Below are 54,445 nucleotides of genomic sequence, written 5' to 3'. Positions count from 1 at the left end.
CCGTCCGCCGGCGGGCGGTTGTGCAGCGAGATGCCGAGGGCGATCAGGGCGGTCGGGACGCCGGCGCCGCCGAGCAGTTCGCAGGAACGATTCAGCTCGGTGGGCAGGTGCACCCCGGTCGCCGAGGCGACCGCGCCCAGCGCGGTGGCCAGCAGGATCGGGTTGCGGACGGGCAGGGTGAGCAGCGCCCGGCGGCCGGCCGCGCCGCCGTCCAGGACGGCCAGGACGGCGGGGGTGACCAGCAGGATCTGGAACAGCACCACGGGTGCCACGAAGGAGGCGTCGCCGAGGACCTGCACGGCCACCGGGATGCCGAGGTTCGCCGAGTTGACGTAGCCGGAGGCCATCGCGCCGATGGCCAGTTCGCCGGGCTTGCGGTGGAACAGCAGCCGCCCGGCGAGCAGCCCGAGGCCGGTCGCGACCACGGTGCCGGCCGCGAAGGCGAGCATCGAGGCGTTGGCGAAGCGGTCCAGCGGGGTGCGGGCGATCATCAGGAACAGCGCGGCCGGCATCGCCACGTGGAAGACGAACCGGTTGAGCACCGTCTCGGCCTGCGGTCCGAGCAGCCCGGTGCGGCCGACGACGTAGCCGACGCCGGTGAGCGCCCAGATCGGCGCGAAGGCGGACAGCAGGGGGTGCAGGGCTGGCATGGTTCCTCGGATCGCTCGGACGGATCTGCCGGTTCGACGGGGGTCTCCCGTCGGGGGCGTCGACTCCCGAGCGTGGTGACCCCCCGAAGCCCATGAACCCCCGGGGCAGTAAACCAGTGGCCGTCGGCGGGGTGATCAACGGGCCCGGCGCGGGCCCGCCGCCCGGCAGGATCGTCCAGGCCGGTCGTCCGTACGGCGGGAGGGCCGCCCGTGCCGACCGCCCGGGCCTACGATGAGCCGATGGAGGACCACTACCTGAGCCTGTCCGAGGTGGAGACGATCGCGCGCCGGGCCCACCGGGGGCAGGTGGACAAGAACGGTCACCCTTACGGCGAGCACGTCGCGGCGGTCGCCCGGGGGACGGCGGCGCGCGGCGGCAGTGCGGCGCAGATCGCGGCGGGCTGGCTGCACGACACCGTCGAGGACCACCGGCTGAGCCGCGAGTGGCTGGCCGGGGCCGCGCTGCCGGCGGAGACCAAGGCGATCGTGGAGGCGCTCACCCGGCGCCCGGACGAACCGGTCGAGGAGTACGCCGCGCGCATCCTGGCCACGCCGGGCGCGCTGCTGGTCAAGCGCGCGGACCTGGCGCACAACTCCGATCCGGCCCGTCTGGCCACCCTGGACCCGGCGACCGCCGAGCGGCTGGTCGCCAAGTACGCGCGGATGCGCGAGCTGCTGGGGCTCACCGGCGAGCTGTAGTTCGCGACGGGGAGTCCGCGACGGGGAGTCCGCGACCGGAGTCCACGAGCAGCCGTCGACGACCAGGAGTCCACGAGCCGGGCCGCCGGAGAACCCCGAGAGGGCCCGGACCACGCGGATCGCGCGGGTCCGGGCCCTCTCGGGCACCCCGGTGGTCCCTGTCCGACCCCCGGGGTGTGGGGGGAGTGGTCAGGTGACGGGAGGAGGCAGGTGGGCCGACGGGGTCGGCTTAGTACCAGTGGTTGGCCTGCCAGAAGGCCCAGGCGGCGTTCGGGCTGCCGTAGCGGGTGTTCATGTAGTCCAGCGCCCACTTGATCTGGGTGGCGGCGTTGGTCTTCCAGTCCGCACCCGCCGAGGCCATCTTGGAGCCCGGCAGTGCCTGGGCCAGGCCGTACGCGCCCGAGCTCGGGTTGGTCGCGGTCACGTTCCAGCTGGACTCGTGGGCGATGATCTGGCTGAAGGACGACAGCTGGTTGGCCGGGACGATCTGGGCGGCGACGGCCTGCGGGGAGGCGGTGGCGGCGTTCGCGGTGGCGGGCAGGACACCCGCGCCCAGGGCGGTCAGACCGGCGGTGCCGGCGAGAATCGCGGCGGAAGTGCGCATACGGAGCTTGAAAGCGGGCATGAAGAACAAGACCTCAATCAGGTTGGGCCGGGTCACACCCCGCCCTGGACCACGGCCGGACAGGGGCCGGAACGGTCGCGGGGCGTGACTCGGCAGCAAGCCGTTCACCGGCGGGACAGGAGCCGGTGCGGCTGACGACGGAAGCCATTGTTGGCAGACCGGATCGGCCGTCGCCAAGACCCCCTCGTTACGACCCGCGGTCGTACGCGGCGGGACGCCGTGGATTCGAAGGGCCGGCCGCGCGGAGCGCGCCGACCGGTGCTGAGCTGCGCGAACGCGAGGAGTGCGGGGGCGGGTCGGGCGCTCGGCGGGTGTCTACTACGGTCCGTCGTCGGGCTTGATCACGTGTGAGCGCACTCACCGCCCCGGGGTAGGCGGCCGTCACTCGGCGGCCCGGGGGCGGCACTTTGGGTGCAGGGGATCAAGCCCGCGCTGAGACCGGCGCCACACCGCCGGGGCGGTCGGTCGTGGGCCGAGAGGGCTGGGCGCGTACCCCTACCCCCGTGGGGTATTCGGCCAATGTGGCTGCCGTGGTGGCCGATACCCGTGTGAACGGGGTGACGGCCATTGTCCGAGGGCGATCGGGACTGCCAGCATCGTGGTCGACCGCGTCCCGCCCGGGACGCGGCAGAGCGAAGGGGATCCTTCATGCGACTTCGCGCTCTGACCGTCGCGGCCGGCCTCGCGGCCGCCGCCGTTCTCGCCCTCACCGGCGCCACCGCCGCGTCGGCCGTGGACTGGCCGGGCCCCGTCGCCGGCGCGAACAGCCAGGCCGTGGACTGGCCGGGCCCCGTCGCCGGCGCGAACGTCACGGCCAACGGGTGGCCGTAACCCGGCCCGGGCACCGGCTCGGAGCCCCGGCCGTCGGCTGACCGCACGCTGCCGTCGGCTGACCGCACGCTGCGGCAGCCGTCCCCGGGTGGCACCGACCGGGCCCGCCCCCGAGTGGCCGTGAATACGAGAGGAGGCGCCCGTCCGAACACGTCCGGACGGGCGCCTCGCCGTTCTGCCCGGGAGGAACCGGGCTCCTTCTTCGGATCCGGATCGGCGGGCGGACCGTGCTGGTGGGCCCGGCGGTCGAAGGCGGATGGGCGACGATCCGATGACCGGGGAAGCGGGCTAGCGCAGGTCGCCCAGCCGCCGGTGCCGGAGGGCCCGGTCGGCGAGCCGGTCGGCTTCGGTGGCCGCCGCCAGGGTGTCGAGCGCCGCGCCGACGGCCTGCCCGAGCCGGGTGCAGAACGCCTCCGGCTCCTCTGCGGCGTCCGGCAGCTCCGGGACCACCTCGTCGACCAGCCCGACGTCCGCCAGGTGGTGCGCCCCGATCCCCTGGGAGCGGGCCAGCTCGGCGGCGTGGGCGCCGTCCCGGTGGACGATCGCCGAGGCGCCCTCCGGCGGCAGCGGCGCCAGCCAGGCGTGCTTGGCGGCGATCACCCGGTCAGCCGGGAGCAGCGCGAGCGCCCCGCCGCCCGAACCCTGGCCGAGCAGCACGGCCAGGACGGGCGTGCGCAGGGCGAGCAGGGTGGTCAGACAGTGCGCGATCTCCACCGCGATGCCGTCCAGCTCGGCCTGGGCGGACAGCTCGGCCCCGGCCGTGTCCACCACGGTGACCAGCGGCAGTCCGAGCTGTTCGGCCCACCGCGCGGTGCGCCGTACGGCCCGCAGGTCGGCGGCGGTGAAGGGGCGCTCGTGGTCGGGGGTCTGCCGCTGCTGGCCGACGACCAGGACGGGCCGGCCGCCGAGCAGGGCCAGCGCCCGGACCAGTGCGCCGGCGCGCCCGCCGGGGGCGTCCAGCAGCACCAGTTCCTCGGCGGTGTGCCGCAGTAGCTCGCGGGTGCCGGGCCGGTCGGGGCGCCGGGTGCGGCGGACGGAGTCCCAGGCGTCGCGGCGCTCCGGGTCGGCCGGAGCGGTCCCGGGTGCGGGGGACGTGGAAGAGGCCGGAGGAGCGGAAGGGGATAGAGCAGTGGAAGGGGACGGTGGTGCGGCGGTGAGGACGGCGAGCGTGCGGCGGAGCAGCTCGCGCAGCTCCTGCGGCGGGACGACGGCGTCCACCAGCCCCTGCCCGGCGAGCGTCTCGGCCCGCTGGACGTCCGGCGGCAGCTCCACGCCGCGCAGCTCCTCGTACACGCGCGGGCCGAGGAAACCGAGCCGGGCGCCGGGCTCGGCCAGGACCAGCTGGCCGAGCGTGCCCCAGGAGGCGAAGACCCCGCCCATGGTGGGGTTGCGCAGGTAGGTGAGGTAGGGGAGGCCGGCGGCGCGGTGCGCCTGGACGGCGGCGGTGATCCGCAGCATGCAGAGGAAGGCCGCCGAGCCCTCCTGCATCCGCGTCCCGCCGGAGACCGGCAGGGCGAGCAGCGGCAGCCGCTCGGCGGTGGCGCGCTCGACGGCGCGGGTGATCCGCTCGGCGGTGGCGACGCCGATCGAGCCGCCGAGGAAGCCGAACTCGGAGACGACCAGGGCGACCGGGCGGCCGTCGATCAGGCCGGCGCCGGTGAGGACGGCCTCGTCCAGGCCGGTGCGCTCGCGGGCGCGGTCGAGCGAGGCGCGGTAGTCGGGGTCGGTCCGGTCGACGGCCGGCGGCTCGTCCCAGCTGCGGAAGCCGCCCGGGTCGACCAGCAGGCCGATCAACTGGTGGGCCGTCAGTGCCGTGCCCGAGCCCCTACCCATGCCCACCCCGTCAGAGATCGTTCCGGTCCGCCGTGATCCGTCGCGCGACGCGGCGCTCTGTTCGGCACTCTATGCGGCGGGGTTCGGGCGGGACAGCTCCGGCGTGAGTTCGATGACGGTCGATCCCCGCGCCGGACGGGCGGTTCGCGAGCGTCGCCCACGCGTCGCCCACCCGGCGCCACGTGCCGCCCGCAAGGCGTCAGGGACGCGTACGGAAGGACGGGCCCCGCGTCAGAGCGGCGTCAACGGGGCGGGACCGCAGGGGCGCGGACCGCTTTGCTGGGGTGCATCGGCGGAACGCGGTCCGGTGCGCGGGCACAAGTGCCTTCGGGCGTACGGGCCTTCGGGCCCACGGGCGCGTGGGCGGGCGGAGAGACAGGGGCGGGGCCATGACGGACAGTGGTGCGGGACAGGGCCGGATCGTGGTCGGCGTCAGCGGCTCGCTGGGCAGCCTCACCGCGCTGCACCGGGCGGTGGCCGAAGCCCGCCGGACGGACGTCGAGGTGCTCGCGGTGCTCTGCTGGACCCCGCCCGGAGACGAGCTCGGCTACCGCCGCACCCCCTGCCCGCCGGTGGTCAACGCCGGTCGCGACGCCGCCGTGGCCCGGCTGCGGCGGGCCCTCGACGAGGCCTTCGCCGGACGCCACGCGGGCGTCCGGCTGCGCTGCCAGGCCGTCCGCGGCGACACCGGCCACGCCCTGGTGCGGTGCGCCGACCGGCCCGGGGACCTGCTCGTCCTCGGCGCCGGACGGGAACGCGGCCGCCTCGCCCGACTGGTGCACCCGTCCGTCACCGCCTACTGCGTCCGGCACGCCACCTGCCCGGTCCTGGCCGTCCCGCGCCCCCCGCTGCAGCACGACCTGGAGGCGCTGGAGCACGGCCACGGGCTGTGGGAGCCGGCGGGCGGTCGCTGGAACTGCAGCCGCTGAAACCGCAACGGCGCTCAGGACGGCAGCCCGGCCGCCTCGGCGAGGACGGCGGCGGTCCGTCGGCCGGCGGCCAGGGTGGCGGGGTCCGTGGCCGGGAGGCAGCGGCGGGCCTCGGGGCGGTAGACGGTCATCACCACACCGGCGTGGTCGGTGGGGAGTTCGACGGTGCGTACCGCCGACATCCGCTTCGTCAGAACAGCGCTCAACTGCCGGGTGTGCTCGACGGCCACGACGTCGTCCGCCGTGCCGTGGACCAGCCGGAGCGGGACGGGGGAGGGGGCCTGCACCAGGTGGTCGAGCGGGGCCTCGCCGGTGGTGACGGCCCTGGTCGAGTAGGGGGACGCGATGCCGACGGCGGCGGTGGGGCGCAGCTCGGCGGGGGTGTCCGGGTGGGTGGCCACGGCGATCGCCTCGCGGCCGCCCATCGACCAGCCGGCCAGGACGAAGCGGTCCGGGTCCCCGCCGTGCTCGGCGGCGATCCCGCGGGCGCGGGCCAGCGAGGTGAGCAGTTCGGCCCCGCCGCCGTCCGGCTGCCCGGCGCTCCAGTCCGGGACGAGCACCAGCAGTCCCAGCCCGGCGGCCGCCTGGGCCAGCGGCCGCAGTACGTCGCGCTCGTTCGGGCCGCTGCCGTGCCAGAGCAGCACGACGGGGGCCGGCCCGGCGGCGCCGGCGGCCGGACGGTGGACGTCCATCAGCCGCCCGTCCGCGTACGGGACGACGGCCGGACCGCCCTCCGGCCGAGCGTTCGTCATGCGGGCTTCCCCTCCGGTTCGGCGAATGATCACGGAGCTGGTACTGTACTTCTCGTCGCGAGGGAGTGATTCCTCGTCAGGCGTCAGTGGTGCTACCAGAGCACGTCCTACTTTCAGTAGGAAGAGTCCGTGCGACCCGGGCCTGGCGCTCCGAGATCGGACAGGGTCCGGTGCCGTGGAAACGGCGCCGGGCCCTGTCCGCGTTTCCGGGAGCGGGACGACGGCCCCGGAACCCGGGAGACCGCCTGGCGCTCAGGGCGCCGGGCGGTCGGGAGGCCCGGAGGAACACCGGGCGCTCAGGGCACCGGGCGGTCGGAGCCCAGCTCCCGGGAGATCCGCAGGCCGACCTGCGCGACCACCGGGCCGAGGGCGCGGACCCGGGCGGCGGTCATCCGCGAGGTGAGGCCGGAGACGGACAGCGCGGCGGTGACCTCGCCGGTGTGGTCGAAGATCGGGGCGGCGACGCAGCGGACCTCGGGCTCGTTCTCGCGGTCGTCGATCGAGTACCCGCGGGCGCGGATCCGGGCGAGGTCGGCGCGGAGCCGGGGCTCGTCGGCGATGGTCCAGGCGGTCACCGGGCGCAGGCCCGCCGCGACCACCTCGGCGACGGCCTCCTCCGGCAGCCAGGCGAGGATCGCCTTTCCGGTGGCGGTGCAGTAGGCCGGGGCGCGGCTGCCGACCCGGGAGGCCATCCGGACGTTGGTCTCGTCCTCGACCTTGTCCAGGTAGACGATCCCCGGCGCCTGCCAGACGGTCAGGTGGACGGTCTCGCCCGCCTCGCGCTGGAGCCGGCGCAGGTGTTCGGCGGCGACGCTGCGCAGGTCGAGGGTGGTCAGGTAGGCCTGGCCGAGCCGCAGCGAGCCGTGGCCGAGCCGGAACCAGCCGGTCTCGCGGTCCCGGTCGAGCAGGTGCTCGTCCAGCAGGGGGCCGGCCAGCCGCAGCACCGTGCTCTTGTTGAGGCCGAGCCCGTCGGCGAGTTGGGCGAGCGGGACGCCGCGCCCGTCGCCGTGGTCGCGGACGTAGCCGAGGACGGCGAGCGCGCGGCGCAGCGAGGAGGACTGGTTGCGTTCGGTCGCGGGCTTCCTGGGCGCCGTCTCCGTCATGGGTCCGTTCCCCTGGTGATCGTTCTGCCGGTGTTCCCCCGCTGGTCGGCGGCGGTTGTCAGAACGTACCCGTTCGCGGCCGGACAGCCGCATCTTCGACACAACGTTGTGCAGTGCAAAACTTTGGCCGACTCCCTCTTGTTGGCGCCGATCGCGCCCGCCTAACGTCCCTGCCATCGAGCAGGCGACGTCGCCCCACCCGAGCGCTGCGCCCTGCCGTACCCCCACCACTTCACCCACCATCGGCCCCGGTCAGGGCCTGCTTCGACGTGCCCGTCCCCGGCGGCGGACGTCTCGGCGGCAGCTGTCGGGAGGGGAGGTCTCCACCATGCGACTCATCGGACGGTCCGCCGCGGCCGTCGTGCTCGCCGCCGGCTGCCTGGCCGCCACCGCCTGTGCCCCCGGCACCGCCTCGCCGGCGGGCGACAAGGCCGCCGACGACCGGACCGGCACCCTGCAGGTCTGGCTGTACAACGAGGCGGGCAACGCGGCCAAGGAGGCCGTGATCGCCAAGGCGGTGACCGAGTTCCAGTCCTCCCACCAGGGCGTCACCGTCAACGTCAGCTACATCGACACCGACGCCTCGGCCCGCGCGGCGAAGATGAAGGGCGCGTTCAACGACCCCAACAGCGCCCCCGACCTGGTCGAGTTCGGCAACACCGACCTGCCCGGCTACGTCGCCGCCGGCGGCCTCGCCGACATCACCGCCGAGCTGGACAAGTGGCAGGACAAGGGCGACCTCGACCCGGCGATCGCCAGGACCGCCGTCGTCGACGGCAAGACCTACGGCCTGCCCTGGTGGGTCGGCGTGCGCGCGCTGTACTACCGCACCGACCTGTTCACCGAGGCCGGCCTCACCCCGCCGACCTCGTACGCCGAACTGGTCGCCGCCAACCAGAGGATCCACGCCGCCCACCCGGACACCTTCGGCATCGCCGTCGGCGGCAAGTACACCTTCGCCGCACTGCCCTTCGTCTGGGACGCGGGCGGCGACATCGCCACCAAGGACGGCTCCTCGTTCAAGGCCGCGATCGACTCGCCCGCCTCGCAGGCCGGGATCAAGCGCTACACCGACCTGTTCGGCGCCGACGGCTGCCCCGCCCAGCAGTGCGCGGACCTGACCGGCGGCAAGACCGTCGACCTGTTCGCGGCCGGCAAGTCGGCCATGGCGGTGCTGCTGAACTCCAACCGCGGCAAGGTGGAGGCGGGCGCGGTCAAGGGGAAGTACGGCGTCGTGCCGCTGCCCGGCGAGAAGCCCGGCTCGATCGCCCCGGCCTTCGCCGGCGGCAACAACCTGGGCGTGATGAAGGCGGCCAAGCACCGCACGCTGGCCGTCGAGTTCGCCGAGCTGCTGGCGGGCCCCACGTACCAGGAGCAGATGTACGACGCGATGGGCAACCTGCCGACGCTCAAGTCCGTCAGCGGCAAGGTCGCGGCGAAGGACGCGTTCCTGAAGCCCTTCACCGACACCATCGCGGCCGGCACCAGGTTCGTCCCGCTCGACCAGGCGTGGGCGCAGATCGACGCCCAGGCGGTGATCCCGACGATGCTCCAGCAGGTCGTCACCGGCAAGGCGGACGTGGCCAAGGCCTCGGCCGACGCCGCCGCGCAGGTCTCCTCGGCCTTCGCCGCGCGCTGACGCCCGACAGAGAGACAGGTCCCGCACGTGTCCGTATCCACCCCGACCGCCCCGGCGCCGCCTTCCCCGCAGAGGCGCCGAGGGGGCAGGGCGCCGGCCGCACCCCCGGGCGGTCGGCGCCGGCGCCCCCCACTGCTGCTGCTCCTGCCGGCCGCGGTCGTCCTGATCCCGCTGGTCGCCTATCCGATCTACCAGCTCGGCCTGCTGTCCGTCCTGGACTTCGGGCAGGCCCAGGCCTCCGGCGGCGTCCCGACCTCCTTCGTCGGCTTCGGCAACTACACGAGGATCCTCGAGGACGAGCAGTTCTGGACGGTGCTGTTCCAGACCATCGGCTTCGCCGCGTTCTGCGTGGTCGCCACCCTGGCCGTCGGCGCCGCCCTCGCGGTGCTGCTCACCAAGGTCGGCCGGTGGCCGCGGCTGGTGCTGACCACCGCGGCGATGGCCGCCTGGGCGGCGCCGGCGATGACCGGTTCGACGGTGTGGAGCTTCCTGTTCGACACCAACCTCGGCCTGGTCAACCACACCCTGGAGGGGCTCGGGCTCTCCGGCTTCCACGAGTTCAACTGGTTCTACGACAAGTGGACGGCGTTCCTGATCGTCGGCGCCGTGGTGGTGTGGCACTCCTACCCGTTCGTGATGGTCACCCTCTACGCGGGCATCCGGGCCATCCCGGAGGAGATCATGGAGGCGGCCGCCCTGGACGGCGCCAACACCTGGACCACGTTCCGCCGGATCACCGCGCCGATGCTGCGGCCGATCCTGACCATCGTGGTGATCCAGTCGGTGATCTGGGACTTCAAGGTCTTCACCCAGATCTACGTGATGACCGAGGGCGGCGGGATCGCCGGCCAGAACCTGGTGCTCAACGTGTACGCGTACCAGAAGGCGTTCGCCTCCTCGCAGTACGGGCTGGGCGCGGCGATCGGCGTGATCATGCTGCTGATCCTGGTGATCCCGACGGTCCTGTACATCCGCACCCTGCGACGGACGGGGAACGAACTGTGAGCCCGGTGAACTCCCTTGCCGTGGAACCGACTCGGGATTCCGACGGCCCCCGGGCCGGTGGTGGCCGAACCGGGCGCGGCCGGACCGGCGGCCGGGGCAACCGCGGCCGGAACACCCGCGGCCGGTGGCGGCTGGCCGCCAACACCGGTGCGGTCCTGCTGGGCGTGGTCACCGCCTTCCCGATCTTCTGGATGGTGCTCTCGGCCTTCAAGCCCAAGGGCGAGATCCAGTCGCTCGACCCCAGGCCGTGGACCGCCCACCCCACGCTGGAGAGCTTCCGCCAGGTGCTCAGTGTGGACGGCTTCAGCCGCTACTTCGTGAACAGCCTGGTGGTCGCGCTGTCGGTGGTGGTGCTGTCGGCGGTCGTGGTCTTCCTGGCGGCGGTGGCCGTCACCAGGTTCCGCTTCCGGTTCCGGACCACCATCATGGTGATGTTCCTGATCGCCCAGATGATCCCGGTCGAGGCGCTGACCATCCCGCTGTTCTTCATGTTCCGCGACGCCGGCCGGTTCGCGCCGGGCATCGGGCTGAACACCCTGGCCTCGCTGGTCCTGGTGCAGCTGGCGTTCTCGCTGCCGTTCGGGATCTGGATGATGCGCGGCTTCGTCGCGGCCGTCCCGGTGTCGATCGAGGAGGCCGCGCAGATCGACGGGGCCGGCCGGACCCGCATCCTGTGGCGGATCCTGCTGCCGCTGGTGGCGCCGGGCCTGGCCGCGACCAGCGTGTTCTCCTTCATCGCGGCGTGGAACGACTTCGTCTTCGCCAAGACCTTCATCATCAGCGCCACCCAGAACCAGACGCTGCCCTCGGCGCTGCTGGTCTTCTTCAAGCCGGACGAGAACGACTGGGGCGGCATCATGGCGGCGTCCACGCTGATGACCGTGCCGGTGCTGATCTTCTTCATCGCGGTGCAGCGCAAGCTGGTCTCCGGACTGGCGGGCGCGGTGAAGGACTGACCTCCGCGGTGAAGGACCGACCTCCGCCGCCCACCGGGCCACTCGGGAGTCCCGCCGCCGGGCCGGGACTCCCGGGGCCGGGCGGGGACCGGGCGGGGGCCGGACGGCCCAGGTCCAGGTCCAGGTCCAGGCCCAGGCTCAGGCTCAGGCCCAGGCCGGCTCAGGAGACGAAGCCGACGACGTCGCAGCCCTGCCGGCTACGTGCGAGCCGGAGCCAGCCGACGACCTCGGCGACGGCCTCGGCCACCTCGCGCTCCGGCGCCGGGGAACGGCCCTCGCGCTCGGCCCGTTCGAACTGCTCCAGGGCCCGCCGGCAGTCCTCGGCCGACCAGGTGGCGCAGGACGGCACGTCGCAGTGGGGCAGTTCGGCGGGGAGGCCGCCGCCGTACTGGAAGTCCGCGACCGAGACCGCGGTGATCCCGTACGCCTTCAGGCCGTCGTCGACGACCTCCAGCCAGGTGCCCCGGAACGGGCCGAAGGAGTCGACCTCCAGCGGTTGCCCGACCAGCCAGCACAGCCGCCGGTAGGCGTAGCCGTACTGGAAGGCGTGGCGCTCGTCCCCGGAGAAGGGGCCGCCGTGCACCACGGCGCGCAGCGCCGCCAGGGCGGTCGGAGCGCCCTGCGCGATCTCGTCGGCGAAGTGCTCGTCGGACCGGTCCAGGGACGGGCCGAAGTACGCGAGGGCCTCGTCGACCGCCCCGTCGTTGCCGCTGCCGACGCGGCGCCGGAGCTCCGCGGGATCGACCAGGTACGCGCGCAGGAAGGAACTCATGCCAGCACGGTAGCGGTCGCAACGGACAGCCGGATGGGCGGGGCCGATCGCCCCGTACGGTGCCGGTGCGGGTCGAACGGACTTGCCGGGCAGGCAAATTGACTGGCCGGAAGGGGTGGCCGCGCCCGGCGCGCGGGCGCGGTCCGGGCTCACGCCGCCGCCGCGGCGTCCCGGTCCGGGACGGCGACCAGCACGAACTCCGCGCCGGCGTCGTCCCGGACCAGCGCGGTGCGGCCGAACGGTGCCGGCGCCGGCCCGGTGACGACGGTGCCGCCGAGGGCGCGCAGCCGGTCGGTCGTGCGGTCGGTGTCCTCGGTCGCGAAGTGGACCAGCCAGCGCGCGCCCGTACCCGTGGCCGGGTCGGCGGGGCCGATGCTGCACGCGGGCAGTCCGGCCACCCGGGCGAGGGCGTGGCCCGCCCGCGGCCGGTCGTAGCCGTAGCCGAAGACCCGGTGGTAGAACGCCCGGGCGGTGTCCGGGTCGGGGGAGAGGTGTTCGTTCCAGGCGAGCGCGCCCGGCTCGTCGACCAGGCCGGCGCCGTCGATGGTGCCGGCCTGCCAGAGCCCGAAGCGGGCGCCGAGCGGGTCCACGGCGAGTGCGGCGCGGCCCTGCTCGGGCACCTCGTACGGCTCCCGGGCGAGGCGGCCGCCGGCGGCCCGGACGGCGGTGAGGGTGCGAGCCGGGTCGGAGCAGGCGAGGAAGGTGGTCCAGGCGGCGGGCGGGTCGGTCGGCCGGGCCCGTTCGACGCCCGCGACCTGGGCGCCGTACCGGGTGGCCACCGCCTCGGCGGGGCCGGTCGGGACGAACTCCCACTCGAACAGCGCACCGTAGAAGGCCTGCGCCCGTGCGGTGTCCGGCGTCGTGAGCACGACCCAGCACGGGACTCCGGCGTGGTAGACGCCCGGCTTCGGCATGCGGCCTCCTGACGGGCCCGGTGGCCGGTGCCCGGCGTTCGGTTCCGGGCGGTCCGTTCCGGGCGGTCGATGCCCGGCGTTCGGGTCCGGGTGTTCGGTGCCCGGTGGCTGTGGGTTCGTGCCACCGGCCCACTCGCCAGCCTCGGTGCCGGGCGGGTGCGCGGCAAGCCGGGGATCAGGACACCCCGTGCGGCCGGAACTGGATGCTGATCCGCGGGCCCACCGGGCGGGCCGTCTTGGGGATCGCGTGCTCCCAGGTGCGCTGGCAGGAGCCGCCCATCACCACCAGGTCCCCGTGGCCGAGCGGGTGGCGGACGACCGTCGCGCCGCCGGAACGGGGCCGCAGCGCGAGGGTGCGCGGCTCGCCGACGGAGAGGATCGCCACCATGGTGTCCTCGCGGGCGCCGCGCCCGATCCGGTCGCCGTGCCAGGCCACGCTGTCCCGGCCGTCCCGGTAGTAGCAGAGGCCGAGGGTGCGGAACGGCTCGCCCAGTTCCTGGGCGTAGTGCCGGCTCAGCGCGGCCCGGGCCAGGCCCAGCACCGGGTGCGGCGGCTCGGCCTGCGCCGGGTAGGAGGCCAGCAGGCGCGGGACGTCGACCGTCCGCTCGTACATCTCGCGGCGCTCGGCCCGCCAGGGCACGGTGGCGGCCAGCTGTTCGAACAGCTCGTCCGCCCCGTGCAGCCAGCGCGGGAGCACGTCCAGCCAGGCGCCGTCGCCGAGCGGCTGCCGCCGCAGGCCGTCGAGCGGGCCGAGGCGGATGCCGCCGCGGTCCGCGTCGTCGAACAGCGAGGGCTGGAGGTGGACGGTGCCGTGCATGGGACCAGCGTACGCCTTCATTCGAACACCTGCTCGAACGGGGGCGGTCGGCGTCGGAGGTCGCCCGATGGCGGGGCCGGGGGATGGATATGCCGGGCGATGCAAGGTGACATTCAGTGAATGCCTTTGATTTGCAGGTAAAAGTCGATTGTGGCAACCTAATCGCAGACATCGAAGAGCTTTGACATCGGAAAGTGAAGGATCATGTCGGACGGCGCCCGCGTCATCGTCGGAGTCAGCGGATCACTGCACAGCCTGACCGCCCTGCACCGGGCGGCCGAGGAGGCCCGGGTCCGGCAGGCCGTCCTGGTCCCGGTGCTCGCCTGGACGCCGGTCGGCGGCGAGCGCAACTACCGCGCCCGGCCGTGCCCGCCGCTGCTGCGCGCCTGGCAGGAACTCGCCGAGGCGCGGATGGAGCGCGCGCTGGAGCAGGCCTTCGGTGGCCTGCCGATCGGCGTGGCGGTGCGGCCGCTGGTCGTCCGCGGCGAGGCGGCGGCGGTGCTGACCGGGCTCGCCGACCGTCCCGGCGACCTGCTGGTGGTCAGCACCGGGGAGCAGGGCGGTGTCCGTGCCAGGGTGCGCGGGCTGGCGCGCCGCTCGGTCACCCGGCACTGCCTGAACCGGGCCCGCTGCGGGGTGCTCGTCGTCCCGCCGTCCACCCTGCACGAGGACCTGCGCGCGCTGCACCGCGGCATCGACCTGCGGGAACTCGCGGCAGTCTGACCGGTCGTCACATGCGGTGCACGGTACGCCCGTCGACCACCGTCAGGATGGGCCGCAGCTCGCGCAGCGCGTCCACCGGGCAGTCCAGCGGATCGACCGGCCACAGCGTGAGGTCGGCGAACGTCCCCGGCCGCAGGCTGCCGCGCAGCGCGCTCTCGCCGGTCAGCCGGGCCGCGTTCACGGTGTGCAGCGCGACCGCCTCGGCCCGGCCGATCGCGTGCTCCGGCCCGACCACCCCGGCCGTGGTGCCCCGGGTGGTCATGCCCCACACCGACACCATCGCGCCGTACGGGCCGACCGGGAAGTCCGAGCCGCCGGTGATCAGCGCGCCCTCGTCCAGCCACTCGCGCAGCGGGAAGAGCGCGGCGGTGCGCTCCTCGCCCCAGGCCCGCTGCTGGGTGAGGGCGCCGTCGTGCAGCAGCGGGTGCTGGACCGTCACCGGGATGCCGAGCGCGATCGCCCGGGCCCGCTGCCCCGGGCGGGCCAGGCCGCCGTGCTCGACCACCAGCGTGCCGGGCGGCAGGCCCGGGCGGCGCTTCAGCGCCTGCTCGAAGACGTCCAGCAGCACCCGCAGCCCGCGGTCGCCCCAGGCGTGCACCCCGACCCGCCAGCCGCGCTCCACCACCCGGTCCACCGCCGCCAGCAGCTCGGCCGGCTCCCAGAGCAGCCGGCCGTGGTAGCAGGGCTGCCCCTGGTACGGCTCCTCCACCGCGGCCGCCTCGAAGCCGCCGTCGATGCCGAACTTGACGCCCCAGAGCCGCAGCCGGTCGTCGTCCCGGCCGGCGGCGCGCCAGTCGTCCATCCGGTCCAGCAGCGCGTCCACCTGCTCCGGCGTGCGGGCGGCGAAGCCGGAGACCAGCGCCCGGACCCGGACGGCCAGGGCGCCCTCGGCCCGGGCGGCGTCCAGCACGTCGAGGTCCTCGACCGGGACCAGGCAGTCGCGGACCGTGCCGATCCCGCAGGCGGCGTAGTCGGCGGAGGCGGCGCGCAGGCCCTCGATCCGCTCGGCGAGGGTGGGGCGCGGCAGCACCCGTTCGACCGGCTCGACCGCCCGGTTGATCAGCCGGCCGGTCAGCCGCCCGTGCTCGTCGCGCTCGATCACACCGCCGGGCGGCGCCTCGGTGGACTCGGTGATCCCGGCCAGTCGCAGGGCGGCCGAGTTGAGCACCATGTTGTACGCGCCGCGGCGCACCAGCACCGGGTGCTCGGCGGTGGCCGCGTCCAACTCCGCGGTGGTGGGCATCCGTTGCTCGGCCAGCAGCACCTCCTGCCAGTTGACCGTGGTGCGGATCCACTCCCCGGCGGGGGTGGCGGCGGCGCGCTCGCGGATCAGGCCGAGGAACCCGGCGAGGTCGCGCGCCCGGTGGACCGGTACGCCGTGGACGCTGTGCCCGGCCAGGATCAGGTGGGTGTGGGTGTCGTCGAAGGCGGGCAGCACGGTCGAGCCCGGAGCGTCCACCACCTCGGTGGCCGGGCCGATCAGGGCGTCCAGCCCGTCGGGCGCGACGGAGAGGGCGGTGATCCGGCCACCGGTGACGGCGACCGCCCGGCGGGGCGGCTCGCCGGGCACCAGGGTGTGCACGGCGGCGGCGCGGATCAGCAGGTCGGCGGGGGCGGTGGCGGTCATCGCGGCTCCTCGGGGTGGGGCAGCCCGGTGACCTTCTCGACGTACCGAAGGCTGGGCTCGGCGAGCAGTCCGTGCAACTCGGTGAACACCGCGCGGGCGGGCACCGCGTTCCAGTCGGCGGGCAGCAGCTGGGCGGGCAGCCCGGGGTCCAGGTACGGCAGCCGGCGCCACTGGGTGAGCATCGGCACGTAGTCGCGGAACGCCTCGGCGGGGTCCACCGGCGACCGTCCGCGCAGCTCCTCGGCGGCCGGGCGCCAGGTGTCGGCGAACGCCGCGTACTGTGCCTCGATCGCCGGCAGGTCCCACCAACTCGCGACCGCCGCAAGGGGATCGGCGAAGCCGGCGTACTCGGCGGAGAGGAACAGGTGGACGTAGGCGCTCAGCCCGAGCCGGTCCAGCAGCCGGCGGGCGTCCGGCAGCAGCCGGGCGGGCGCCAGCCAGACCCCGGGGGCGGCGTTGCCGAAGCCGAGCCAGCTCAGCCGGGAGCGCAGCTGGTGGCGGTGGGAGCGGGCGGACTCGGGCACCGAGAAGACCGCCACCACCCAGCCGTCGTCGAGTGCGGCGGGCTCCAGGCTGTGGAAGATCCGCCGGTCGCCCTCCTCGAACACCGGCTCCATCGCGGGGGCCAGCCGGTAGCCGGTCCCCGCCCGGCGCTCCTGGAGCAGGGTGCCGGCCTTCTTCAGCCGGGACGTCGCCGAGCGGACGGCCGGGCCGTCGACGTCCAGCTCGGCCAGCAGGGCGATCAGGTCGGCGATGGATATCCAGCCGCCGAGGCGGCGGACGAACTCGCCGTAGACGGTGTGGATCAGGGAGCTCGGCCGGGGTGTGCTGTCGGACATGCGGGCCCTCCTCCCCGGCGACTGGTGGCGATCATAACGAGAGTGCCGGTCCGGGGGACGCGGATTCCCGCGTTCCCGAGGCACCCATGGGTCAGCGCCCCACGCGCGGAGCGGGCCGCGCTACGCGTATGGCAGGCAGCTACGCACAGGGCGGACCGCTACACACAGGGCGAGCGGCGGCGCGGAGGACGGGCCGCTACGTGCAGGGTAAGCGGCGGCGCGTAGGGCGGGCCGCTTCGTGCGGGCGGGCCGTTACGCGTAGGCCCCGGAGAGCAGGTGCCCGGCCCCGGGCGCGAAGGCGGGCAGGCCGAGGGCCCGCAGGAGCTGGTGCGTGGTGCAGACGGCGGCCGAGACCACCGGCTTGCCCAGCTGCTGCTCGGCCTCCTCGACCGCGGACAGCGAGGGCAACTGCACACAGGCCGACAGCACCACCGCGTCGGCCTCGGTGTACGCGAGGCCGCGGGCGATCGCCGGCAGCCGGGCCGGGTCGTGGGCGGCCACGTCCAGGTTGTCGGCGATCTCCAGGGCGGCGTGGTCGAGCACCTCGATGCCCTCCGCAGCGAGGTACTCCACCACCGTCCGGGCCAGCGGCCGCAGGTACGGGGTGACCATGGCGACCTTCGCCGCCCCGAGCTCGTGCAGCCCGGCGACCAGGGCGCCGGCGCTGGTGACGACGGGCGCGGGGGCGCCGTTGCGGACGGTGCGCAGGTGCAGCCGCCGTTCGGCCTCGCGGTGGTAGCCGGGGCCGGTGGCCATCACCGCGACGAGGCAGGCGTAGCCGATCACGTCCATCCGGGCGTCCGAGAGCTCGGTGGCGCAGCGGTCGGACTCCCCGTCCATGGCGCGCAGTTGCTCGGGGGTGACCCTGGTCATCCGCACCCGGCTGGAGTGGAAGGTGAACCGCTCGGGAGCGACCGCCTCGCGGGCCCGCAGCAGGGCGGGGACCTCGGTCTCCATGGTGACGTTGGAACTCGGGACGATCTGGCCGATCCGGTAGGTGGTCATCGGGTGGACGGTCCTTTCCGGTCCGGGACGGGTCAGCGGGCGTCGACCACCGGGTTGGCGAGCGTGCCGATCCGCTCGACGGTGGCCTCGACCAGGTCGCCGGGCTGGAGGAACTGCGGGGGCACCATCCCGGCGCCGACGCCCGAGGGGGAGCCGGTGGCGATCACGTCGCCCGGTTCCAGGGTGACGCCGGAGGAGATGTCGGCGATCAGCCGGGCGACGCCGAACAGCATGTGGCGGGTGTTGGAGTCCTGCCGGAGCTCGCCGTTGACCTTCAGCGAGAGGTCGAGCCGCTGCGGGTCGGGGATCTCGTCGGCGGTCACCACGACCGGGCCGAACGGCGCGTAGCTGTCCTGGCCCTTGGAGAAGAACCACTGGCCGGAGCGCCGCTGGTCGCGGGCGCTGATGTCGTTGACGATGCTGTAGCCGAACACGTACCGCAGCGCGTCCGCCTCGGCCACCCGGAAGGCCGGTGCGCCGATCACCACGGCGAGTTCGCACTCCCAGTCGAGCTGCTTGGTGAGGTCGGCGTTGTGCAGGATGGGGCCGCCCGGGCCGGTGACGGCGGTCGAGGGCTTGTCGAACAGCACCGGCCGATCGGGCAGTTCGCGGTCGGTTTCCAGGGTGCGGTGCGACTCCGCCACGTGCTCCACGTAGTTGAGGCCGACGCCGACGATCTTGCCGGGGCGCAGCGGTGCGCACAGTGCGACCTCGGTGAGCGGCCTGGTGGGCGGGTCCCCGGCGAGCAGCTCCCGGGCGGTGGCCAGGGCCGGTTCCCCGGCCCGGATCAACCCGAGGAGGTCGGGGGGCAGTTGGGCACCGGCGGCGGTGGCGAGGGCGGTCAGGTCGGCGACCCGGTCGCCGTCCAGCCGGGCGCCGAGGCGCGGGGTGCCGGGCTCGCCGGCGTGGTCGGTGTCGTGGGTGCGGAAGGTCAACAGGTGCATGGCGGTGGGGCTCCTGGTCAGGCGGTGGTGGTGGGCTGCTGCCCGTCCGGGTGGGCCTCCTCGCGGTGGAGGCCGAGCGCGTGCATCACCGGGAAGTCGTTGAAGGAGAACAGGCAGGCGTCCTCGCCCTGGTCGAGGTTCGCGTGCTCGTGCCACGCCCAGGACGGGACGACGAAGATGTCGCCCTGCTGCCACGTGAAGCGCTGTCCGGCGACCACCGAGACTCCCCGGCCCTTGGCCGCGGTGTACACCACCGAGCCGGTGTGCCGGTGGGCGCGGGTGGACTGGCCCGGGCGGAGCAGCTGGAGGTGGGCCGACATGGTCGGCATCACCGGGCCGCCGGTGACCGGGTTGGTGTACTCCATGATCACGCCGTCGTACGGCGATCCCCCGGTGGCGCGGGCGAGTTCGCACAGCGCGTGGTAGCTGGGCTCCCAGGGCCAGCCGAACAGCGGCGAGTAGGGCCTGCTCCACTTCTCGGCGCCGTACGGCAACAGGTTGCCGCCGTAGCTGAGCAGCGAGGAGTTGATGACCGGCCCCGGCCGCTGGTACAGCTCGGGGTGGACCTCGTAGAAGTTGGCGTCGAGGGTGTTGACCAGCGGGATGTCCAGGCCGTCCTGCCAGATCACCGGGGCGTCGTCGGCCTCGTTGCCGTGCTCGTGCCAGGTGTTGTTCGGGGTGATCGCGAAGTCGCGCGGGCCGACCCTGAGCTTCTGCCCGTCCACGACGGTCCAGGCGCCGGTGCCCTCGTGGACGAAGCGCAGCGCGGAGGCCTGGTGGCGGTGCGCGGTCATCGCCTCGCCGGGGCCCATGATCTGCAGGCCGGTGTACAACAGGCCGACGGCGGCGCTCAGTTCGCGGCGGCCGGGGTTGACCAGCATCACCACCCGGCGCCCGGCGTCGTCGGCCTTCACCAGCGGCAGCGCCTTGCGCACCAGCGGGCGGAGGTCGGCGTAGCGCCAGAGCACCGGGACGGACTTCGGCTGGGGGTACCAGGGCTCGATCTCGTTCGCGACCGTCCACAGGGCGCCGGCCTCGTGCTCGGCCAGCTCCTCGTAGTAGGCGAGCAGTTCGGGGCTGTCGGTGACCCGGGCCCGGCCGATCCGGTCGTCGTCGAAGGATCCGTGGTCGTCGGAGCCGTCGCGGTGGTCACCGTGGTCGCGGCGGTCGTCCTGGCGGTCGGGGGCGGGTTCGGGGCTGGTCATGCCTCCTCCTCGGGGAGCACCAGCGGCCGCAGCGGGCGCTTGTCCACGTGCAGCCGGAAGACGTCGAAGCGGTTGTAGTGGCCGACGATGTCGTGCATCTGCCGGGGCCGGACGCAGTGGCCGAGGTCGATCTCGGCGTAGACGATGCCCTCCTCGTCCACCAGCGGTTCGGTGACGGGGCGGCCGTCCGGGCCGAAGATCCCGGACAGGGCGCTGTGCGGGCGGGCGAGCTGCTTGCGGACCTGCGGGTCGTCGCCGGCGATCAGGTCCACCATCTCGGGCGAGACGGTGGAGCAGGACACGACGGAGAACACCTTGCCCTCGAAGCAGTGCGCGGCGGTGCGCAGCGCGATCGAGTCCGCCATGTCGTAGTCCTCGGGGCCGACCGGCAGCGCGATGTAGCAGGCGGCGTGGACCAGTTCGCCCTGGGCCAGCAGGGTGAAGCGGGCCAGCGGGTTGGTGTTCTCGCCGCAGGCCAGTGCGCCGAGCGGGCCGACGGCGGTGGGGTGCACCGAGAGGGTGGCGCCGTCGCCCTGCGCCCAGGTCAGCTTCTCCGCCCAGGTCGGCATCAACTTGCGGTGCGCGCTGAGCAGTTCGCCGTCCGCGTCGATGATCAGCACGGTGTTGTACAGCGGCCCGAGGCCTGGCCGGCCGCGTTCGTTGATCCCGATCACCAGCACCACGCCGGCCTGCCGGGCGGCGGCCCGCAGGGTGTCGACGTACGGGCCGGGGACGTCCACGGCGGCCTGGTACAGGCGCTCGTACCAGGGCGAGCCCTGCACCGGGTTCATCGTCCAGTTCCAGTACGGGTAACCGGGCACGAAGACCTCGGGGAAGACGACCAGTTCGGCGCCGTGCCCGGCCGCCTCCTGGATCAGCGCGACGGCCTTGTCGACGGTGGCGGCGGGGTCCAGGTAGACCGGGGCGGCCTGGACGGCGGCGGCGGTGAAGCGGGGCAGGTGGGGCACGGTTCTCGTCACTCCTCGGGGGTGTCGCCGGGGCGGGGTGGTGACCAGCGGCGGTGGAGGGGCGCGGGCGGCTCGCGCAGCAGGTGCAGGCGCGGGGCGACCCGGTCGGCACTCGGGCCCGGTGGCCTGCGGCCGCCCGCCCGCCAGGGCTCCGGCCAGCGGGCGCCCGGCCCGGTGTAGCCCCGCTCGGCGGCGGCGTGCAGCGTCCAGAGCGGGTCGTACAGCTGGGCGCGGCCGACCGCGACCAGGTCGGCCCGCCCGGCCAGCAGCACGGAGTCGGCGTCGTCGGAACTCGAGATCGCGCCGACCGCGACGGTCGGCAGCCCGGTGGCGGCGCGGACCAGCTCGGCGAAGGGCGTCTGGTAGCCGCGCCCGTACGGCGGCCGCTGGTGCGCCACCACCTCGCCGGTGGAGACGTCCAGCGCGTCCGCCCCGGCCCCGGCCAGCGCGCGGCAGATCGCCACGGCCTCCTCCTCGGTGGTGCCGCCGGGCGCCCAGTCGCTCGCCGAGATCCGCACCAGCAGCGGCCGGCCGGCCGGCCAGACGGCGCGCACCGCCGTCAGCACCTCCAGCGGCAGCCGCAGCCGGTGGGCGAGCGGGCCGCCGAACCCGTCGGTGCGGCGGTTGGTCAGCGGGGAGAGGAAGGAGGAGAGCAGATGGCCGTGGCCGAACTGGAGCTCCAGCACGTCGAAGCCGGCCCGGGCGGCCCGCTCGGCGGCGGCCGCGAAGTCCGCTGTGACGGCCGCCAGTTGGATGTCGTTCGCCTCGTGCGGCAGTGCGCTGTCGGCGTCCCAGGGGATGGCCGAGGGGGCGAGCAGCGGCCAGCCCTCGGCGAGCGGCCGCCCGACGCCGTCCGGCCCGGGGGCGGCGGTCGCGCCCCGGCGGCCGGCGTGCGTCAGCTGGATGCCGACCGGGGTGTCGCTCACCGCCCGGACAGCGTCCACGAGTTGACGCCAGGCGGCTTCCTGGTGGTCGGTCCACAGGCCCGGGCACCGGTCGGTGGCCCGGCCTTCGGGGGCGACCGCGGTCATCCCGGCGATCACCAGCCCCGCGCCGCCGAGCGCGTGCCCGGTCAGCTGGGCCCGGTCGAAGCCGCTGGGCAGCGTGTCGGGGGAGGTGAAGGTGGCGAGCGGGGGCACCACGACGCGGTTGCGCAGCTCCAGCGCGCCCAGCTTCAGCGGCCGGAACATCGGCGGCACCCCGGGCGAGCCGCCGAAGGCGGTGTCCACGGCGTCCACGAAGGCGGGGTCGCGGGCCCGCAGATTGCCGTAGGTGACCCGTCGGCTGCGGGTGAGCAGGTTGAAGGCGAACTGGTCGACGCCCTGCCCGGTGCGCCGCCCGATCGTCTCGAACCACTCCAGGCTGGCCTGCGCGGCGCGCTGGGTGGACTCCACCACCGGGCGGCGCTCGGCCTCGTAGGCGGCCAACGCCTCGTCCAGGGAGGGCTGTTCGCTCAGCGCGGCGGCCAGGGCGAGGGCGTCCTCCAGGGCGAGCTTGGTGCCCGAGCCGATCGAGAAGTGCGCGGAGTGCGCGGCGTCGCCGAGCAGCACCACGTTGCGGTGGCGCCAACTCGCGTTCCGCACCGTGGTGAAGCGGATCCAGCGGGACGCGCTGGGGATCAGCCGGTGGCCGTCCAGGTGCCCGGCCAGCAGCTCCGCGCAGCGCCGCACGCTCGCCAGGTCGCTCTCGCCGCGCGCCGACTCCCGCGCGGCCAGCGCCTCGAAGCCCGCGCGTCGCCAGGCGTCCGCGGCCGCCTCGACGATGAAGGTCGAGCGGGTGGCGCTGTACGGGTAGGCGTGCACCTGGAGGACGCCGAAGTCGTACCGTTCGACGATGAAGGTGAAGGCCTCGAAGACCTTGTCGGTGGCGAGCCACATGTAGCGGCAGTGGCGCTCGTCCAGGTCCGGGCGGAAGCTCTCCGGGTACGCGGCCCGGGTGCCGGAGCGGATGCCGTCGGCGGCCACCACCAGGTCGTACCCGGCGGCCAGCCGGTCGACCGGCGGGGCCGGGGTGCGGTAGCGCACCTCCACCGCCAGTTCGGCGCAGCGCTCCCGCAGGACGGCGCGCAGCCGGTTGCGGTCCAGGGCGGCGAAGCCGTGGCCGCCGCTGGTGCGGACCTCGCCCGCGTAGCGGACGTCGATGTCGCTCCAGCGGGCGAACTCGGCGCTGATCGCGGCGAACACCCGCGGGTCGGCCCGGGCGATGCCGTCCAGGGTCTCGTCGGAGAAGACCACGCCGAATCCGGTCTCGTCCTCCGGGGCGTCCCGCTCGAAGACGGTGATCTCCCGGTCGGGCGCCAACTGCTTGGCCAGGGCGGCGAAGTAGAGCCCGCCGGGGCCGGCGCCGATCACCGCGATCCGGGCGGTGTCCGGTGCCGGGCTCATGCGAGCACCTCGGGCCGCTGCGGCCCCGACTCCGCCAGCGTGCGGCGGACCTGCGCGGGCCACGGCTCGCTGCCCCCGTCGTGCGGCGCGGAGTGCACCACCGACATCCGCCCGCTCGCGGCCAGCCCGTGCGGTCCGTGCACCTCGAAGGCGTAGTGCAGCGAGGAGGCGCCGACCCGGACCACCCGCAGCTCGGTGCGGACCAGGTCGCCGAACCAGAGCCGTTCGCGGTAGTCGGCCTCGAAGTGCACCCGGGGGATCCGCCCGAACAGGTCGGCGAGCCCGAGGCGGTGCAGCAGCGCCGCCTCCGCCGCCTCGGCCCAGCGCTGGACGGCGGAGAAGTGATAGTGCCCGGCGGCGTCGGTGTCGGACCACTCCACCCGGCGTTCGACCGCGACGCTGGCCGGGACCGGCGGGATGCCGTCCGGGACCGGCGCGACGCCGTCCGTGGCCGGTGCAACGCCGGTCACCACCGGCGCGACGCCGGCCGGGGCGGGCGCGGCCCGTCGGCGCAACTCGGCGCGGTGCAGCTTGCCGGTCGCGGTGCGCGGCAGCTCGGGCACGAACTCGACCGCCCGCGGGTACTTGTACGGCGCTATGGTGCGTTTGACGTGCTCCTGGAGTCCGCGCACCGTCTCCGGCCCGGCCGGGACGCCCTCGCGCAGCACCACGTACGCCTTGACCACCGCGCCGCGCCGCTCGTCCGGCGCGCCGACCACCGCGCAGTCGGCCACGTCGGGGTGGGTGGCCAGGGCCTGTTCCACCTCGGGCCCGGCGATGTTGTAGCCGGCCGAGACGATCATGTCGTCGTTGCGGGCCCGGAACCAGAAGTAGCCGTCACCGTCCCGGACGTACGTGTCGCCGGTGATGTTCCAGCCGTCGCGGACGTAGTCCAGCTGGCGTTCGTCGTCCAGGTAGCGGCAGCCGGTCGGGCCCTTGACGGCGAGCAGTCCGGGCTCGCCGTCGGGTACCGGGCGGCCCTGCCCGTCCAGGACCGCGGCCCGGAAGCCGGGGACGGGCCGGCCGGTGGAGCCGGGGCGGATGTCCCGGCCGGCGGCCGAGACGAACACGTGCAGCAGCTCGGTGGCGCCGAGGCCGTCGATCAGCCGCTGCCCGGTGGCCGCGTGGAAGGCCTGCCCGACGGCGGCGGGCAGCGGCTCGCCCGCCGAGACGCAGCGCCGCACCCCGGCCAGCCGGTCGGCCAGGCCGGCGGCCAGGATCGCCCGGTACCCGGTCGGCGCCGTGAACAGCACGCTCACCCGGTGCCGGCGGACGTGCTCGGCGAGCTGCTCGGGGGTGGCCTGCTCCAGCAGCAGGCTGGCGGCGCCCGCCCGCAGCGGGAAGACCAGCAGGCCGCCGAGGCCGAAGGTGAAGCCGAGCGGCGGGGTGCCGGTGAAGAGGTCCTCGGGGGTGGGGTGGAGCAGGTGGCGGGAGAAGGTGTCGGCGATGGCGAGCACGTCGCGGTGGAAGTGCAGGGTGGCCTTGGGGCGGCCGGTGGTGCCGGAGGTGAAGGCGATCAGCGCGACGTCGTCGGCGGCGGTCGGGACGGCCGGGAAGCCGGCGGCCTTGGCGGCGCTGCGGGCGGTGAGGTCCTCGGGCCCGGGGCCGCCGTAGCGCAGGACGCGCAGGCCGGGGGTGCGCGCCCGGTGCAGCTCGTCGACGAAGCGGTGGTCGCACAGCGCGAGGACGGGCCGGGCGATCCGGTGCAGCTCGGTCAGCTCGGCGGCGCGCAGCAGCGGCATGGTGGTGACGGCCACCCCGCCGGCCTTCAGGACGCCGAGCCAACAGGCCGCCAGCCAGGGGGTGTTGGGGCCGCGCAGTAGGACCCGGTTGCCGGTGACGAGACCGAGGTCCTCGGTCAGTAGGCGGGCGATCCGGTCGGCGTGGTCGCGCAGTTCGCCGTAGGACCACCCGCCGGTGGGGGTGAGCAGGCAGCGGCGGTCCGGGCCGAGGCGTCCGATGGTGTCGTCGAGCAGGGCGGCGGCGCTGTTCAGGCGGTCAGGGTAGGCCAACTCCGGGAGTTCGAAGAGGAGTTCCGGCCACTGCTCGAAGGGTGGGAGGTGGTCTCGACAGAACGTGTCCACGTGCGCTGAGGGGGAGAGCTCCATGGGCGGGCACCTCATCGTGCGAGCGGGGAGTGAGGCCAGTATGGCGGGTCGGTGACGCCAGTCAAGAGAGCGATACATGCATTCGGGCTACGGCCCTGTCGGCCGCTGCCCGAGCGGGCGGCGCCCCGTGGGCGCGATTCCGATGCAGGGCCCGGCCGGTCGGGCCTGGACCGACGACGGGTGGGTCCAGCCGCACCCTTCACCCTGACCAGGGCGCCGGGCGGTGCCCGGGCTGCCGGTGCTGATCCTCTCCCGGCGCGTGGAGCGGCTGTACGCCGGCGAGTTGCCGGCCGACGGCGCCGGCGGCATCGGCTGCTTCCGCAAGGAGAGCGTGTTCGACCGCGATCGGACCGTCGGCGCCCTGGAACGGGTGAGCCCTGACCGTACGGCCGTGTTCCGCGTCTGCTGCTCGGTCAGCCCGCCGCACCCCGGGCGGAGGCGTCCGGGGTGCGGCCGTCCTGGGCCTGCCGGGCGCGGTCGGCGACCAGCCGGGCGAACACGGTGAGGCCGGGCGCGGTGAGGGCGGCGCCCGGCCCCTCCTCGCGCACCAGGAGCAGCACGCCGCCGACCCGGACCAGCGCCACCGCCGACGAGGAACCGTGGGTACGGGTGGCGCTCCGGTCGCCGACCTGCGGGACGGCCACCGCCGTGGACTCCTCGCCGCCGGTGCGTTCCAGCGTGCTGTCGAAGGCCTTGGCGGCGGCCTCGGGGGAGGCGAAGGCGACCGCGCTGAACTCCAGGCTCTCCACCGAGGCCGCACCGAAGGTCACCGTGGCGTACGCGAGTTGCTGGTCGCAGGAGTCCGGCAGCAGACATGGCAGCTCACCGGCCGTACCCGTCCCCGACCGGGGCCCCCGCTGCACCCGCCACCCGCGCGGCATCGCCCCCTCGTCGGGCAGCACCCCCCGCACCAGCGCCGGGTCGCCCAGCGGCGGTGCGGCGTGCGCCAGGCCCGGCCCGCCCGGCTTCAGCAGCGGGCGCGAGCCCAGGTGGACGCCGAGCGCGACCAGCGCGGCGACCAGCACCAGGACGAGCGCCACCACGATCCCGGCGCTGCTCCGCCGGGCGGCGAGCGCCCGGGCGCGGGCGGCCGCGGGGCCGGTCCGCAACTGGACGGTGGTCGGGCCCTTCGGCGGCGGCGCGGACGCCGGGCCGACCCGCAGCTGCACGGTGCCGGGATCGCTCCGCAGCTGGACGGTCGGCGGATCGCCCGGCTTCCCGACTCCGGTGGTGGCCAGGTACCGCGCGAACGCCTGGTCCGCGGCCAGCAGTTGCGCGACGGCGGCGGTCAGCAGCGCCCGTGCCTGCGCGTCCCCCGGGCTCGCCTCCGCCGCCGCGAGGGCCCGGGCCCCCTCCGGCACCATCCGCAACCGCGCCCGCACGACGTCCGCCACCGCCCGGTGCGGCCCGTCGCCCAGCAGCGCCGCCACCGCATCCGGTGCCAGCCCCCGGCCGTCCCCCATGGCAACTCCCCCTGCCGCACGAGTGGTCGCCCCCACGATCCCGGACCGCCCCCCGGTTCGTACCCCCGCCGAACGGAACGGAGACGCAACTGCAACCCCACCCGGACGAACCCGCCCGGCCGGGGCCGTTCCCGGCCTGCGTGGAACGGCGGGCGGCCGGGCGGGACGGAGGGCGGGCGGACGGGCGGGGGTCAGCGCAGGTCGAAGACCAGGCGGGCGGAGACCGTGCCGCTCAGGACCTCGTCGAAGCAGGCGTTCACGTCCTCGAGGCGGCGGGTCTCGCGGATCACCCGGGTGCGGCCGAGGGCGTGCAGCCGGAAGACCTCGGCGAGGTCCTCGCGGGTGCCGACGATCGAGCCGATCACCTTGGTGCCGTTCAACACCGTCTCGAAGACGGGCAGTTCGAGCTTGCCGGCGGCCGGGAGGGCGACCAGGACGAGGGTGCCGCCGCGGCGCAGGGCGCCGTAGGCGGCCTGGAAGGAGGCGTTGCTGACGGCGAGGGCGATCGCGGCGTGGGCGCCGCCGAGGGCCTGGACCTCGGCGGCGACGTCCTGGGTGCGGGCGTCGAGGACGTGGTCGGCGCCGAGGTCGCGGGCGAGGGCGAGCTTGTCGTCGGTGACGTCGACGGCGATGGTCTCGGCGCCGAAGATCCGGGCGTACTGGAGGGCCAGGTGGCCGAGCCCGCCGATGCCGGAGACCAGGACCCGGGTGCCCGGTCCGGCGTCGGAGACCTTGAGCGCCTTGTAGGTGGTGACGCCCGCGCAGGACAGCGGCGCGGCGTCCAGCGGGTCGATGCCGTCCGGGACGAGGACGACGTAGTCGCCGTGGGCGAGGGCGTACTCGGCGTAGGCGCCGTCCACCGAGTAGCCGCTGTTGTGCTGCTGGAGGCAGAGCGTCTCCCAGCCGGTGACGCAGTGGTCGCAGCGTCCGCAGGCGTCCGCGAGCCAGGGGATGGCGACCCGCTCGCCCACCCGGACGTGCCGGACGTCGCTACCGGCGGCCTCGACGATGCCGACGCCCTCGTGGCCGGGGACGAACGGCGGGGTGGGCTTGACCGGCCAGTCGCCGTGCGCGGCGTGGATGTCGGTGTGGCAGAGGCCGGAGGCCTCGATCCGGACCCGGACCTGGTGGGCGGCCGGCTCGGGTACCGGACGGTCCTCGACGGCCAGGGGTGCGGTGAAATCGCGGACGACGGCGGCCTTCATGCGCTGCTCCTCAACCATGCGGACGGTGGTGCCGGCGGGCTGCGGAGGGGACGCAGCCCGCCAACAGCTTCACCCGAAGGGATGAGCGCCGCAGCTGGGGCCAGCCCGACCGGGTGGTCACCGGTCGAGGAGGAGCGGGGGCCGGTCGCTCAGCTCACCGGCATGGACATGTACACCGCCCGCCGCCCGTAGCAGGCGGGCACCGGCACCTCCCGGTGCGCCCGGTAGCCGAGCAGCCGCAGCAGGATGTCCGCCCCGCGCACCGCGACCATCGAGATCCGCTCGTACCCCTGCTCCTCCGCCCGCTCCCGGAAGTGCCGGATGAACCCCAGCGCGACGTCCCGGCCGCGCAGCTCCTCGGCGATCACCAGGTCGTGCACGTGCAGGTTGTCCGACGCGTACGCCGTCGCCTCCGGCCGGTCCAGGTCGGGGCAGCGCAGCGGCGGGTACGGCAGGCTCAGCAGGTAGCCGCGGACCGTACCGTGCTGCTCCAGCACGAAGCAGGTCTGCGGTGAGCTGAGGGCGCGCGACCGGAGCGCCTCCCGGCCCTCCGACAGGCCGTCGGCCGCGTAGGCGTCGTGTTCCAGCGCGACCACGGCGTCCCAGTCGCCCTCGGCCAGGAGCCGGATCCGGAGCCCCTCGCTCACCAGGCCGCGACCTCGGTCGCGGCGCCGAGCCCCTCCGTGCGGGCGGCGGCCACCATCCCCGCCCAGGCCTCCACCAACACCGCCCAGCGCTCGGCGTCCTCCCGCGCCTCGTCCAGGAGCTGCTGCCGCTTTCCGGCCACCACGTCCGCGAGTTCGGCGTACTTGCCGCCCAGCTTGCGGTAGGAGCGGTCCAGGACGTCCAGGCAGTGCTCGTTCCCGGCCCGGTCCCAGTCGACGCTGCCGCGCACCAGGTCGAGGATCGGCTCGACCTTCAGCCCGTGCCGCTCGTCCAGCAGGCCGCGGCCGAGGTCGATCATCCCGCCGTAGACCGGGTACAGGTACAGCATCGAGAGCAGGAACTTGACGAAGCGCAGCTGGTAGGCGACGAAACCGGCGCCGGTGCGGCGCTCGGGCGTGTAGTAGTTGACGATGTGGCGGTTGTGGACGACGCCGGGCATCCGGGAGTGGACCAGGGCGTGCAGCAGGGCGTAGTCGCTGCCGATGGTCTCGATCGAGGGCAGCAGCGGCAGCACCTCGTAGGCCCGGTGGTCCAGGGCGAGGTTGCACATGTAGACGTCCCAGATGTCGGGCACACCGAGGACGGACTCGTCGGTCCCGAACGGCTCGGAGCCGGCGCCCTTGAAGGAGACGTCCACCATCGCGTCCCGCTCCTCCTCGGACCACACCGGCGGGGTCCACAGGCGCACCACCTCGCGGTAGACGGCCGGGTCCAGCTCGTGGATCTCGCTGATGTCCACGTTGAGTTCGCCGATGAAGGAGCCGCTGACCAGCATCACCGGCTTGTCCGCGTCGGCCGGGTCGAGCTCGGAGCGGGACACGGCGGCCGCCGCCTCGCCGGCCGGTCGGCCGATCGAGAGCAGCTCGTGGTGGATCGGGAAGACCTTCTGCCCGTCGACGACCTGGAAGTCGGCGTCGTCGTTGCGCAGGTGCGCCGAGGTGCAGCCCAGGGCGGCCGCGCCCAGGAAGAGCCGGTTGACGCAGGAGCCGTACGCGACGGCCCGCGGGAGCATCAGGTCGAGCAGCAGGTCGGGGTCGGCGGCGCCGGTGCGCTCGGCCACCCGGCGCAGGAAGTCCCGCTGCCGCTCCTCGCCGAGGTGGTGGACGACCACGCCGGGGGTGGGCTCCAGCGCGGCCACGGCGGCCGCGTTCTCCGCGAACCGGGCGGCGTCGGTGGTGTCGAGGACGAGGAGGTGCACCTCGACCCCGAAGTGCGCGACGGCGTAGGCCGCCTCCTCGGCGAGCTCCGCGATGGTGTCGGGGCAGGACCGCATGGTGGGCAGGGCGAGGCAGACTCTTTGCATGGTGCGGAGTTCTCCATCGGATCGTCAGATTCGGTTCCACGGCGGTCTGTTGGGCGCGATGCGAGGCCCGGGAACGGGCCGGCGCCGGTCCGCCGGACCACCGTGGACTAGACCACTTGTGATGTCAACGATTGACAGCGGGGCCCTGACGGGGGTGGAATGCGCCCCCTCCGCGCGAACGGCCGCCCCCGCACGGGCGCCCGAATCGCACGCGGGGGCGAGCGCCCCCTGTGGAGTCGAACGGCTGCGCGGGGGCGGGGGGTTCACCGCCCCGAATCCGCGCCCTCGGGGTCAACCCGCGAGCCGTTCCTGCCGATACCGGAAGTGATGCCCTCACGCCGTTCGGAGGAGAGCGCAATGCCCGAACCGTGGCTGCCCGGTGCCGAGATCCACGACCTCGGCGACCACGCACCGACCGACCAGCAGTACCCGCCGAAGGCCATCGCCCACATCACCTGGGACCGCAACGCGACCGCCGCCGCCCCGCAGGACTGGTGCTCCTACGAGGACCTGGTCGGCTACTTCACCGGCAGCGGCGCCGGCAGCGCGCCGCACCTGGTCTGGGACCCGTTCAGCGGCCGCACGGCGCAGCTGTTCCCGGCCGACTCCCGCTCGAAGAGCCTGCTCAGCCCCGCCGAGAGCCCGACCCGTACCAACCGGGCCGGGCGGGTGGTGATCCAGATCGAGGCGGTCTTCTTCCCCTACTGCCGCTACCGGGGTGTCGTCTACCCCCGGCTGGTCGACACCCCCTGCGCGGGCTGGGACCGCATCCACGCCTGGGTCTCCTCCTGGGGCGTGCCCGACGCCTGGCCGATGGGCCGGCCCGGCGACTTCTCCGGCCGCCGCGACGAGCAGGTCTGGGAGACCCGCGGCGGCTGGTACGCGCACGCCCACGTGCCGTACAACGACCACACCGACCCAGGCTCCTGGCCCGACTTCACGGCCGGGCCCGGTTCCCCGGGCGACCCGCCCTCGCAGCAGCAGCCGGTGCCCCCGGCCACGCCCGCCCGCTACCAGGTCAGCATCAACGGCCTGCCGTACGGTTACGGCGCCCAGGGCTACCAGGTCACGGCGGTCGGGCGGGCGCTGGTCTCGCACGGCTTCGGCGACCACTACCGCTCCGGCCCGGGCCCGAACTGGACGGACGCGGACACCCGGAACTACGCGGACTACCAGGCGAGTCTCGGCTACTCCGGGCAGGCGGCGGACGGCGTCCCGGGCGAGGGTTCGCTGCGCCGGCTGCTCGGCTACCTGCCCGGCCGGCGGACGGTCTCGGTGGCCCACGTGGTCGCGGCCGCCAGGACCGACCCGGGGGCCGAGCAGGGGCACCTGACGTACCCGGCCGAGGCGGCGATCGTGGAGCAGGCGCTCGTCGACGAGGGGCTGCTCGAACAGCGCTGGGTGGACGGCTCGTTCGGCAGCCGGACGGTCTCCGCGTACGCGGCCTGGCAGCGGCGCTGCGGGTACGAGGCGGGGGCGGCGGACGGGGTTCCCGGCCAGGCCTCGCTGCACCGGCTGGGTTCGGCGCACGGGTTCTCGGTGACCGACTGAGTCCGGCCCGGGGGCGGTCCGGCGGTGGCGGCGCCGCCGGCCGTGGCCGGCCGGGGAATGCCCGGGCGACGGGCGGGCGTTGTCCACCGGTGTGACCAGTGCCGCGCCCACGACCAGGCTCTCCGTGCTCGACCGCTCCCGGACGAGGCAGGGCGAGGAGCCGGCCCAGGCCCTGCGGGACACGGTGGCCCTCGCCCGCGAGGCGGAGCGGCTCGGCTACCACCGGTTCTGGGTCTCCGAGCACCACGGGGTGCCGGGGGCGGCCGGATCGGCGCCCACCGTGCTCGCCGCGGCGGTGGCGGCGGCCACCACGCGGATCCGGGTCGGCACCGGCGGGGTGATGCTGCCCAACCACCAGCCGCTGGTGGTGGCCGAGCAGTTCGGGGTGCTGGCCGCGCTGTTCCCGGGGCGGATCGACATGGGGCTCGGGCGCTCGGTGGGCTTCACCGACGGTGTCCGGCGGGCGCTCGGGCGGGAGAAGGACGCCGCGGACGAGTTCGGCGCCCAGCTGGCCGAACTGCTGGGCTACTTCGACGGCTCGCAGCAGGCCCACCGCGGAGTGCACGCCCGGCCGGCCGAGGGCCTGCACGTCCCGGCCTTCGTGCTGGCCACCGGCGAGGGCGCCGACCTGGCCGCCGAGGCCGGGCTGCCGCTGGTGATCGCCGCCCCGCGCGGGCAGGACCGGATGCTGGCGGCGATCGACCGCTACCGCAGCCGGTTCCGCCCCTCCGCGCGGGCCGCCGAGCCGTACGTGGTGGTCTCGGGCACGGTGGCGGTCGCGGAGACGGCCGAGCGGGCGCGCGAGCTGCTCGTCCCGGAGGCGTGGTCCGGCGCGTACTCCCGCACCCACGGCGAGTTCCCGCCCCTCGCCCCCGCGGCCGAGATCCGTGCCCGGGAGATGACCGCCAGGGAGCGGGCCGCGTACGAGCAGTCGCTCAAGGGCCACATCGCGGGCACCCCGGAGCAGGCCGCCGCCGAGCTGGCGGCGCTGGTGGAGCGCAGCGGGGCGGACGAGTTCCTGGTCACCACCAGCACCTACGACCGCACGGCACTGTTCGACTCCTACCGGCTGCTCGCGGAGGCCGTCGGCCAGGCCTGAGCAGGGAGGTGGCCAGGCCTGAGCAGGGAGGTGGGCGGGTCCGAACGGGCGGGGGACCGGGCCGGCGGCCCGGCCTCGGCGGGCCCCTTCGCCGGGTCGGCGCTCCACGGCGGCATCCTCTTATCGCATTCTCAGCCCCGAAACCGCCGGGTACGGCCCGGTCTCGGCCAAGGTGCCGGGCCAGGTGGCCGGTGAACGGCGCTCCAACCCCCTGGTCCACCACTGGTGTCACCCCATCCGTCCGGACTGATGTGCCGTCAGTTCTTGGCTGAAACTGGCCGTTGCCGATGTGAATATGCCATTGGAATGTTCGTCATATGGGATCCGGCAGTAGCCTTCCGTGTCGAACCAACCACTGCTGGTGGTGAACCGGTCGGCGCCGCGCTGCGCCCGGCCGCCCAGACCCCGCGAAGGAGCCGGTGTGCCCGGTATCGACGAATGCCTCTCCGGAGCGATGGCGATCCCCGGGGCCCGCGCCGCGAGCCTGGTCGACTGGAGCAGCGGGCTCGCCCTCGGCAGCCTCGGGGGCAGCCCGACCGGTGAGCACGAGACCTCGGCCGCCGAGGCGACCGACCTGGTGCGGGCGGCCGTCGAGAGCCAGACCTTCACCGCGGCGGAGGACCGGCGGGCCCCGCTGGAGGACATCATCGTCACCGCCGGCCGCAGCTACCACCTGATCCGCTTCATCGACACCGTCTTCGACAGCAGGCTCGTCCTGCACCTCTGGCTGGACCGCGCGGAGGGCAACCTCGCCGCCGCCCGCTTCCGCCTCCAGGCGCTCACCGAGGAACTGGTGCTGGGGTGAGCGCGTGACCGCCGCGACCGGCACCGCGCCGCCCCCGGCGGGGGCCGCCACCCCGAGGACACCGGGCGAGGCCCTCGGCCTGCTCGCCGACCGCCGCGCCACCGGCGCCCTGCACGGACCGCTCGGCAGCCTCCACCTGGTCGACGGCCGGGTGACCGCCGCCGAGTCCCCCCGGGCGCCCGGCCTGGCCGACCTGCTCACCGGCTGCGGCCGGATCACCCCCGCGGACTGGGCGGAGCTGCTCCGGGTCCACGGTCCGCGGTCCAGGGTCGGCGAGGCGCTCGTCGAACGGCGGCTGCTCACCCGGGGAGAGCTCGAACTCGGCCACCTGGGAACGCTGTTCGACGCCGCCTTCTTCGTGCTCGCCGACCCGGCCGGCGGCGTCTGGCGGTTCGAGGCCGACGCCCGGCACTGGCTCGGGCCGGTCGCGGAGGTCGACCCGGCCCGGATCCGCCGCGAGGTCGAACGCCGTCGGCGGCTGCTCGACGGAATCTGGCCGTGGGGCCGGCTCGACAACGCGCCCGTCCGTCCGGCCGGGCACGGCCGGCGGCCGACCCACCGCCCGTCCGGCCGACGGCGCCGCGAGCTGCTCGACCACGCCGACGGCCGCAGGACCCCGGCGGACCTGGCGCGGCTGCTCGGCCGCTCCGGCTTCGGGGTGACGGCGGACGTCCGCCGACTGGCCGCCGCCGGGCTGCTGGACGCCTCGCGCCCGTGCGATGCGCCGTTCCCGTCCGACGTGCCGGCCCCGCCCGGTGCGCCGCTCCCGTCCGACGTGCCGCGCCCGCCCGACGCGGGGGCGGTCGCCCCGGTGCCCGAGGCGCCGCCAACGGCCGTACCGGGAAGCGAAGGTCCCCCACCGGCGCCGAGCGGACCAGCCGGCGGGCTGCACCGCCGGGTCCCCGGCGCCAGCCTCCGGGGTGCCGGCCTCCCCGGCGCCCCGGTCACGGCCGCCGCCGCCCCAGCCCCCACACGCTGCGAACACCCGCCCACCACGGCCGCGGCCCACCCGCCGGCCGGCCCCGACCCGGACATCGCGCTGCTGACCCGGGTCCGAGACCTTCTGGAGGCCCGACTTTGACCCACTCCCCGCCCGCGACCCCGTCGTTCCGGCCATGAGGCGGGCGCTCAAGCAGCGTGTCGGAAGGAGACAACTGATCGCCTTGGAGACCGAGTTGCTCGCCGAACTGCGTGCCGTCAAACACCGCGTCCCGCACCTCGCGGGCGGTCTGGTCGCCAGTGTGGACGGCCTGTTGATCGCGCACGACACCCATGGCACCGAGCCCTCGGGGCTGGCCGCGATGACGGCGGCCTCGCTCTCGCTGGCGCAGCGGCTCGCCGACACCACCGGCCAGGGCGAGTTCCGCGAGTCGCTGGTGCGCGGCGAGAACGGCTACGTCGCCACCTACGCGGCCGGCGGCAGCTGCGTGCTGACCCTGCTGGCGCACCCCGGCGTCAACGTCGGGCGGCTGCACCTGGAGGCCCGCCGCAGCGCGCAGCGCATCGCCGGGCTGCTCGACGACGCCCTCGTGCCCAAGGACCCGCGCGACGCGGGCTGACCGGGACCATCCATCCGAACTGACCCGAACCACCTATCACCGAACGGGAGTTACCCAGATGACCGACGCAGCCGGCGCGCTCAAGCAGGCCATGACCAGCATCGAGGGCGCCATCGGCGCGGCCCTGGTGGACTACAACAGCGGCATGGCGCTGGCCACCCTCGACGGCCCCGGCGGCCTGGACCTCAACGTCGCGGCGGCCGGCAACACCGACGTGGTCCGCGCCAAGATGCGCACCATGGACATGCTCGGCCTCCAGGACGGGATCGAGGACATCCTGATCACCCTGACCAGCCAGTACCACCTGATCCGCCCGCTCACCGGCCGCACCGGCAAGGGCCTGTTCCTCTACCTCGCGCTGGACAAGGCGCGCGCCAACCTCGCGATGGCCCGCCACCAGCTGAGCAGGATCGAGGCCGAGCTGGAGGTCTGACGCGCCGCTCCGACGGGCAGGGCCGCGGACGAGGCCCCGGCGGCGGCCCAGGCCCCCGCCGGGCTCCGTCCAACGGGTCTCACCCCTGCGAGAGGCCCTCCGCGAGGTCCTGCGACCGGCCCTCCGCGAGGCCGTCCGCGAGGCCCTGCGACAGGCCCGGCCGCGCGCCCTGCGCCTGGTCCGGTCCGACGGCCCGCCCGCGCACCAGCTCGACCGGCCCGCCCGCCCGTCCCCGGGCGGCCAGCGCGGCGGCCGTACGGTCCCAGGACGGGCCGGTGAGCAGCGCCCGCGCCTCGGCCGGCTCGCAGAGCCGCCACTCCACCAACTCCTCCTCCGGCAGCACGATCGAGCCGAGCGCCCGCTCCGTCACGGTGCCCCCGTCGAACACGTACACCAGGACGGCGGTGTCCCGGCCGACCGCCGGGTCCGCCTCCGGGTCGGCGGCCGCACCCGGCTGCCAGTCCAGCACCAGCAACGGCCCCGGCTCGACCTCCCAGCCGAGCTCCTCGCGGACCTCCCGCCGGGCCGCCGCCCGGGGCATCTCCCGGTCCGCCTCGACCCCGCCGCCCGGCAGCGTCCAGTACGGCTCCTGCCCGCGCGGCCCGTCCCACGGCCGCAGCCGTACCAGCAGGACCCGGCCGGCGGCGTCGGTGAACAGCGCCCGCGCCTTCGCCCGGATCCGCGGCCGGGTGGCGTAGTACGTCTCCCGGTCCATCGGCGGCTCCGGAGGCTCCTCGGCCGACGGCGTCAGCCCCGGCGCCGCGGCCAGTCCGGCGTACTCGGGCACCGGAGCGTCGGCGGGCAGCCGTCCGAGCGTGTGCCCGACCGGCCGGCTGTCCTCCAGCTCCAGCGGTCCGGCGTCGCGCGGCGCCAGCAGGCAGGCCGTCACCCGGCGCGACAGCCGCGGCGGCAGCGCGTGCCCGGCCTGTTCCGCCGTCAGCCAGGTCCAGCCGCCGATCTCCGCCGCGTCCGGCCGGAACGCCGCCGCCTGCTCCGGCGTCAGCGGCTCGGCCCAGTACAGGTACACGACGATCGGCAGGTCGCCGTGGCGCAGCAGCGCCCAGTCCACGCCGGCCAGCGGCCCCAGTCGGGGCGTGAAGCCCAGCTCCTCGCGGATCTCCCGCAGGGCGGTCTCCCGGGGCGACCGGTCCACCGGCTCCCACCCGCCGCCCGGGATCGCCACCGGATGCTTCCGGTCGTACGGCAACCGGACCACCAGCACCCGCCCCGCCCCGTCCGGGAACAGCACCCCCGCCGCCGCCATGACCTCCCGACCGCCCGTGCCCGCGCTCTCCACCCCGGCTCCCTCCGTCACGTCTCCCCGGACACGACAACCCGGGCCACCCGGATGGTTCCCGTCCGGAGGCACCGCCGATCCCCACGATCGGGGGACGGGCGGCCCCGACGGAGCCGCCGGCCCGCCGCCTCACCCCAGCGAGGCCAGTGCCTGCGCCGCCGCCCGCGCCAGCTGCTCGTCGTCCCGGCCGCTCCCGCCGCGCAGCCGGGCGACGCCCTCCGCGGCCGCCAGGGCGAGCAGGCCCGGCAGCAGGTCGGTGCTGCGGGCGGCGAGCCAGCGGGTGCCCCGGGTGGCCATCCACCAGAGGTCGGCGGCCGGGCCCGGCGGGGGTTCGGCGGGCGCCGCGGCCGGGGGCGGGCCGAGGGGGTGGCCGGCCTCGGTGAGCAGCTCGTGGAACCGCCGGGCGATCAGGTGGTGGCCCTCGGCGCTGGGGTGCAGGCGGTCCACGCTCAGCAGTCGGCGCTCCGCGAGCCAGGGCAGCTCGGCGATGTGCAGGTGCACCGCCCGGTGGCGTTCGGTGAGCGCGTGCACCACGGTGTTGACCGCCCGCATCCGGCGGGCCAGCGGACGGGCGAGCGGCGCCGGCAGCCGGAGCAGGCTGCCGGGGTCGGGCAGGCAGGCGGTCAGCAACCTGGCGCCGTGGCCGGACAGTTCGCCCATGGTGGCGTCCAGCTCCAGCGTGGTGCGCCGGATGTCGAAGCCCGACCGCAGGGTGTCGTTGCCGCCGACCACGACGGCCGCCAGCCGGGGCCGCAGCGCCAGCGCCGCCGGAAGCTGACGGTTCGTCAGGTCCGTGGTGAGCGCCCCGCTGGACGCCAGGTTGGTGAACTCGACGTCCCGCCCGTCGGGCGCCAGTGCGTGGGCCAGGACGGCGGCCCAGCCGCGCCGGCCCTCGCCGACCTGGTCCCCGACCCCTTCCGTCAGCGAGTCCCCGAGCGCGACGAAGCGCAGCAGCTCGCCCGTCGCGGGGCCCTCGCCGGCCGCCCGGTCACGCCCGGCTTCCAGCATGCTCATCCCGGCTCCCGTCCACCGCCTCGTCGTCGCGTACGCCGTGCGCCGCCAGGAACGCCGCCACCGCGGCCGGCCAGCCGTACCGCTCGGCCCGCGCCCGGGCGGCGGCCCGCCGCGGTTCCTCCGGCTGGTCCAGCAGCCGCCGTACGGCGGAGGCGAATCCGTTGCCCGTGTCGACGGCCGCCACCCCGGCGGGCCCGACCAGTCCGGGCAGCGCGGAGGAGCGGCTGACCGCGACCGGGGTCCCGCAGGCCAGCGCCTCCAGCGCGGCGAGCCCGAAGGTCTCCACCGGTCCGGGCGCGAGCACCACGTCCGCGCAGCCCAGCAGCCGGGCCAGCTCCGCCCGCCCGCCCAGGTGCCCGAGGAAACGCACCGGCAGGCGCATCCGGGCGGCCCGGGCAGCCAGCCGCTCCCGCAGCGGGCCGGTTCCGGCCACCACCAGGACGGCGGGTCGCCGGCGGGCCCGCAGGACGGCCAGCGCCTCGATCGCCCGCTCGGGCCGCTTCTCCGCCGAGAGCCGCGAGCAGAGCACCAGCAGGGTCTCCTCCGGGGCGGCGTACCGGGCCCGCTCGGCGGCCCGTTCGGCGCGCGGCAGCGGGCGCATCGCGTCCAGGTCCACCCCCAGCGGGGCCCGGACCAGGTTGGGGGCGCCGATCCGCCGGAACTCCGCCGCCGCCCAGTCGGTGGTGCAGAGCACTAAGTCGTAGGCGCGGGCCGTGGCCGCGTTGAGCCGGTCGGCCGCCGCGCCCGCCAGCGGGCCGGGCAGGCCCCGGGTGCACAGCACCCCGGTGGCGCTCTCGTGCGAGACCATCACCGAGCGCACGCCGTGCCGCCGCGCCCAGGCACCGGTCCAGCGCAGCGTGGTGCGGTCGGACACCTCCAGCCGGTCGGGGGAGAGCCTGGTCAGCTCGGCGGCCACCGCCCGCCGGTCGGTGAGCAGCCGGTAGCCGCCGCTGGCCGGCAGCACCGGGCCGGGCAGCGTGACCACCAGGCCCTGCTCGGTCTCCTCCTCGGAGCGCCGGTCCCCCGGGACGATCAGCACCGGGCGGTGCCCGGCCGCCAGGTACCCGGCGCCCAGGTGGCGCAGCGCGGTGCGCAGGCCGCCGGAGACCGGGGTGACGAAGTTGGCGAGCCGCACGATCGTCAGAGCCCCGCCGCCCACCGACGCGCCGCCGGTCCTCGGAACCTCACCGCTCGCCGACGCGCCGCCGGTCCTCGGAGCCCCGCCGCCCACCGGCGCCCCGCCGCTCGCCTCCGCCGCGCCCACCACCGGCGCCCCGCCGTCGGTAACGGAGGTCATGCCGGCAGCTCCTCCGGCAGGGCGGGCGCCACCGGCTCGACCGCCGCCGGGGCGGCCGGCTGCAGCGCCAGCCCGCGGTGCTCCGCCAGCACCTCGGCGTAGTGCCGCAGCAGCAGGTCCCCGACCGCCTCCCAGGTGCGCGCGGTGACCTCGGCCCGCCCGGCCCGCCCGTACCCGGCGCGCCGCGCCGGGTCGGCGGCCAGCTCCGCGACCGCCCTGGCCACCGCCGCGCCGTCCCGGGGCGGCACCAGCAGCCCGGTGCGGTGGTGGGCGACCAGGTCCAGGGGGCCGCCCGCCGCCGGGCCGATCACCGGCACGCCGCTGGCCATCGCCTCCTGGATGGTCTGACAGAAGGTCTCCAGCGGCCCGGTGTGCACGAAGACGTCCAGGGTGGCGAAGCAGCGCGCCAGTTCGTCACCGGTGCGCCGGCCGAGGAACACCGCGCCCGGCATCGAGGCCTTCAGCCCGGGGGCCGAGGGGCCGTCGCCGACGACCACCACCCGGACGCCGGGCAGCGCCGAGGCCGCCACCAGCAGGTCGACCCGCTTCTCCGGCGCCAGCCGTCCGACGTATCCGACCAGCACCTCCCCGCCCGGGGCGAGCGCCCGGTGCAGCGCCTCGTCCCGGTGCCGGGGGTGGAACCGCACCGAGTCCACCCCGCGCGGCCACAGTTGCACCCGCGGCACCCCGTGCGCGGTCAGGTCCTGGGCGGCGGGGGTGGAGGGCGCCAGGGTACGGGCGGCCGCCCGGTGCACGGCCCGGATCCGCCGCCAGGCGGCGGCCTCCCCGAGCCCCCGCCCGGCCCGGTAGGCGTGCGCGTACCCGGCCAGGTCGGTCTGGTAGACGGCGACGGCGGGCACCCCGAGCCGGGCCGCGACCTGCATCCCGCGCGCGCCGAGCACGAACGGGCTGGCCAGGTGGACGATGTCCGGGCGGTGTCCGGCGATCGCGGCGGCCAGCTGCCGGCTGGGCAGCGCGATCCGCACCTGCGGGTACCCCGGCAGCGGCACCGACGGGATGCGCACCACGGGAATCCCGTCCGCCCCGGCGTCCCCGAAGGTCTCCGGCGGGCACTCGGTGCCCCGCGCCGGCGCGGGGGTGACGACAAGGGGCCGGTGGCCCCGGCGGACCAGATGCTCGGCCGTCCGCAGCACGCTGTGGGCGACTCCGTTGACCTCGGGCGGGAAGGATTCGGTGACGATGACGACGCGCATGCCGGAGTTCTGTCCATGCCCGGCGTGCTCCCGGCCACAGGGATCTGTCGTACAGGCGAACGCGGGTCGGCGATTCGCACCACCGACCCGCGTCCCGGAACGCGTCCCGTCACACCGATCCGGCGGTCTCCTTGAGCTCCGCGTACGGCGCGAGCTTGCGGATCGACTCGATGCTCTTCAGGCAGTCGTCCTTGCTCTCCTGCGGGTCGCCGGTCACCACGATCGCCCCGTTGCTCGCCTTGAGCCGGAACCGGTGCATGCCGCCCTCGTCCACGTACAGCTCGAATTTCCCAGCCATGCCAGAAACAGCCTTCCGCTCGGTTGACCCCCTGGCCGCACCGTAGGGTCAAATCCCTTGTGCGGCGCGTCAGATGATCCATCCGGGTGCACCGGAGCGGGCGTGTCCGGCGTGGCCGGTTCAGGCCTGCGGCCGGCTCCGTCCGGCGGCCAGCCCGGTGAGGGTGGCGGTCAGGATGCGGGCGAGCCGGGGTTCGACCTCGATGACGGCGTGGGCCAGCCGGGGGTCGCCGCGGTAGAGGGCGGCGACCTCGGCGCCCGGGTTCGCGATCTGCCACATGGCCCCGGCCAGTGAGACGGCGGTGGCGATCAGGTCGACGACGTCCTGCTCGTCGAGGGCGGGCAGTCGTTCGCGGACGGCCGCGCTGATCGGTTCGCGGGCGGCGAGCGTGGCGAGTTTGAAGTCGCGCACCGCGTCGAGCGAGACGTTGCGTTCGAGGTTGAGCGGGGCGTGGGCGAGCAGGTCGCAGAACATCCCGCGGGCCGCGAGGGTGGCGGCGAACGCCCGGGCCACGGCGGCCGGGCCCGGCTCCGTGCTCTCCCGCAGTTGTGCGGTCAGGGCGTCCGACCACTCCGCCCAGCCCTCGGCGGTCAGCCGCAGGAAGATCTCCTCGCGGGTCTCGAAGTACCGCAGCAGCGCCGACTTGTGCATCCCCACCGCGGCGGCGATGTCGGTGAGCGTGACGTCCCTGATGCCCCGCTCGGCACCGAGCGACCGGGCCGCCGCCAGGATCGCGGTCTCGCGCCGGCGCTTGGCCTCGGGCGAGCGTGCGCGCTGGAACTCCGATGCGTCTTCCACCAGCCCATGGTAGGGCAACGCCGTTGCCGTAATACCGCAACGGCGTTGCGCTAATAACGCAACGGTGTTTTACTAGCGGCATGCAGCAGAGCATGCAGCAGGACAGCGAACAGACCTGGTTCATCACCGGCAGCTCGCGCGGCTTCGGCCGCGCCCTCGTGCGCGCCGCACTCGAAGCCGGTGACCGGGTGGCCGCGACCGCCCGGCGGCCCGAGCAACTCGCCGACCTCGTCGAGGAGTTCGGCGACCGGATCCGCCCGGTCGCGCTGGACGTCACGGACCCGGCGGCTGCCCGCGCCGCCCTCGCCGAGGCGCGCGCCGCCTTCGGCCGGATCGACGTGCTGGTGAACAACGCCGGCTACGCCAACGTCTCGCCGATCGAGACCACCGAGGACGCCGACTTCCGCGCCCAGTTCGAGACCAACTTCTGGGGCGTCTACCACGTCACCAAGGCCGCGCTCCCGATCCTGCGCGAGCAGAAGGGCGGGCTGGTCGTGCAGTTCTCCTCGATGGGCGGGCGGGTCGGCGGCTCCCCGGGCATCGCCTCGTACCAGGCGGCGAAGTTCGCCATCGACGGGTTCAGCCGGGTGCTGCGCGCCGAGACCGCGCCGTTCGGCGTACGGGTGCTGGTGGTCGAACCCAGCGGCTTCCGTACGGACTGGGCCGGCTCCTCGATGGTCGTCCACGAGGTCCCGGAGGCCTACCGCGAGACGGTCGGCGCCGTGAACCGGCGGCTGCGGCAGGGCGGCGACGGCATGGCGGGCGACCCGGCCCGTGCCGCCGAGATCCTGGTCCGGGTGGCCAAGCGGCGCGACGTTCCGCACCACCTGCCGCTCGGGGTCAACGCCGCCGAGGGCTCGATCGCCATGGACCGGCGGCTCCTGGCGGAGGACACCAGGTGGCGCGAGGTGGCCCGCTCGGCCGACTTCGCGGAGGCCTATCCGGTCGCCTTCCCGGCGGACACGACCGACTGGGCGGAGTCGGCCGCCTGACCGGTCCGATGCGCCCAGCCCGGTGGCCCCGCGGCCCGGCCCGGTGGCCCCGCGGCCCTGCGGCCCGGCGCGGGGTGCGCGCCGGGCCGCAGGGCCGGTGTCGGGTTCAGCAGTTGTCGAGGATGCCGCTGAGCGCGCTCTTCTCGGCGCTGTCCACGCCCAGGCCGTAGTACTGCTTCACCTGCACCCAGGCGCGGGCGTAGGTGCAGCGGTAGGAGGCCTGGGGGAGCCACTCGGCCGGGTCGCGGTCGCCCTTGGACCGGTTGCTGGTGGCCGAGACCAGCAGCAGCTGGGGGCGGGTGACGTCGTTGGCGAAGGCCTGGCGCCTGGCGGTGGTCCAGGACCAGGCGCCGGAGGCCCAGGCCTCGGAGAGCGGCACCAGGTGGTCGACGTCGAAGGAGGAGGCGGTGGTGGTCGTCGCGCCGTCGTACGGCGAGGACCAGTTGCCGCTGGTGGCCTTGCAGGAGGTGTCGGTGACGACGTTGCTGCCGTCCCGCTTGACGATCCACTCGCGGGTGTCGCAGGTGCCGCTGATGGAGATCCAGGTCGGGAACAGCGTGCGGTCGTAGGTGTCGCCGTGGGTCTCCGCGGTGGCGGGCATCGCGGCGAGGTAGCTGCGGGCGGTGGCCGCGGAGATCGGGGTCGGCAGGGCGGCCTGGGCGGGGGTGCCGGCCGTGAACACGGTCACGGCGGCGAGGGCGGCGGCAGCCGGTATGGAGGACAGGAACCGGCGCGCGGGTGCGGTGGGGGCCATGGCGGACGCTCCATCATCAGATCGGAAGAACTGCTGAGTTGCGTGCGCCAGTGTGGCGATCCGGTCACCTACGCGGGTAGATCCGGGAAGTGAAATCCTCGTGCACATTGGACGTGCACCGGACAAGTCCGGCGCGCGTCACGGAGGTTCGGGGTGGTGTGTCCGGTTTCCGGCTGCCGCCGGGGAGTTCAGTCGCGGCGGCGGCCCGCCATCCAGACGTAGACCAGGATGCCCGCGAACAGGAACAGGACGCCCTGGTAGACGGCGGCGTAGCCGGCCCCGGCGAGCAGCCAGAGCGAGAAGGCGAAGGCGCCGAGGCCGAGGACGGCGTCCCGCACCAGCCGTCCGCGGTCGACCTTCTCGCCGGCCCCGCGCACCAGCCAGTACAGCTGGGCGGCGGTGGACAGCAGGTAGGGCACGGTGGCCGTGAAGGTGGTGACCAGCACCAGCGTGTCGAAGGCGCCCTTCGCGCCACTGGCGAAGTTGAGCACGGTCAGCACCGAGGCCAGCGCCACGCTGACCAGCACGCCGAAGGTCGGCACCCCGCGCCGCTCCTTCCCGAAGGAGGCCGGGAACAGGCCGTCCCTGGCGGCCGCGTACGGGGCCTGGGCCGAGAGGAGGGTCCAGCCGTTGAGCGCGCCGGTCATCGAGACCAGCGCGGCGACGGCGATCGCCGTGCCGCCCCAGGTGCCGCCGAACATGGCGTCCACGGCGTCCGAGAACGGCGCGCTGGAGTGGACGAGCTCCTGGTGCGCCACGGTGCCGAACACCGCGATCGTGCCGAGCAGGTAGACCACCGCCGCACCGGTGGTGCCGAGCACGCTGGCCCGGCCGACGTTGCGCTCCGGGTCGCGGACCTTGCCGGCGCTCATCGCGGCCGACTCCACGCCCAGGTAGCTGAACAGCAGGATCGCCGCGGCGGCGGTCATGCCGCCCGCCCAGCCCCGGCCGTCGGCGTCGAAGGGGCCGAGGTTCTCCGGGTCGAAGAAGAACAGGCCGCCCACCGAGACCAGTAGCAGCGGGACGAACTTCAGCACGGTGGAGACGAGTTGGACCACCCCGACGTAGCGGGTGCCGGCCAGGTTGGCCAGCGCCGGCAGCCACTGGATGGCCAGCGCGGCGGTGATCTCCAGCGGAACGGAGTGGTGCAGCGGCAGCAGCACGTCCAGGTACCCGACGGCGGCCACGGCCAGCGCGGCGTTGCTCACCCAGGTGGTGATCCAGTACGACCAGGCGGACAGGAAGCCGGCGAAGTCCCCGAAGGCCTCGCGGGCGTAGACGTACGGTCCGCCGGTGCGCGGGCTGCGGCGGGCCAGCTGTCCGAAGACCAGCGCCAGCGCGATCGCGCCCACGGTGAGCACCGCGAAGGCGGCCAGGCTGACGGTGCCGAACGGGGCGACCGCGGCCGGGATCATGAAGATGCCGCCGCCGATGATGTTGCCCATGACCAGGGCGGTGGCGGTCAGCAGCCCGAAGCGGCGGCCGGTCTGCTGCGACGCCGGGCCGGTCGGCGCCGGGCCGTCCGACGGGGAGCCGGCCGGCCCCGGGGTCTCCGGGCCGCTCGGTCGGGTCGCCTGCCGGGGTGCGGCGGGACTGGTCTGCATGAGGGTGGTGCGCCTTTCGTGGTGCTGCTCCTGTTGCTCCTGCTGCTGCTCGCGCTCGGTGGAACGCTGTGGAGCGACCGTTCATGCTCGGACCGGGCGGCACCTTGCACCAAATCGACGGGATTTGTTCAGTTCGCCCGGCCCCTCACCGCAAGACTTGCGGTCGCGGAGCGGCCCGACGGGCACTCGTCCGGCACCCCCCGTCGGCTGTTCGACCGGATTCGCAGAGGTACGCCCGGATTCGTCCGGCCGGGGGAGTTGCCTCACCCGAATGCCTCAGCCCGGTTGCGGCGTGCGCCCGAAGCCGCGCGTTCGTGTGCCAACGTTGGCGCGGCGCCTCCCCGGTGGGGCGCCGCCCGGCCCGTCGGGCGGTCGAACCGGCCGGTCGGGGGCGCGGGTGAGGACCAGAGACGAACCAAAAGGACATCAGATGTCGCTTCGTGGGAAGATCCGCAAGCTCGCCGTGATCGTCGCCGTGGCCGGTGCCGTGGTGGCGGTCCCGACCTCGGCCATGGCGGGCGGCTTCGCTCCGACGCAGTCGGAGGGGCAGAGCCTGGAGTCCGGCACGGCGGGCGTCGGCCTGTTCGGCCCGCACGCCACCTGGTTCAACTACGCCGAGCACGGCGAGAGCGACTGCGGCTGCTGATCCCCGCACCCTCCGGGCCCGGAGGCCGTCCGTCGGTCTCCGGGCTCACGCCTGTCCGGCGGCCACCGGCTCCCGGGGCTTCGCCGCCCTGGCGGCGAGGCGCCGGAGCGCCGCCCGGGCCCGCAGCTCCTTCAGCACCGCGATGTCCGTCGCGTGCCCGGTGCCGTCCCCGCCGTGCTTGCGGTCCGGGGTCTCCACCACCAGCGGCACCCCGGCCGTCTCCGGGTGCTCGAACAGCTCGCGGAACGGCTCCGCGCCGATCATCCCGGCGCCGATGTTGGCGTGCCGGTCCTTGCGGGCGCCGACGACGTCCTCGGAGTCGTTGGCGTGGATCAGCCGCAGCCGGCCCGGGCCGGCCGCGGCGGCCAGGGCGTCCAGTGCGGCCGTCACCCCGCCCGGCTCCGCCAGATCGTGTCCGGCGGCGAAGGCGTGGCAGGTGTCCAGGCAGACTCCCACCTTCGGGTGATGGTCCAGCGCCTCCACGTACTCGGCCAGCTCCTCCAGCCGCGAGCAGAGCGAGCTGCCCTGGCCCGCCGTCGGCTCCAGCAGCAGCCAGGGCGCGTCGTCGCCCAGCCGGTCCAGCTCCTCCAGCAGCGGTCGGACGTCCGCCCGGACCTGCGCCATCGCCTCGGCCCGGCGCGAACCGCCCCCGGGCGCGGTGCCGACCGCCGAGCCGGTGTGCAGGACGACGCCGAGCGCGCCGATGGCGTGGCCGCGGCGCAGCGAGTGCCGCAGCGAGTCGGCCGAGTGCTCCCGGGTGGCCGGGTTGTCCGAGCCGAAGTTGATCAGGTACGGGGCGTGCACCCAGGCCGGGATGCGCCGTTCGGCGCAGGCGGTGCGGAACGCCTCGTCCTGGGCCGGGTTGCCCGGGGGAGTGGCCCAGCCGCGCGGGTTGGCCACGAACACCTGCACCGTCTCCGCGCCGACCCGGTCCGCGTACGCCAGGCCGGTGCCGGCCAGTCCGCGACCGGCCACCGGGACGTGGGCGCCGATCGGGTTGCGGCGGGCGGCGGCGGGCGGTACGGCGACGGTGCTCATGGCCCCGAGCATGCCACGCGACCGGCCCCCGGTGTCGGGCGGGCCGGTCCGGGGGCCCCGGAGGCCCGCCCCCGGGGCCCGATGCCCCATGCCCGACGCGCGACGTCGGGAGGAAACGTCCCTCTGTGCTCGATCGGGTGAATCCAGCTCGGAAGCCGGGGACCGCACCACCCCACTCCGTCACGATCCGTGACCAGATGGACTCCGCGACTCCTGAGGAGGCAGCCGTGACCCCCGCCGAACCGGCCGAGACCGTCGACCTGCGCGCCGACCACCTGATCCGCGACCCCTTCACCGCCTTCGCCGACCTGCGCGAGCGCGCCCCGCTCGCCCGCGCCGGCATCCCCGGCGTGGAGCCGTTCTGGATCGCCGTCCGGTACCAGGACGTCCGCACCGTGCTGTCCGACCCGCGCTTCGTCAACGACGTGAACGCCGTCGCCAGCCCCACCGCCGCGGACGGCCCCGCCCTCGCCGACCGCACCGCCCCCGCGCACCGCACCGAGCAGGTCTGGCGCGCCCGCGGCATGCCGCCCGAGTGCGCGAAGTACCTGCGCGCCGGGGTCTTCGGCGCGGACGGCGCCCGGCACCGCCGGATGCGCGGGCTGGTCCACCCCGCCTTCACGACCGGCGCCGTCGAACGGCTGCGGCCCCGGATCGTACGGCTCGCCGAGGAGTACGCCCGGGCGCTGCCCGAGCACGCCGGCCCGGACGGCGTGGTCGACCTGGTCGCGCACTTCGCCTACCCGCTGCCCGTCACGGTGATCTGCGAACTGCTCGGCATCCCCGAGCCCGACCGCCCGCGGTGGCGCCGCTGGAGCTCCTACCTCGGCCGGGGTGCCGGGCCCGGGCTGGACGAGGCGCTGCGCGCCATGGTGGCCGCCGCCCGGGAGCTGGTCGAGCGCCGCCGGGCCGAACCGGCCGACGACCTGCTCTCCCGGCTGGCCGCGGCGGAGGGCGACACCATCGACCCGGTGGAGAGCATCTCGCTGATCCTCAACCTGATCGTGGCCGGCCACGAGACCACCGCCACCCTGATCGGCAACGGAACGGCCGCGCTGCTCGCCCACCCCGAGCAGCTGGCGCTGGTCCGGGCCGACCGGGGCCTGCTGCCCGCCGCCGTCGACGAGCTGATGCGCTGGTGCGGCCCGACCATCGGCGGGGTGCCGCGGTACGCGACGGAGGACCTCGTCCTGGCCGGCACGCTGGTCCGCAAGGGCGAGGCGGTGATGCCGATCCTCGCCGGGGCCAACCACGACCCGCGGGCCTACGCCGAACCCGAGCGCCTGGACGTCCGCCGGGCGAGCGCGCCGGACCGCGCCGGGCACCACGAGGCGCACCTGGGCTTCGGTCACGGCACCCACCGCTGCGTGGGCGCGGTGCTGGCGCACCAGGAGGCGGTGGTCGCCTTCGACACCCTGCTGCGGACGTACCCCGGGCTGGCCCTCGCGGTCGGTCCGGAGGCCGTCGAGCGCGGCCCGAACCCGGCCGCCTGGCACCTCGCCGCGCTGCCCGTCCGCCTCGGGCCGCAGGCCCGGGCCGCGGCCTGACCCCGGGCCGCCGAGCCCGACCGCTCGACGGAACCGACGCACCCGTCACGCCCGACGCATCCGCCACACCCGACGCGCCCGACCGCCCTCCGCGGCCGGGCGCGTCGCCGTGTCCGCCGTGGACCGAGACCCCGCCCCACCCGTCGCCCCTCCCCACCGCTCGCCGGCCACACCCGACCGCCCACACCCGACCGCCCACGACCGCGCGCCACGCCGGGCCGTCCACCCGCCGGCCGACACCCCGTCAGCCCCGCAGCCCAGCCCTGGTGGCGGGCCCACCGGGCCGCCCATACCGTCGACACGGCCGCACCCACCGGCCGTCACCGCCCGCGCACAGCGCGTCAGCCCACGCCGCCGGACCGTGCGGGAGACCACCACACCAGCAGGAACGCCACGCGCGCCGAAAGAAACAGGTCACCACTCATGCCCACGCGACGGGTCCACCACCTCGCCGCGGCCACCGCCGCCGCCACCGCCCTGACCACCGCCCTCACCGCGCTGGCCGCCGCCCCCGCGGCCCGCGCCGACATCGGTACCTCCCCGCACTTCGTCCACCCCGGCCAGTCGATCCAGCAGGCCGTCGACGCCGCCAGACCGGGCGACACCGTCCAACTGCTCCCCGGCACCTATCGGGGCAGCGTCCGCATCACCACCCCCGGCCTCACCCTGCGCGGCTCCGGCGCGGACAGCGTGATCGTCCCCGGGGACGGCACCGAGAACGCCTGCGGCGCCGCCGGGCACGGCCTCTGCGTGGTCGGCACCGAGGACCAGCCGCTGTCCGACGTGACCATCGACAGCCTCGCCGTCACCGGCTTCCGCAAGAACGGCATCGACGCCAGCGGCACCACCGGCCTGACCGTCAGCGGCACCTACGTCCACGACAACGCCCAGCAGGGCATCAGCCAGGAGATGTCCACCCGGGCCACCATCCGCGGCAACCGCTCGACCGACAACGGCCAGTCCGGCGTCTTCCTCGCCAACTACGCCTACCGCGAGGGCGGCTCGCCCGACACCGGCGGCACCGTGGTCGAGGGCAACGTGCTGATCGGCAACCGCGTCGGCGTCACCGTCCGCCGGCTGCGCGGGCTGGCCGTCCAGGACAACGGGATCAGCGGCAACTGCGCCGGCGTCTTCGTGGTCGGCGACGAGGGCGTGCCCCGCGCCGGGAACCTCGACGTCCGGCACAACACCGTCATCGGCAACAACAAGTTCTGCGCGGCCAACCCGCGGCTGGGGGCCATCCAGGGCGCCGGCATCGTGCTCACCGGCACCGAGGACACCCGGGTGACGGACAACGAGGTCCGCGACAACACGGGCACCTCGGAGTTCTCCGGCGGCATCGTCCTCTTCCGGAGCGTGGTCGGCGTCTCCAACGCCCGTGCCGTGATCACCGGCAACCAGCTGAGCGGCAACGGCCCCGCCGACCTCGCCGACCGCGACCCCGGCGCCGACAACACCTTCGCCCGCAACACCTGCGAGCGCTCCGAGCCGGCCGGCCGCTGCTGAGCCCCGGCACCCCCTCGCCGCCCGCCGCCCAAGGCACTCCCATGGATCCGAGGAGCCCCGCCATGACCACCGCCCCCGCCCACACCAGCCCCCAGGCCGCGATGCGCCTGCGCGAGCTCGTCTTCGGCGCCGCCTGCGCCGCCGCCGTCCGCGCGGCCGCCCGGCTCGGTGTCGCCGACGTGCTCGGCGACACCCCGACCGCCGTCACCGACCTCGCCGTCGCCCTCGACACCGAGCCCCGCCAGCTGCGCCGCCTGCTGCGCGCCCTCGCCTGCTACGGGATCTTCGCGGAGAGCGGCGACGACCGCTTCGAGCACACCGAGATGTCCCGGCTGCTGCGCGAGGACGCGCCCAACTCGCTGCGCTACATCTCCCTCTGGTGCACCGAGCCGTGGACCTGGGAGGCCTGGCCGAAGCTGGACGAGGCGGTCCGCTCCGGCCGCAACGTCTTCCCCGAGCTGTTCGGCAAGGAGTTCTTCGACTACCTGCACAGCGACGGGGGCGACTCGGCGAAGGTCTTCGACAAGGCGATGACCACCTCCAGCCGGCAGTCCGCCGAGGACTTCGCCGAGTACCTGGACCTCACCGGCATCGACTCGGTGGCGGACATCGGCGGCGGCCAGGGCCACGTGCTGGCCAGCCTGCTGGAGCGGCACCCGGCACTGCACGGCACCCTGCTCGACCTGCCCAAGGTGGTGGCCGGCGCCGACCCCCGGCTCCAGCCCGGCGGCGCCTTCTCCGCCCGGGCCAGCCTGGTGCCGGGCGACTGCCGGGTGGAGATCCCGGTCCGCGCCGACCTCTACATCATCAAGAACATCCTGGAGTGGGACGACGACAGCACCCGCCGCACCCTCTCCAACGTGGTGAAGGCGGCCGGCTCCGGCGCCCGGGTCGTGGTGGTGGAGAACCTGGTCGACAACAGCCCCTCGATGCGGTTCACCACCGCCATGGACCTGATGCTGATGCTCAACGTCGGCGGCGCCAAGCACTCCGAGGAGAGCATGGTCGGGCTGATGGCGGAGGCCGGGCTGACCGTCACCGCGGTCCGCCCGGTCAACCCCTACCTGCACGCCTTCGAGGCCACCGTGAGCGGCTGAGCCACCGCCGCCCCGCACACGACCGCCGGCCCCCGACACTTCGGGGGCCGGCGGTCGTGCGCACGGCGGCCGGACCGGCTCAGCCGGGGTGCGAGGACTCCAGGTGGGCGAAGACCACCACGTTGTCGAGGTAGTCCCGCTTCTTCTTGTCGTACGTGCCGCCGCAGGTGATCAGCCGCAGCTGGGCGTCGGGGGTCCTGCCGTAGACCTTGGCGTCGGGGAAGGCGTCCTTGGCGAAGGTCTCCACCGAGTCCACCGAGAACACCGCGACCGTGCCGTCCGCGCGGCTCACCTCGATCTTGTTGCCCGGCAGCAGGAAGCTCAGCAGCAGGAACACCGCCGGGCCCTTGGAGGTGTCCACGTGGCCGGCCAGGACGGCGCTGCCGCGCTCGCCCGGGGTGACACCGTCCCGGTACCAGCCGACCAGGTTCTTCTCGTCCGGCGGCGGCGCGTCGAGCTGGCCGGTCGGACCGAGCCCCAGTTCGGTGAACGGCGCGTCCACGGCGATCTGCGGGATCCGCAGCCGGATCGGCTTGGCGCGCTTGAGCACCGGCGCCTGCGGTCCGGCGGCCGGGGCCTTGGTGGTGGCACCCGACGGCCCGGGGACGGTCGGCCCGGCGGCCGCCGGGGGAGCGGGCTTGCCGTCCTCCGCGTCCGCGTCCGACCCGGTGTCCACCGAGTTGTAGATCAGCAGCAGCCCGACCGCTGCCGCGCCCATCCCCGCGCGCAGCAGCCGGGGCCTTCCAGAGGCGGGACCGCCCGTCATTCCTGTCCTCCGCTCAACCGGTTCCGCGACGGACCGCCGCCCCCGGCGCGCCCGCCCCGTGCGGGGAGGACGCCCGGAGGCGGCGGAAGCAGGGTGCCCTGTCCGGCACGCCCTGGCAGGGCCTGCCGTCAGGCGACCGCGCCGGAGGCGCGGCGGCTGCGGCGCAGGGCGTACGCGCCCGCCCCGAGGCCGCCGAGCAGCAGCACCGCGCCGGAGGCGAGCCCGCCGCCGGTCACCGCCAGACCGCCGCCACCGGTGTGCACGCCGCCGTGCGGGGTCTTGTGGTCCTCGCCCTTGGCTTCGACGGCCTTGTGGTCGTCGGTGGCCTTGTGGTCGTCGGTGCTCTTGTGCTCGTCGGTGCCCTTGTAGTGCTCGTCGGTGGCCTTGTGCTCGTCGGTGCCCTTGTGCTCGTCGGTGCCCTTGTGCTCCTCGGAGGCGGTGCCGACCTTCTTGTCGTCGGTGGCCTTGGAGCTGTCGGAGGGCTTCGTCTCGGGCTTGTCCTGCTTCTCCTGCCAGGTCAGGTTCTTACCCTGGTCGGCGGCACCGTCGGCGAAGGCCATGGGAGTACCGACGGTCAGGACGGCGGCGACGGCCGCCCCGGCGAGCAGCGTGCGTGCAGAACGCATGAGGATGATCCTTCCGGCGCGCAGGACCGCGACTGCCGGCACGGTGCCGGACAAGGGGACTCGCGGGGGGTGCGCCTGATCCACCGTCATCCACCGTGCGGCCGCCTGCCACCGGAGCGTGGCAGCTCCGGTGCGCAGCGTGCGCCCTTCGGGTGGAGTCCCGGGTGTGTTCACCCGACCGGCCGGTGGATCCGGGTGAATCCCAGCCGAGGGACGCGCTGCGAGTGCGGCCGCGCCGGTCGGCCCGGGCGCACTCGCAGCGCGCCCGGGCCCGGCCGGGCATGCGTCGGCCCGCCCCCGGCACACGGCCGGGGGCGGGCGCTTCGGGACGCGGGGTCAGCGCTCCCAGCGGTAGAACTCCCGCGCCATCGCGTCCTTCGGCTCCCGCCAGGTGGCCGGGTCGTACGCCTGGACGTAGGCGGTCAGGCGGTCGCTGACGGTCCGGAACTCCGGGTGTCCGACGACCTTGGCGACGGCCGGGCCCGGCGGGCGGTCGGCCTCGATCAGGTGCAGGTAGACGTCGCCGAACTGGAAGAGGCTGCGGCCGGTGACGCCGATCAGGTGGGGCAGTTCGCCCCGGTCGGACTCGGCGAACACCTCGGCGATGTCCGGCGCGGCCTCGGGCTTCATCCGGGCGACGATCAGCGCCCGGTGCGCGCCGGTCACAGCTCCGCCGCCCGCTTCTCGACCTTCTCCCGGATCAGCTGCATCTGGATCTTCGAGTTGCGGTTGATGTGGCCGGTCATGCCCTCGTCGTCGACCGGGGCGGTCGGCTTCATCGCGAAGTCCTGGATCCAGCGCATCTTCGTGCCGGCCGGCACCTCCGCGTACTCCCAGCGGATCTCCATGAACTCGAACGGGCCGGGCTCCACCCGGCGGGCGCGCACCGTGAGCGCGTCCCGGTCGGTCTCCCGCTCGGAGACCCAGCTCCACACCTGGCCGTCGTCGTCCGGGTGCATGGTGAGCCGGAACCGGACGAGGTCGCCCTGCCGGTCCAGCACCTCCACCGAGGCGTACTCGCTGAACAGCTGCGGCCAGTTCTCCAGGTCGTTGGTCATCTCCCAGACCAGGTCGAGCGGAGCGGCGATGACGATCTCGTTGTCGGTGTGTCCGGGCATCTCAGGCACCAGCCTTCGTGGCGAGGGAGGAGTTGACCAGTTCCAGGAACTCGGCGGGGGTCTTGGCCGACTCGGCGCCCGAGGTGACCTTGAGGCTGTGCCGGTTCTCCAGCTCGCCGACCACGCCGAGCAGGCCGAGCGAGTCGATGCCGAACGCGTCGAACTCCGCTCCCGGCCGCGCCAGGTCGCCCGGGTCGACGGTGACCCCGGCCCGGGCCTGGAGCAGCTCGGCGAGTTCCGGATAGCTGAGGGTGTTGCTCACGGGGGTGTGTCCCTTCGATGGTGTGACGGAGTGGTTCAGGGCCGCGCGCGCCGGACCACCAGCGCGGAGTTGGAGCCCATCAGTCCGCGGCTGACCACCAGTGCGGTGTTCAGCTCGGCCGGGCGGGCGCGGTCGGTCACCAGGGCGAGGTCGTGGCAGACCTCGGTGACGTTCGGGGTGGGCGGCAGCACGCCGTCCTCCATGGCGAGTACGGCCGCGGTCACGTCGAGCATCGGGGCGCCGCAGTAGGCCCGCCCCGTACCGGACTTGGGCGCGGTGACCGGGACCCGCTCGGCGTACGGGCCGAGCGCGTCGGCCAGCGCCAGGGCCTCCGCCCGGTCGGCGGCCGGCACCCCCAGGGCGTCCGCGAAGACCACGTCGATCTCCTCGGGCGCGATGCGGGCCTCGTCCAGCGCGATCCGGATCGCGGCCGCCATCCCCTCCCGGGACTCCGCCCAGCGGGAGGCTCCGGTGAAGGTGGCGCCGTGGCCGGCCAGCCGCGCCCGGACGCGGGCGCCGCGCAGGCGGGCCGCCTGCTCGTCCTCCAGCAGCAGCATCGCGCCGCCCTCGGCGGGCGAGAAGCCGCAGGCCTGCGCGGTGAACGGCAGGTACGCCCGCTCGGCCTGCCCGGCCAGGCTGAGCTCGGGGTAGCCGAGCTGGCAGACCATCGAGTACGGCGCCAGCGGGGCCTCGGCGGCGCCGACCACCACCGCGTCGGTGCCGCGCTCGATCGTGCGGGCGGCGTGCGCGAGGGCGTCCAGCCCGCCGGCCTCGTCGCTGGCGACCACCCCGCAGGGGCCCTTGTAGCCGCCGCGGATCGAGATCTGGCCGGTGCTGGCCGCGTAGAACCAGGCGATGGACTGGTACGGGCCGACGAACCGCGGCCCTTGGCCCCAGAGTTGCTGGAGTTCGCGCTGGCCGAACTCGCCGCCGCCGGAGCCGGCCGCGGTCACCACGCCGACCGAGTAGGGCTGGTCCGGGTCGGGCTGGAACCCGGCGTCCGCCACCGCCAGGTCGGCGGCGGCCATCGCGTAGTGCGTGAAGCGGTCGGTCTGCACCAGGAAGCGGTTGTCGATCGCCGACTGCGGTTCGAACCCGTTCACCTGGCCCGCGATCCGGAGCGGCAGCCCGGTGCAGCCCTCGCGGGAGATCCGGTCGA

Annotated in this window: 53 protein-coding genes (2 of these 53 running past the window's edge); 18 read left to right on the top strand and 35 right to left on the bottom strand. The window is 74.9% G+C overall.

All coding sequences use genetic code 11. The features are described from left to right. Window positions 1-650, bottom strand: partial view of an AEC family transporter gene (locus ACIQI7_RS29960; protein WP_401115958.1) — the 5' portion only. It extends 277 nt beyond the left edge of the window; only the first 650 of its 927 coding nucleotides appear in the window; the start codon lies at window positions 648-650; its stop codon lies off the left edge, out of view. A 240-nt stretch (window positions 651-890) separates the two neighbouring features. Between ACIQI7_RS29960 and ACIQI7_RS29955 the strand changes: the two genes are divergently transcribed. Next, on the top strand, window positions 891-1,349 hold the full coding sequence (locus ACIQI7_RS29955) for an HD domain-containing protein (protein ID WP_401115955.1): 459 nt from the start codon (window positions 891-893) through the stop codon (window positions 1,347-1,349). A gap of 229 nt (window positions 1,350-1,578) precedes the next feature. Here the strand turns inward: ACIQI7_RS29955 and ACIQI7_RS29950 are convergent, their stop codons facing one another. Next, on the bottom strand, window positions 1,579-1,953 hold the full coding sequence (locus tag ACIQI7_RS29950; RefSeq protein ID WP_387760568.1) for a transglycosylase SLT domain-containing protein: 375 nt from the start codon (window positions 1,951-1,953) through the stop codon (window positions 1,579-1,581). A 669-nt stretch (window positions 1,954-2,622) separates the two neighbouring features. Here ACIQI7_RS29950 and ACIQI7_RS29945 point away from each other — a divergent pair. Continuing rightward, window positions 2,623-2,805, top strand: a complete 183-nt coding sequence (locus ACIQI7_RS29945; RefSeq protein ID WP_401115951.1) for a hypothetical protein — start codon at window positions 2,623-2,625, stop codon at window positions 2,803-2,805. Between the two features lie 288 nt (window positions 2,806-3,093). Here the strand turns inward: ACIQI7_RS29945 and ACIQI7_RS29940 are convergent, their stop codons facing one another. Beyond that, window positions 3,094-4,638, bottom strand: coding sequence for a carboxyl transferase domain-containing protein (locus ACIQI7_RS29940; protein WP_401115948.1), 1,545 nt, complete (start codon window positions 4,636-4,638; stop codon window positions 3,094-3,096). 389 nt (window positions 4,639-5,027) lie between these two features. On the opposite strand from ACIQI7_RS29940, the gene ACIQI7_RS29935 reads away from it, so the two are divergent. Beyond that, window positions 5,028-5,567, top strand: coding sequence for a universal stress protein (locus ACIQI7_RS29935; RefSeq protein WP_401115945.1), 540 nt, complete (start codon window positions 5,028-5,030; stop codon window positions 5,565-5,567). A 14-nt stretch (window positions 5,568-5,581) separates the two neighbouring features. On the opposite strand, the gene ACIQI7_RS29930 is transcribed toward ACIQI7_RS29935, so the two are convergent. Next, window positions 5,582-6,319, bottom strand: coding sequence for an alpha/beta hydrolase family protein (locus ACIQI7_RS29930; RefSeq protein WP_401115942.1), 738 nt, complete (start codon window positions 6,317-6,319; stop codon window positions 5,582-5,584). 296 nt (window positions 6,320-6,615) lie between these two features. Next, a complete protein-coding gene (locus tag ACIQI7_RS29925) occupies window positions 6,616-7,422 on the bottom strand; it encodes an IclR family transcriptional regulator (protein WP_401115939.1) in 807 nt (268 codons plus the stop codon). 328 nt (window positions 7,423-7,750) lie between these two features. On the opposite strand from ACIQI7_RS29925, the gene ACIQI7_RS29920 reads away from it, so the two are divergent. From ACIQI7_RS29920 to ACIQI7_RS29910, 3 genes are read left to right on the top strand one after another with little or no spacing between them, the layout of a single operon-like run. Next, the gene (locus ACIQI7_RS29920) at window positions 7,751-9,061 is read left to right on the top strand and encodes an extracellular solute-binding protein (protein ID WP_401115936.1); all 1,311 of its coding nucleotides are present in this window, start codon (window positions 7,751-7,753) and stop codon (window positions 9,059-9,061) included. Window positions 9,062-9,088: 27 nt separating this feature from the next. Continuing rightward, a complete protein-coding gene (locus tag ACIQI7_RS29915) occupies window positions 9,089-10,066 on the top strand; it encodes a carbohydrate ABC transporter permease (RefSeq protein ID WP_401115933.1) in 978 nt (325 codons plus the stop codon). 20 nt (window positions 10,067-10,086) lie between these two features. Then, on the top strand, window positions 10,087-11,022 hold the full coding sequence (locus ACIQI7_RS29910; RefSeq protein ID WP_401115930.1) for a carbohydrate ABC transporter permease: 936 nt from the start codon (window positions 10,087-10,089) through the stop codon (window positions 11,020-11,022). Window positions 11,023-11,182: 160 nt separating this feature from the next. On the opposite strand, the gene ACIQI7_RS29905 is transcribed toward ACIQI7_RS29910, so the two are convergent. The 3 genes from ACIQI7_RS29905 to ACIQI7_RS29895 all read right to left on the bottom strand — a co-directional run bounded on the left by ACIQI7_RS29905 (window position 11,183) and on the right by ACIQI7_RS29895 (window position 13,525). Beyond that, window positions 11,183-11,794 carry a hypothetical protein gene (locus ACIQI7_RS29905; RefSeq protein ID WP_401115927.1) on the bottom strand — a complete coding sequence of 204 codons (612 nt, stop codon included), beginning with the start codon at window positions 11,792-11,794 and terminating at the stop codon, window positions 11,183-11,185. Between the two features lie 149 nt (window positions 11,795-11,943). Next, on the bottom strand, window positions 11,944-12,708 hold the full coding sequence (locus ACIQI7_RS29900) for a VOC family protein (protein ID WP_401115924.1): 765 nt from the start codon (window positions 12,706-12,708) through the stop codon (window positions 11,944-11,946). A 175-nt stretch (window positions 12,709-12,883) separates the two neighbouring features. Next, window positions 12,884-13,525 (bottom strand): alpha-ketoglutarate-dependent dioxygenase AlkB, encoded by a 642-nt coding sequence (locus ACIQI7_RS29895; protein WP_401115921.1) that lies wholly within the window; start codon window positions 13,523-13,525, stop codon window positions 12,884-12,886. Window positions 13,526-13,729: 204 nt separating this feature from the next. On the opposite strand from ACIQI7_RS29895, the gene ACIQI7_RS29890 reads away from it, so the two are divergent. Next, window positions 13,730-14,248 carry a universal stress protein gene (locus tag ACIQI7_RS29890; RefSeq protein ID WP_401115918.1) on the top strand — a complete coding sequence of 173 codons (519 nt, stop codon included), beginning with the start codon at window positions 13,730-13,732 and terminating at the stop codon, window positions 14,246-14,248. Window positions 14,249-14,255: 7 nt separating this feature from the next. Here ACIQI7_RS29890 and ACIQI7_RS29885 read toward each other — a convergent pair whose 3' ends face one another. The 12 genes from ACIQI7_RS29885 to ACIQI7_RS29830 all read right to left on the bottom strand — a co-directional run bounded on the left by ACIQI7_RS29885 (window position 14,256) and on the right by ACIQI7_RS29830 (window position 29,965). Then, window positions 14,256-15,875 (bottom strand): amidohydrolase, encoded by a 1,620-nt coding sequence (locus ACIQI7_RS29885; RefSeq protein WP_401115915.1) that lies wholly within the window; start codon window positions 15,873-15,875, stop codon window positions 14,256-14,258. Continuing rightward, on the bottom strand, window positions 15,872-16,714 hold the full coding sequence (locus tag ACIQI7_RS29880) for a PaaX family transcriptional regulator C-terminal domain-containing protein (RefSeq protein ID WP_401115912.1): 843 nt from the start codon (window positions 16,712-16,714) through the stop codon (window positions 15,872-15,874). Before ACIQI7_RS29880 ends, ACIQI7_RS29885 begins: the two co-directional genes overlap by 4 nt. Before the next feature lie 252 nt (window positions 16,715-16,966). Further along, the gene (locus ACIQI7_RS29875; protein WP_401115909.1) at window positions 16,967-17,719 is read right to left on the bottom strand and encodes an Asp/Glu racemase; all 753 of its coding nucleotides are present in this window, start codon (window positions 17,717-17,719) and stop codon (window positions 16,967-16,969) included. Between the two features lie 32 nt (window positions 17,720-17,751). Further along, window positions 17,752-18,663 (bottom strand): fumarylacetoacetate hydrolase family protein, encoded by a 912-nt coding sequence (locus ACIQI7_RS29870; protein WP_401115906.1) that lies wholly within the window; start codon window positions 18,661-18,663, stop codon window positions 17,752-17,754. Window positions 18,664-18,680: 17 nt separating this feature from the next. After that, window positions 18,681-19,868, bottom strand: a complete 1,188-nt coding sequence (locus ACIQI7_RS29865; protein ID WP_401115902.1) for a cupin domain-containing protein — start codon at window positions 19,866-19,868, stop codon at window positions 18,681-18,683. Further along, complete coding sequence (locus ACIQI7_RS29860; RefSeq protein WP_401115898.1) at window positions 19,865-20,836, bottom strand: carbon-nitrogen hydrolase family protein; 972 nt, start codon at window positions 20,834-20,836, stop codon at window positions 19,865-19,867. Before ACIQI7_RS29860 ends, ACIQI7_RS29865 begins: the two co-directional genes overlap by 4 nt. A gap of 8 nt (window positions 20,837-20,844) precedes the next feature. Next, complete coding sequence (locus tag ACIQI7_RS29855; protein ID WP_401115895.1) at window positions 20,845-23,220, bottom strand: FAD-dependent monooxygenase; 2,376 nt, start codon at window positions 23,218-23,220, stop codon at window positions 20,845-20,847. After that, on the bottom strand, window positions 23,217-25,328 hold the full coding sequence (locus ACIQI7_RS29850; RefSeq protein WP_401115892.1) for an AMP-binding protein: 2,112 nt from the start codon (window positions 25,326-25,328) through the stop codon (window positions 23,217-23,219). Before ACIQI7_RS29850 ends, ACIQI7_RS29855 begins: the two co-directional genes overlap by 4 nt. Window positions 25,329-25,741: 413 nt before the next feature. Beyond that, a complete protein-coding gene (locus ACIQI7_RS29845) occupies window positions 25,742-26,791 on the bottom strand; it encodes a hypothetical protein (protein WP_401115889.1) in 1,050 nt (349 codons plus the stop codon). Window positions 26,792-26,982: 191 nt separating this feature from the next. Further along, window positions 26,983-27,996 carry an alcohol dehydrogenase AdhP gene (gene adhP / locus ACIQI7_RS29840; protein ID WP_401115886.1) on the bottom strand — a complete coding sequence of 338 codons (1,014 nt, stop codon included), beginning with the start codon at window positions 27,994-27,996 and terminating at the stop codon, window positions 26,983-26,985. Window positions 27,997-28,145: 149 nt separating this feature from the next. Further along, on the bottom strand, window positions 28,146-28,643 hold the full coding sequence (locus ACIQI7_RS29835) for a GNAT family N-acetyltransferase (RefSeq protein ID WP_401115884.1): 498 nt from the start codon (window positions 28,641-28,643) through the stop codon (window positions 28,146-28,148). Then, window positions 28,640-29,965, bottom strand: a complete 1,326-nt coding sequence (locus ACIQI7_RS29830; RefSeq protein WP_401115881.1) for a DUF6271 family protein — start codon at window positions 29,963-29,965, stop codon at window positions 28,640-28,642. Before ACIQI7_RS29830 ends, ACIQI7_RS29835 begins: the two co-directional genes overlap by 4 nt. Before the next feature lie 357 nt (window positions 29,966-30,322). On the opposite strand from ACIQI7_RS29830, the gene ACIQI7_RS29825 reads away from it, so the two are divergent. The 6 genes from ACIQI7_RS29825 to ACIQI7_RS29800 all read left to right on the top strand — a co-directional run bounded on the left by ACIQI7_RS29825 (window position 30,323) and on the right by ACIQI7_RS29800 (window position 35,412). Then, window positions 30,323-31,516, top strand: a complete 1,194-nt coding sequence (locus ACIQI7_RS29825) for a peptidoglycan-binding protein (protein ID WP_401115878.1) — start codon at window positions 30,323-30,325, stop codon at window positions 31,514-31,516. Between the two features lie 91 nt (window positions 31,517-31,607). Then, window positions 31,608-32,615: an LLM class flavin-dependent oxidoreductase gene (locus tag ACIQI7_RS29820; RefSeq protein ID WP_401115875.1), complete on the top strand. Its 1,008-nt coding sequence runs from the start codon at window positions 31,608-31,610 to the stop codon at window positions 32,613-32,615. A 421-nt stretch (window positions 32,616-33,036) separates the two neighbouring features. Continuing rightward, window positions 33,037-33,420: a hypothetical protein gene (locus ACIQI7_RS29815; RefSeq protein ID WP_401115872.1), complete on the top strand. Its 384-nt coding sequence runs from the start codon at window positions 33,037-33,039 to the stop codon at window positions 33,418-33,420. Between the two features lie 4 nt (window positions 33,421-33,424). Beyond that, window positions 33,425-34,501 carry a hypothetical protein gene (locus ACIQI7_RS29810; protein WP_401115869.1) on the top strand — a complete coding sequence of 359 codons (1,077 nt, stop codon included), beginning with the start codon at window positions 33,425-33,427 and terminating at the stop codon, window positions 34,499-34,501. A gap of 82 nt (window positions 34,502-34,583) precedes the next feature. Then, entirely contained in the window at window positions 34,584-34,979 is a 396-nt protein-coding gene (locus ACIQI7_RS29805) for a roadblock/LC7 domain-containing protein (RefSeq protein ID WP_401115863.1), read from the top strand. A 58-nt stretch (window positions 34,980-35,037) separates the two neighbouring features. Then, on the top strand, window positions 35,038-35,412 hold the full coding sequence (locus ACIQI7_RS29800; protein WP_387760596.1) for a hypothetical protein: 375 nt from the start codon (window positions 35,038-35,040) through the stop codon (window positions 35,410-35,412). 79 nt (window positions 35,413-35,491) lie between these two features. On the opposite strand, the gene ACIQI7_RS29795 is transcribed toward ACIQI7_RS29800, so the two are convergent. The 6 genes from ACIQI7_RS29795 to ACIQI7_RS29770 form a co-directional block, all read right to left on the bottom strand. Beyond that, entirely contained in the window at window positions 35,492-36,727 is a 1,236-nt protein-coding gene (locus tag ACIQI7_RS29795; protein ID WP_401115859.1) for an NUDIX hydrolase, read from the bottom strand. Window positions 36,728-36,838: 111 nt separating this feature from the next. Then, complete coding sequence (locus ACIQI7_RS29790; protein WP_401115857.1) at window positions 36,839-37,723, bottom strand: SGNH/GDSL hydrolase family protein; 885 nt, start codon at window positions 37,721-37,723, stop codon at window positions 36,839-36,841. Then, window positions 37,698-39,020, bottom strand: a complete 1,323-nt coding sequence (locus tag ACIQI7_RS29785) for a glycosyltransferase (RefSeq protein WP_401115854.1) — start codon at window positions 39,018-39,020, stop codon at window positions 37,698-37,700. The genes ACIQI7_RS29790 and ACIQI7_RS29785 overlap by 26 nt, the downstream gene beginning before the upstream one ends. Beyond that, window positions 39,017-40,234, bottom strand: coding sequence for a glycosyltransferase family 4 protein (locus tag ACIQI7_RS29780; RefSeq protein WP_401115851.1), 1,218 nt, complete (start codon window positions 40,232-40,234; stop codon window positions 39,017-39,019). The genes ACIQI7_RS29785 and ACIQI7_RS29780 overlap by 4 nt, the downstream gene beginning before the upstream one ends. Window positions 40,235-40,343: 109 nt before the next feature. Next, window positions 40,344-40,532 carry a DUF1508 domain-containing protein gene (locus tag ACIQI7_RS29775; RefSeq protein ID WP_224283924.1) on the bottom strand — a complete coding sequence of 63 codons (189 nt, stop codon included), beginning with the start codon at window positions 40,530-40,532 and terminating at the stop codon, window positions 40,344-40,346. Window positions 40,533-40,652: 120 nt separating this feature from the next. Further along, window positions 40,653-41,333: a TetR family transcriptional regulator gene (locus tag ACIQI7_RS29770; protein ID WP_401116112.1), complete on the bottom strand. Its 681-nt coding sequence runs from the start codon at window positions 41,331-41,333 to the stop codon at window positions 40,653-40,655. A 77-nt stretch (window positions 41,334-41,410) separates the two neighbouring features. Between ACIQI7_RS29770 and ACIQI7_RS29765 the strand changes: the two genes are divergently transcribed. Beyond that, window positions 41,411-42,322, top strand: a complete 912-nt coding sequence (locus tag ACIQI7_RS29765; RefSeq protein WP_401115847.1) for an SDR family NAD(P)-dependent oxidoreductase — start codon at window positions 41,411-41,413, stop codon at window positions 42,320-42,322. Between the two features lie 106 nt (window positions 42,323-42,428). On the opposite strand, the gene ACIQI7_RS29760 is transcribed toward ACIQI7_RS29765, so the two are convergent. Both ACIQI7_RS29760 and ACIQI7_RS29755 read right to left on the bottom strand, forming a co-directional pair. After that, window positions 42,429-43,076, bottom strand: coding sequence for a DUF1524 domain-containing protein (locus tag ACIQI7_RS29760; protein WP_401115844.1), 648 nt, complete (start codon window positions 43,074-43,076; stop codon window positions 42,429-42,431). 188 nt (window positions 43,077-43,264) lie between these two features. Then, window positions 43,265-44,680 carry an amino acid permease gene (locus ACIQI7_RS29755; RefSeq protein WP_401115841.1) on the bottom strand — a complete coding sequence of 472 codons (1,416 nt, stop codon included), beginning with the start codon at window positions 44,678-44,680 and terminating at the stop codon, window positions 43,265-43,267. A gap of 430 nt (window positions 44,681-45,110) precedes the next feature. On the opposite strand from ACIQI7_RS29755, the gene ACIQI7_RS29750 reads away from it, so the two are divergent. Further along, a complete protein-coding gene (locus ACIQI7_RS29750) occupies window positions 45,111-45,326 on the top strand; it encodes a hypothetical protein (RefSeq protein WP_387760604.1) in 216 nt (71 codons plus the stop codon). Between the two features lie 45 nt (window positions 45,327-45,371). Here the strand turns inward: ACIQI7_RS29750 and ACIQI7_RS29745 are convergent, their stop codons facing one another. Next, window positions 45,372-46,364: a deoxyribonuclease IV gene (locus ACIQI7_RS29745; RefSeq protein ID WP_401115837.1), complete on the bottom strand. Its 993-nt coding sequence runs from the start codon at window positions 46,362-46,364 to the stop codon at window positions 45,372-45,374. A 227-nt stretch (window positions 46,365-46,591) separates the two neighbouring features. On the opposite strand from ACIQI7_RS29745, the gene ACIQI7_RS29740 reads away from it, so the two are divergent. The 3 genes from ACIQI7_RS29740 to ACIQI7_RS29730 all read left to right on the top strand — a co-directional run bounded on the left by ACIQI7_RS29740 (window position 46,592) and on the right by ACIQI7_RS29730 (window position 50,514). Next, window positions 46,592-47,911: a cytochrome P450 gene (locus tag ACIQI7_RS29740; protein ID WP_401115834.1), complete on the top strand. Its 1,320-nt coding sequence runs from the start codon at window positions 46,592-46,594 to the stop codon at window positions 47,909-47,911. A 423-nt stretch (window positions 47,912-48,334) separates the two neighbouring features. Continuing rightward, entirely contained in the window at window positions 48,335-49,417 is a 1,083-nt protein-coding gene (locus tag ACIQI7_RS29735) for a nitrous oxide reductase family maturation protein NosD (RefSeq protein ID WP_401115831.1), read from the top strand. 62 nt (window positions 49,418-49,479) lie between these two features. Further along, entirely contained in the window at window positions 49,480-50,514 is a 1,035-nt protein-coding gene (locus tag ACIQI7_RS29730; RefSeq protein ID WP_401115828.1) for a methyltransferase, read from the top strand. Between the two features lie 79 nt (window positions 50,515-50,593). On the opposite strand, the gene ACIQI7_RS29725 is transcribed toward ACIQI7_RS29730, so the two are convergent. The 6 genes from ACIQI7_RS29725 to ACIQI7_RS29700 form a co-directional block, all read right to left on the bottom strand. Then, window positions 50,594-51,280: a class F sortase gene (locus ACIQI7_RS29725; RefSeq protein ID WP_401115825.1), complete on the bottom strand. Its 687-nt coding sequence runs from the start codon at window positions 51,278-51,280 to the stop codon at window positions 50,594-50,596. Window positions 51,281-51,408: 128 nt separating this feature from the next. Continuing rightward, a complete protein-coding gene (locus ACIQI7_RS29720) occupies window positions 51,409-51,906 on the bottom strand; it encodes a hypothetical protein (protein ID WP_401115823.1) in 498 nt (165 codons plus the stop codon). A 336-nt stretch (window positions 51,907-52,242) separates the two neighbouring features. Further along, window positions 52,243-52,572: a TcmI family type II polyketide cyclase gene (locus ACIQI7_RS29715; protein ID WP_387759141.1), complete on the bottom strand. Its 330-nt coding sequence runs from the start codon at window positions 52,570-52,572 to the stop codon at window positions 52,243-52,245. Then, a complete protein-coding gene (locus ACIQI7_RS29710) occupies window positions 52,569-53,024 on the bottom strand; it encodes an SRPBCC family protein (protein ID WP_387759143.1) in 456 nt (151 codons plus the stop codon). The genes ACIQI7_RS29715 and ACIQI7_RS29710 overlap by 4 nt, the downstream gene beginning before the upstream one ends. Before the next feature lies 1 nt (window position 53,025). Beyond that, on the bottom strand, window positions 53,026-53,286 hold the full coding sequence (locus tag ACIQI7_RS29705) for an acyl carrier protein (RefSeq protein WP_387759145.1): 261 nt from the start codon (window positions 53,284-53,286) through the stop codon (window positions 53,026-53,028). Window positions 53,287-53,321: 35 nt separating this feature from the next. Next, a protein-coding gene (locus ACIQI7_RS29700; RefSeq protein ID WP_401115818.1) for a beta-ketoacyl synthase N-terminal-like domain-containing protein crosses the window boundary here: on the bottom strand, window positions 53,322-54,445 show its 3' portion. The gene runs 115 nt beyond the window's last position; 1,124 of the gene's 1,239 nt are visible here — the last part of the coding sequence; its start codon lies beyond the right edge, outside the window — the gene reads right to left on this strand; its stop codon occupies window positions 53,322-53,324.

The organism is Kitasatospora sp. NPDC092039 (assembly GCF_044756065.1).
In the GTDB taxonomy this organism is placed as follows: domain Bacteria; phylum Actinomycetota; class Actinomycetes; order Streptomycetales; family Streptomycetaceae; genus Kitasatospora.
Note: the sequence above shows the minus strand (reverse complement) of the source record. Positions and strands in the feature narration are given on the sequence as shown.

Bases quoted from the DNA above. Each gene is read 5' to 3' on its own strand.
- ACIQI7_RS29955 (WP_401115955.1), top strand. From the start codon at position 891: ATGGAGGACCACTACCTGAGCCTGTCCGAGGTGGAGACGATCGCGCGC.
- ACIQI7_RS29950 (WP_387760568.1), bottom strand. From the start codon at position 1,953: ATGCGCACTTCCGCCGCGATTCTCGCCGGCACCGCCGGTCTGACCGCC.
- ACIQI7_RS29945 (WP_401115951.1), top strand. From the start codon at position 2,623: ATGCGACTTCGCGCTCTGACCGTCGCGGCCGGCCTCGCGGCCGCCGCC.
- ACIQI7_RS29940 (WP_401115948.1), bottom strand. From the start codon at position 4,638: ATGGGTAGGGGCTCGGGCACGGCACTGACGGCCCACCAGTTGATCGGC.
- ACIQI7_RS29935 (WP_401115945.1), top strand. From the start codon at position 5,028: ATGACGGACAGTGGTGCGGGACAGGGCCGGATCGTGGTCGGCGTCAGC.
- ACIQI7_RS29930 (WP_401115942.1), bottom strand. From the start codon at position 6,319: ATGACGAACGCTCGGCCGGAGGGCGGTCCGGCCGTCGTCCCGTACGCG.
- ACIQI7_RS29925 (WP_401115939.1), bottom strand. From the start codon at position 7,422: ATGACGGAGACGGCGCCCAGGAAGCCCGCGACCGAACGCAACCAGTCC.
- ACIQI7_RS29920 (WP_401115936.1), top strand. From the start codon at position 7,751: ATGCGACTCATCGGACGGTCCGCCGCGGCCGTCGTGCTCGCCGCCGGC.
- ACIQI7_RS29905 (WP_401115927.1), bottom strand. From the start codon at position 11,794: ATGAGTTCCTTCCTGCGCGCGTACCTGGTCGATCCCGCGGAGCTCCGG.
- ACIQI7_RS29900 (WP_401115924.1), bottom strand. From the start codon at position 12,708: ATGCCGAAGCCGGGCGTCTACCACGCCGGAGTCCCGTGCTGGGTCGTG.
- ACIQI7_RS29895 (WP_401115921.1), bottom strand. From the start codon at position 13,525: ATGCACGGCACCGTCCACCTCCAGCCCTCGCTGTTCGACGACGCGGAC.
- ACIQI7_RS29890 (WP_401115918.1), top strand. From the start codon at position 13,730: ATGTCGGACGGCGCCCGCGTCATCGTCGGAGTCAGCGGATCACTGCAC.
- ACIQI7_RS29885 (WP_401115915.1), bottom strand. From the start codon at position 15,875: ATGACCGCCACCGCCCCCGCCGACCTGCTGATCCGCGCCGCCGCCGTG.
- ACIQI7_RS29880 (WP_401115912.1), bottom strand. From the start codon at position 16,714: ATGTCCGACAGCACACCCCGGCCGAGCTCCCTGATCCACACCGTCTAC.
- ACIQI7_RS29875 (WP_401115909.1), bottom strand. From the start codon at position 17,719: ATGACCACCTACCGGATCGGCCAGATCGTCCCGAGTTCCAACGTCACC.
- ACIQI7_RS29870 (WP_401115906.1), bottom strand. From the start codon at position 18,663: ATGCACCTGTTGACCTTCCGCACCCACGACACCGACCACGCCGGCGAG.
- ACIQI7_RS29865 (WP_401115902.1), bottom strand. From the start codon at position 19,868: ATGACCAGCCCCGAACCCGCCCCCGACCGCCAGGACGACCGCCGCGAC.
- ACIQI7_RS29855 (WP_401115895.1), bottom strand. From the start codon at position 23,220: ATGAGCCCGGCACCGGACACCGCCCGGATCGCGGTGATCGGCGCCGGC.
- ACIQI7_RS29850 (WP_401115892.1), bottom strand. From the start codon at position 25,328: ATGGAGCTCTCCCCCTCAGCGCACGTGGACACGTTCTGTCGAGACCAC.
- ACIQI7_RS29845 (WP_401115889.1), bottom strand. From the start codon at position 26,791: ATGGGGGACGGCCGGGGGCTGGCACCGGATGCGGTGGCGGCGCTGCTG.
- adhP (WP_401115886.1), bottom strand. From the start codon at position 27,996: ATGAAGGCCGCCGTCGTCCGCGATTTCACCGCACCCCTGGCCGTCGAG.
- ACIQI7_RS29830 (WP_401115881.1), bottom strand. From the start codon at position 29,965: ATGCAAAGAGTCTGCCTCGCCCTGCCCACCATGCGGTCCTGCCCCGAC.
- ACIQI7_RS29825 (WP_401115878.1), top strand. From the start codon at position 30,323: ATGCCCGAACCGTGGCTGCCCGGTGCCGAGATCCACGACCTCGGCGAC.
- ACIQI7_RS29800 (WP_387760596.1), top strand. From the start codon at position 35,038: ATGACCGACGCAGCCGGCGCGCTCAAGCAGGCCATGACCAGCATCGAG.
- ACIQI7_RS29790 (WP_401115857.1), bottom strand. From the start codon at position 37,723: ATGAGCATGCTGGAAGCCGGGCGTGACCGGGCGGCCGGCGAGGGCCCC.
- ACIQI7_RS29785 (WP_401115854.1), bottom strand. From the start codon at position 39,020: ATGACCTCCGTTACCGACGGCGGGGCGCCGGTGGTGGGCGCGGCGGAG.
- ACIQI7_RS29780 (WP_401115851.1), bottom strand. From the start codon at position 40,234: ATGCGCGTCGTCATCGTCACCGAATCCTTCCCGCCCGAGGTCAACGGA.
- ACIQI7_RS29775 (WP_224283924.1), bottom strand. From the start codon at position 40,532: ATGGCTGGGAAATTCGAGCTGTACGTGGACGAGGGCGGCATGCACCGG.
- ACIQI7_RS29765 (WP_401115847.1), top strand. From the start codon at position 41,411: ATGCAGCAGAGCATGCAGCAGGACAGCGAACAGACCTGGTTCATCACC.
- ACIQI7_RS29760 (WP_401115844.1), bottom strand. From the start codon at position 43,076: ATGGCCCCCACCGCACCCGCGCGCCGGTTCCTGTCCTCCATACCGGCT.
- ACIQI7_RS29755 (WP_401115841.1), bottom strand. From the start codon at position 44,680: ATGCAGACCAGTCCCGCCGCACCCCGGCAGGCGACCCGACCGAGCGGC.
- ACIQI7_RS29750 (WP_387760604.1), top strand. From the start codon at position 45,111: ATGTCGCTTCGTGGGAAGATCCGCAAGCTCGCCGTGATCGTCGCCGTG.
- ACIQI7_RS29745 (WP_401115837.1), bottom strand. From the start codon at position 46,364: ATGAGCACCGTCGCCGTACCGCCCGCCGCCGCCCGCCGCAACCCGATC.
- ACIQI7_RS29735 (WP_401115831.1), top strand. From the start codon at position 48,335: ATGCCCACGCGACGGGTCCACCACCTCGCCGCGGCCACCGCCGCCGCC.
- ACIQI7_RS29730 (WP_401115828.1), top strand. From the start codon at position 49,480: ATGACCACCGCCCCCGCCCACACCAGCCCCCAGGCCGCGATGCGCCTG.
- ACIQI7_RS29725 (WP_401115825.1), bottom strand. From the start codon at position 51,280: ATGACGGGCGGTCCCGCCTCTGGAAGGCCCCGGCTGCTGCGCGCGGGG.
- ACIQI7_RS29720 (WP_401115823.1), bottom strand. From the start codon at position 51,906: ATGCGTTCTGCACGCACGCTGCTCGCCGGGGCGGCCGTCGCCGCCGTC.
- ACIQI7_RS29710 (WP_387759143.1), bottom strand. From the start codon at position 53,024: ATGCCCGGACACACCGACAACGAGATCGTCATCGCCGCTCCGCTCGAC.